Annotated in this window: 62 protein-coding genes and 1 riboswitch (1 of these 63 running past the window's edge); of the genes, 18 read left to right on the plus strand and 44 right to left on the minus strand. The window is 42.6% G+C overall.

Annotated elements, in window-relative coordinates; translation table 11 throughout:
• On the minus strand, positions 1 to 33 hold the 5' end (the start) of the coding sequence (locus BA79_RS09510; RefSeq protein ID WP_026050176.1) for a galactokinase. 1,146 nt of this gene lie to the left of the window's left edge; the window shows 33 of its 1,179 coding nt (coding positions 1–33); the start codon lies at positions 31 to 33; the stop codon falls past the left edge of the window.
• Positions 34 to 214: 181 nt separating this feature from the next.
• On the opposite strand from BA79_RS09510, the gene BA79_RS09515 reads away from it, so the two are divergent.
• The gene (locus BA79_RS09515; RefSeq protein ID WP_007497828.1) at positions 215 to 1,060 is read left to right on the plus strand and encodes an AraC family transcriptional regulator; all 846 of its coding nucleotides are present in this window, start codon (positions 215 to 217) and stop codon (positions 1,058 to 1,060) included.
• A 34-nt stretch (positions 1,061 to 1,094) separates the two neighbouring features.
• Here BA79_RS09515 and BA79_RS09520 read toward each other — a convergent pair whose 3' ends face one another.
• Together BA79_RS09520 and BA79_RS09525 are read right to left on the minus strand one after the other, a co-directional pair.
• The gene (locus BA79_RS09520) at positions 1,095 to 1,352 is read right to left on the minus strand and encodes a hypothetical protein (protein WP_035702481.1); all 258 of its coding nucleotides are present in this window, start codon (positions 1,350 to 1,352) and stop codon (positions 1,095 to 1,097) included.
• Between the two features lie 26 nt (positions 1,353 to 1,378).
• The gene (locus BA79_RS09525; protein ID WP_024719496.1) at positions 1,379 to 1,762 is read right to left on the minus strand and encodes a GtrA family protein; all 384 of its coding nucleotides are present in this window, start codon (positions 1,760 to 1,762) and stop codon (positions 1,379 to 1,381) included.
• A 458-nt stretch (positions 1,763 to 2,220) separates the two neighbouring features.
• Between BA79_RS09525 and BA79_RS09530 the strand changes: the two genes are divergently transcribed.
• The 6 genes from BA79_RS09530 (at position 2,221) to BA79_RS09555 (ending at position 6,607) form a co-directional block, all read left to right on the plus strand.
• Positions 2,221 to 2,361, plus strand: coding sequence for an anti-repressor SinI family protein (locus BA79_RS09530; RefSeq protein WP_008345506.1), 141 nt, complete (start codon positions 2,221 to 2,223; stop codon positions 2,359 to 2,361).
• Positions 2,362 to 2,659: 298 nt separating this feature from the next.
• Complete coding sequence (locus BA79_RS09535) at positions 2,660 to 3,349, plus strand: class I SAM-dependent methyltransferase (RefSeq protein WP_017360141.1); 690 nt, start codon at positions 2,660 to 2,662, stop codon at positions 3,347 to 3,349.
• Complete coding sequence (locus BA79_RS09540) at positions 3,342 to 4,010, plus strand: glycosyltransferase family protein (RefSeq protein ID WP_035702484.1); 669 nt, start codon at positions 3,342 to 3,344, stop codon at positions 4,008 to 4,010. Before BA79_RS09535 ends, BA79_RS09540 begins: the two co-directional genes overlap by 8 nt.
• 107 nt (positions 4,011 to 4,117) lie before the next feature.
• Positions 4,118 to 4,432: a DUF485 domain-containing protein gene (locus tag BA79_RS09545; protein WP_024719499.1), complete on the plus strand. Its 315-nt coding sequence runs from the start codon at positions 4,118 to 4,120 to the stop codon at positions 4,430 to 4,432.
• The gene (locus BA79_RS09550) at positions 4,429 to 5,967 is read left to right on the plus strand and encodes a solute symporter family protein (protein ID WP_007497838.1); all 1,539 of its coding nucleotides are present in this window, start codon (positions 4,429 to 4,431) and stop codon (positions 5,965 to 5,967) included. Before BA79_RS09545 ends, BA79_RS09550 begins: the two co-directional genes overlap by 4 nt.
• Before the next feature lie 301 nt (positions 5,968 to 6,268).
• The gene (locus tag BA79_RS09555) at positions 6,269 to 6,607 is read left to right on the plus strand and encodes a DUF4288 domain-containing protein (protein WP_035702487.1); all 339 of its coding nucleotides are present in this window, start codon (positions 6,269 to 6,271) and stop codon (positions 6,605 to 6,607) included.
• A 26-nt stretch (positions 6,608 to 6,633) separates the two neighbouring features.
• Here the strand turns inward: BA79_RS09555 and BA79_RS09560 are convergent, their stop codons facing one another.
• From BA79_RS09560 to cidR, 4 genes are all read right to left on the minus strand, one after another.
• Positions 6,634 to 7,011: a nuclear transport factor 2 family protein gene (locus BA79_RS09560; RefSeq protein WP_235701785.1), complete on the minus strand. Its 378-nt coding sequence runs from the start codon at positions 7,009 to 7,011 to the stop codon at positions 6,634 to 6,636.
• Between the two features lie 110 nt (positions 7,012 to 7,121).
• Positions 7,122 to 7,811 (minus strand): thiamine phosphate synthase, encoded by a 690-nt coding sequence (gene thiE, locus BA79_RS09565; RefSeq protein ID WP_035702490.1) that lies wholly within the window; start codon positions 7,809 to 7,811, stop codon positions 7,122 to 7,124.
• Positions 7,798 to 8,622, minus strand: coding sequence for a hydroxyethylthiazole kinase (gene thiM, locus BA79_RS09570; protein ID WP_035702492.1), 825 nt, complete (start codon positions 8,620 to 8,622; stop codon positions 7,798 to 7,800). The genes thiE and thiM overlap by 14 nt, the downstream gene beginning before the upstream one ends.
• Positions 8,623 to 8,639: 17 nt before the next feature.
• Positions 8,640 to 9,527, minus strand: coding sequence for a cidABC operon transcriptional activator CidR (cidR, locus tag BA79_RS09575; protein ID WP_035702495.1), 888 nt, complete (start codon positions 9,525 to 9,527; stop codon positions 8,640 to 8,642).
• A 165-nt stretch (positions 9,528 to 9,692) separates the two neighbouring features.
• Between cidR and BA79_RS09580 the strand changes: the two genes are divergently transcribed.
• Together BA79_RS09580 and BA79_RS09585 are read left to right on the plus strand one after the other, a co-directional pair.
• Entirely contained in the window at positions 9,693 to 10,076 is a 384-nt protein-coding gene (locus tag BA79_RS09580) for a CidA/LrgA family holin-like protein (RefSeq protein WP_008345527.1), read from the plus strand.
• On the plus strand, positions 10,070 to 10,750 hold the full coding sequence (locus BA79_RS09585) for a CidB/LrgB family autolysis modulator (protein WP_007497850.1): 681 nt from the start codon (positions 10,070 to 10,072) through the stop codon (positions 10,748 to 10,750). The genes BA79_RS09580 and BA79_RS09585 overlap by 7 nt, the downstream gene beginning before the upstream one ends.
• A gap of 37 nt (positions 10,751 to 10,787) precedes the next feature.
• On the opposite strand, the gene BA79_RS09590 is transcribed toward BA79_RS09585, so the two are convergent.
• Entirely contained in the window at positions 10,788 to 11,969 is a 1,182-nt protein-coding gene (locus BA79_RS09590; protein WP_035702498.1) for a class I SAM-dependent rRNA methyltransferase, read from the minus strand.
• Positions 11,970 to 12,086: 117 nt separating this feature from the next.
• Here BA79_RS09590 and glxA point away from each other — a divergent pair, with 117 nt between their 5' ends.
• The gene (gene glxA, locus BA79_RS09595; RefSeq protein ID WP_008345541.1) at positions 12,087 to 12,470 is read left to right on the plus strand and encodes a glyoxalase GlxA; all 384 of its coding nucleotides are present in this window, start codon (positions 12,087 to 12,089) and stop codon (positions 12,468 to 12,470) included.
• Between the two features lie 88 nt (positions 12,471 to 12,558).
• Here glxA and BA79_RS09600 read toward each other — a convergent pair whose 3' ends face one another.
• From BA79_RS09600 to BA79_RS09610, 3 genes are all read right to left on the minus strand, one after another.
• Entirely contained in the window at positions 12,559 to 13,287 is a 729-nt protein-coding gene (locus tag BA79_RS09600; protein ID WP_025208197.1) for an amino acid ABC transporter ATP-binding protein, read from the minus strand.
• On the minus strand, positions 13,284 to 13,928 hold the full coding sequence (locus BA79_RS09605; protein ID WP_007497860.1) for an amino acid ABC transporter permease: 645 nt from the start codon (positions 13,926 to 13,928) through the stop codon (positions 13,284 to 13,286). The genes BA79_RS09600 and BA79_RS09605 overlap by 4 nt, the downstream gene beginning before the upstream one ends.
• A gap of 70 nt (positions 13,929 to 13,998) precedes the next feature.
• Entirely contained in the window at positions 13,999 to 14,763 is a 765-nt protein-coding gene (locus BA79_RS09610) for a transporter substrate-binding domain-containing protein (RefSeq protein WP_007497862.1), read from the minus strand.
• A gap of 528 nt (positions 14,764 to 15,291) precedes the next feature.
• Here BA79_RS09610 and BA79_RS09615 point away from each other — a divergent pair.
• The gene (locus BA79_RS09615) at positions 15,292 to 16,377 is read left to right on the plus strand and encodes a response regulator aspartate phosphatase (protein WP_035702501.1); all 1,086 of its coding nucleotides are present in this window, start codon (positions 15,292 to 15,294) and stop codon (positions 16,375 to 16,377) included.
• A 16-nt stretch (positions 16,378 to 16,393) separates the two neighbouring features.
• Positions 16,394 to 16,546: a hypothetical protein gene (locus BA79_RS19595; protein WP_155720705.1), complete on the plus strand. Its 153-nt coding sequence runs from the start codon at positions 16,394 to 16,396 to the stop codon at positions 16,544 to 16,546.
• A gap of 50 nt (positions 16,547 to 16,596) precedes the next feature.
• On the opposite strand, the gene ywaC is transcribed toward BA79_RS19595, so the two are convergent.
• The 5 genes from ywaC to BA79_RS09640 form a co-directional block, all read right to left on the minus strand.
• Entirely contained in the window at positions 16,597 to 17,229 is a 633-nt protein-coding gene (gene ywaC / locus BA79_RS09620; RefSeq protein ID WP_007497867.1) for a GTP pyrophosphokinase YwaC, read from the minus strand.
• Between the two features lie 94 nt (positions 17,230 to 17,323).
• On the minus strand, positions 17,324 to 18,337 hold the full coding sequence (locus BA79_RS09625) for an ABC transporter permease (RefSeq protein WP_017368303.1): 1,014 nt from the start codon (positions 18,335 to 18,337) through the stop codon (positions 17,324 to 17,326).
• Positions 18,334 to 19,830, minus strand: coding sequence for a sugar ABC transporter ATP-binding protein (locus BA79_RS09630; protein WP_035702503.1), 1,497 nt, complete (start codon positions 19,828 to 19,830; stop codon positions 18,334 to 18,336). Before BA79_RS09630 ends, BA79_RS09625 begins: the two co-directional genes overlap by 4 nt.
• A gap of 72 nt (positions 19,831 to 19,902) precedes the next feature.
• Positions 19,903 to 21,021 (minus strand): sugar ABC transporter substrate-binding protein, encoded by a 1,119-nt coding sequence (locus BA79_RS09635; RefSeq protein WP_007497873.1) that lies wholly within the window; start codon positions 21,019 to 21,021, stop codon positions 19,903 to 19,905.
• A 173-nt stretch (positions 21,022 to 21,194) separates the two neighbouring features.
• Positions 21,195 to 21,304, minus strand: a riboswitch (SAM riboswitch).
• Positions 21,305 to 21,421: 117 nt separating this feature from the next.
• Positions 21,422 to 22,849: a right-handed parallel beta-helix repeat-containing protein gene (locus BA79_RS09640; protein ID WP_035702506.1), complete on the minus strand. Its 1,428-nt coding sequence runs from the start codon at positions 22,847 to 22,849 to the stop codon at positions 21,422 to 21,424.
• A 359-nt stretch (positions 22,850 to 23,208) separates the two neighbouring features.
• Here BA79_RS09640 and BA79_RS09645 point away from each other — a divergent pair, with 359 nt between their 5' ends.
• Positions 23,209 to 24,300, plus strand: coding sequence for a branched-chain amino acid aminotransferase (locus BA79_RS09645; RefSeq protein ID WP_008345553.1), 1,092 nt, complete (start codon positions 23,209 to 23,211; stop codon positions 24,298 to 24,300).
• 323 nt (positions 24,301 to 24,623) lie between these two features.
• Here the strand turns inward: BA79_RS09645 and BA79_RS09655 are convergent, their stop codons facing one another.
• The 13 genes from BA79_RS09655 to sigY form a co-directional block, all read right to left on the minus strand.
• Positions 24,624 to 25,022, minus strand: a complete 399-nt coding sequence (locus BA79_RS09655; RefSeq protein WP_025208200.1) for a hypothetical protein — start codon at positions 25,020 to 25,022, stop codon at positions 24,624 to 24,626.
• Between the two features lie 117 nt (positions 25,023 to 25,139).
• On the minus strand, positions 25,140 to 26,468 hold the full coding sequence (locus BA79_RS09660; protein ID WP_017368309.1) for a 6-phospho-beta-glucosidase: 1,329 nt from the start codon (positions 26,466 to 26,468) through the stop codon (positions 25,140 to 25,142).
• Positions 26,465 to 26,791: a PTS lactose/cellobiose transporter subunit IIA gene (locus BA79_RS09665; protein WP_008345561.1), complete on the minus strand. Its 327-nt coding sequence runs from the start codon at positions 26,789 to 26,791 to the stop codon at positions 26,465 to 26,467. The genes BA79_RS09660 and BA79_RS09665 overlap by 4 nt, the downstream gene beginning before the upstream one ends.
• 26 nt (positions 26,792 to 26,817) lie before the next feature.
• Positions 26,818 to 28,167, minus strand: coding sequence for a PTS cellobiose transporter subunit IIC (gene celB / locus BA79_RS09670; protein WP_007497888.1), 1,350 nt, complete (start codon positions 28,165 to 28,167; stop codon positions 26,818 to 26,820).
• 14 nt (positions 28,168 to 28,181) lie between these two features.
• Positions 28,182 to 28,487, minus strand: a complete 306-nt coding sequence (locus BA79_RS09675; RefSeq protein WP_007497889.1) for a PTS sugar transporter subunit IIB — start codon at positions 28,485 to 28,487, stop codon at positions 28,182 to 28,184.
• Between the two features lie 121 nt (positions 28,488 to 28,608).
• Positions 28,609 to 30,552, minus strand: a complete 1,944-nt coding sequence (locus BA79_RS09680; protein WP_035702510.1) for a BglG family transcription antiterminator — start codon at positions 30,550 to 30,552, stop codon at positions 28,609 to 28,611.
• A gap of 242 nt (positions 30,553 to 30,794) precedes the next feature.
• Positions 30,795 to 31,409 (minus strand): class F sortase, encoded by a 615-nt coding sequence (locus BA79_RS09685; RefSeq protein WP_008345565.1) that lies wholly within the window; start codon positions 31,407 to 31,409, stop codon positions 30,795 to 30,797.
• 68 nt (positions 31,410 to 31,477) lie between these two features.
• Positions 31,478 to 32,860 carry a hypothetical protein gene (locus BA79_RS09690; protein ID WP_035702513.1) on the minus strand — a complete coding sequence of 461 codons (1,383 nt, stop codon included), beginning with the start codon at positions 32,858 to 32,860 and terminating at the stop codon, positions 31,478 to 31,480.
• Positions 32,861 to 32,971: 111 nt separating this feature from the next.
• Positions 32,972 to 33,085: a hypothetical protein gene (locus tag BA79_RS19700; RefSeq protein ID WP_008345567.1), complete on the minus strand. Its 114-nt coding sequence runs from the start codon at positions 33,083 to 33,085 to the stop codon at positions 32,972 to 32,974.
• Positions 33,086 to 33,168: 83 nt separating this feature from the next.
• Positions 33,169 to 34,539: an NADP-specific glutamate dehydrogenase gene (gdhA, locus tag BA79_RS09695; RefSeq protein ID WP_035389910.1), complete on the minus strand. Its 1,371-nt coding sequence runs from the start codon at positions 34,537 to 34,539 to the stop codon at positions 33,169 to 33,171.
• Between the two features lie 308 nt (positions 34,540 to 34,847).
• Complete coding sequence (locus BA79_RS09700; protein ID WP_008345569.1) at positions 34,848 to 35,060, minus strand: hypothetical protein; 213 nt, start codon at positions 35,058 to 35,060, stop codon at positions 34,848 to 34,850.
• Positions 35,057 to 35,368, minus strand: a complete 312-nt coding sequence (locus BA79_RS09705; RefSeq protein ID WP_035702515.1) for a YxlC family protein — start codon at positions 35,366 to 35,368, stop codon at positions 35,057 to 35,059. The genes BA79_RS09700 and BA79_RS09705 overlap by 4 nt, the downstream gene beginning before the upstream one ends.
• Complete coding sequence (gene sigY / locus BA79_RS09710) at positions 35,368 to 35,898, minus strand: RNA polymerase sigma factor SigY (protein WP_007497895.1); 531 nt, start codon at positions 35,896 to 35,898, stop codon at positions 35,368 to 35,370. The genes BA79_RS09705 and sigY overlap by 1 nt, the downstream gene beginning before the upstream one ends.
• A gap of 489 nt (positions 35,899 to 36,387) precedes the next feature.
• Here sigY and BA79_RS09715 point away from each other — a divergent pair, with 489 nt between their 5' ends.
• Positions 36,388 to 37,419 (plus strand): pectate lyase family protein, encoded by a 1,032-nt coding sequence (locus tag BA79_RS09715; protein WP_017368316.1) that lies wholly within the window; start codon positions 36,388 to 36,390, stop codon positions 37,417 to 37,419.
• Between the two features lie 57 nt (positions 37,420 to 37,476).
• Here the strand turns inward: BA79_RS09715 and cydC are convergent, their stop codons facing one another.
• The 15 genes from cydC to BA79_RS09790 form a co-directional block, all read right to left on the minus strand.
• Positions 37,477 to 39,213: a thiol reductant ABC exporter subunit CydC gene (gene cydC / locus BA79_RS09720; RefSeq protein ID WP_035702518.1), complete on the minus strand. Its 1,737-nt coding sequence runs from the start codon at positions 39,211 to 39,213 to the stop codon at positions 37,477 to 37,479.
• Positions 39,203 to 40,939, minus strand: coding sequence for a thiol reductant ABC exporter subunit CydD (gene cydD, locus BA79_RS09725; protein WP_035702519.1), 1,737 nt, complete (start codon positions 40,937 to 40,939; stop codon positions 39,203 to 39,205). Before cydD ends, cydC begins: the two co-directional genes overlap by 11 nt.
• Positions 40,939 to 41,955, minus strand: coding sequence for a cytochrome d ubiquinol oxidase subunit II (cydB, locus tag BA79_RS09730; protein WP_017368319.1), 1,017 nt, complete (start codon positions 41,953 to 41,955; stop codon positions 40,939 to 40,941). The genes cydD and cydB overlap by 1 nt, the downstream gene beginning before the upstream one ends.
• Positions 41,942 to 43,357, minus strand: a complete 1,416-nt coding sequence (locus tag BA79_RS09735; protein WP_035702521.1) for a cytochrome ubiquinol oxidase subunit I — start codon at positions 43,355 to 43,357, stop codon at positions 41,942 to 41,944. Before BA79_RS09735 ends, cydB begins: the two co-directional genes overlap by 14 nt.
• Positions 43,358 to 43,685: 328 nt before the next feature.
• On the minus strand, positions 43,686 to 44,807 hold the full coding sequence (isdG, locus tag BA79_RS19815) for a heme oxygenase (RefSeq protein WP_035702523.1): 1,122 nt from the start codon (positions 44,805 to 44,807) through the stop codon (positions 43,686 to 43,688).
• Between the two features lies 1 nt (position 44,808).
• Complete coding sequence (locus BA79_RS09745; protein ID WP_035702526.1) at positions 44,809 to 45,822, minus strand: FecCD family ABC transporter permease; 1,014 nt, start codon at positions 45,820 to 45,822, stop codon at positions 44,809 to 44,811.
• Positions 45,819 to 46,757, minus strand: coding sequence for an ABC transporter substrate-binding protein (locus BA79_RS09750; protein WP_017358683.1), 939 nt, complete (start codon positions 46,755 to 46,757; stop codon positions 45,819 to 45,821). The genes BA79_RS09745 and BA79_RS09750 overlap by 4 nt, the downstream gene beginning before the upstream one ends.
• An 18-nt stretch (positions 46,758 to 46,775) precedes the next feature.
• Positions 46,776 to 47,525, minus strand: a complete 750-nt coding sequence (srtB, locus tag BA79_RS09755; protein ID WP_017358682.1) for a class B sortase — start codon at positions 47,523 to 47,525, stop codon at positions 46,776 to 46,778.
• Between the two features lie 26 nt (positions 47,526 to 47,551).
• Positions 47,552 to 48,322, minus strand: a complete 771-nt coding sequence (locus BA79_RS09760) for an ABC transporter ATP-binding protein (protein ID WP_035702529.1) — start codon at positions 48,320 to 48,322, stop codon at positions 47,552 to 47,554.
• A complete protein-coding gene (locus BA79_RS09765) occupies positions 48,309 to 49,295 on the minus strand; it encodes a FecCD family ABC transporter permease (RefSeq protein ID WP_007497915.1) in 987 nt (328 codons plus the stop codon). Before BA79_RS09765 ends, BA79_RS09760 begins: the two co-directional genes overlap by 14 nt.
• Before the next feature lie 33 nt (positions 49,296 to 49,328).
• A complete protein-coding gene (isdE, locus tag BA79_RS09770; protein ID WP_035702532.1) occupies positions 49,329 to 50,216 on the minus strand; it encodes a heme ABC transporter substrate-binding protein IsdE in 888 nt (295 codons plus the stop codon).
• A gap of 77 nt (positions 50,217 to 50,293) precedes the next feature.
• Complete coding sequence (locus BA79_RS09775; protein ID WP_035702535.1) at positions 50,294 to 52,102, minus strand: NEAT domain-containing protein; 1,809 nt, start codon at positions 52,100 to 52,102, stop codon at positions 50,294 to 50,296.
• A gap of 19 nt (positions 52,103 to 52,121) precedes the next feature.
• Positions 52,122 to 52,778, minus strand: a complete 657-nt coding sequence (gene isdC, locus BA79_RS09780; protein ID WP_035702537.1) for a heme uptake protein IsdC — start codon at positions 52,776 to 52,778, stop codon at positions 52,122 to 52,124.
• Positions 52,779 to 52,798: 20 nt separating this feature from the next.
• Complete coding sequence (locus tag BA79_RS09785; protein WP_035702539.1) at positions 52,799 to 53,257, minus strand: NEAT domain-containing protein; 459 nt, start codon at positions 53,255 to 53,257, stop codon at positions 52,799 to 52,801.
• Positions 53,258 to 53,629: 372 nt separating this feature from the next.
• The gene (locus BA79_RS09790; RefSeq protein WP_007497926.1) at positions 53,630 to 53,962 is read right to left on the minus strand and encodes a winged helix-turn-helix transcriptional regulator; all 333 of its coding nucleotides are present in this window, start codon (positions 53,960 to 53,962) and stop codon (positions 53,630 to 53,632) included.
• Positions 53,963 to 54,141: 179 nt separating this feature from the next.
• Between BA79_RS09790 and BA79_RS09795 the strand changes: the two genes are divergently transcribed.
• The 4 genes from BA79_RS09795 to fosM all read left to right on the plus strand — a co-directional run bounded on the left by BA79_RS09795 (position 54,142) and on the right by fosM (position 57,339).
• The gene (locus tag BA79_RS09795; protein WP_035702540.1) at positions 54,142 to 55,035 is read left to right on the plus strand and encodes a VOC family protein; all 894 of its coding nucleotides are present in this window, start codon (positions 54,142 to 54,144) and stop codon (positions 55,033 to 55,035) included.
• Positions 55,013 to 55,774, plus strand: coding sequence for a GTP cyclohydrolase II (locus BA79_RS09800; RefSeq protein WP_035702541.1), 762 nt, complete (start codon positions 55,013 to 55,015; stop codon positions 55,772 to 55,774). Before BA79_RS09795 ends, BA79_RS09800 begins: the two co-directional genes overlap by 23 nt.
• Positions 55,761 to 56,852, plus strand: coding sequence for a bifunctional diaminohydroxyphosphoribosylaminopyrimidine deaminase/5-amino-6-(5-phosphoribosylamino)uracil reductase RibD (ribD, locus tag BA79_RS09805; RefSeq protein ID WP_035702544.1), 1,092 nt, complete (start codon positions 55,761 to 55,763; stop codon positions 56,850 to 56,852). Before BA79_RS09800 ends, ribD begins: the two co-directional genes overlap by 14 nt.
• A gap of 64 nt (positions 56,853 to 56,916) precedes the next feature.
• Positions 56,917 to 57,339, plus strand: a complete 423-nt coding sequence (gene fosM, locus BA79_RS09810; RefSeq protein ID WP_035389942.1) for a FosM family fosfomycin resistance protein — start codon at positions 56,917 to 56,919, stop codon at positions 57,337 to 57,339.
• Positions 57,340 to 57,671 lie beyond the last annotated feature (332 nt).

Below are 57,671 nucleotides of genomic sequence, written 5' to 3' on the forward strand. Positions count from 1 at the left end.
CTGGTGAAATGCTGCTCGTAATGTGTCGATCATATCCATTCCCCTTTTCTCTTCTGATAATCTTATTTTAGTTGCCCCGTCAGCTGAAGTTCAATGGTAAAAAAATCGTTAAAAAATACCCTTTTTTTGCTGTGAATGGTACGATGTGATATGAGGTGTAACATGATTCAAAATAGAAAAAGGTTGTTTTTTGCTGTGAAGGAGGGTTTCCAATTTGAAGAAGGAAGCATTTGCATTTCGTTTTCACCATTCTGATGTGACATTGCCGGCCCAAATCTGGTCTGTTGGCTGGGAAGTTCAATCATCTTCGTTATACAGCTGGAATGGCGTAGAGCGGAAGGATCAGGGCAAGTGCATCTTTCAGCTCACACTGTCTGGACACGGCATGATTGAAATCGGACAGAAACGATTCAAAGTATTGCCTGGACAGGCCTTTCTGGTGAAAAGCCCCAGTGCTTATCAATACTATTTTCCAGAAGACAGTGAACATTGGGAATTTCTCTATTTAACACTTTATGGGGAAGCCTGTGACCTTTGCTTTGATCAATTTATCGATCAAGGAAAGCAGGTCATGCGTTTTCATCCGAATTCCAAACCGATCCGCCTGCTAAAGAAGATTTATGATGAAGCCAGTGAAAGACGGATTACCAATCCATTTGAGGGGTCTAGCCTTGCTTATCAATTTGTCATGGAACTGTATTCATATTTGCCAAAGCTTGAGGGACAAATGGAGAAATGGCCTGAGCCCATCGTCCAAGCGGCCTTATTTGCAAGCCACCATTTTCACGAGGAGATTGGGCCTGACGATATGGCAGCTGCGGCACGTTTATCCAAAAGTCATTTTACGAGGGAATTCAAAAAGGCCACTGGCTTCACACCGATTCATTATTTAACCAATATTCGTTTAGAAAAGGCGGAAACGTTACTGAAAACAACGAAATACTCGATTGAAGAAATCGCCATACAGTGCGGCTACCGAAACGCGAATTACTTGAATAAAGTCTTTCGAAAGAAAATCGGCATGTCTCCAAAGCAACTCCGGGAAACAAGCGATGCATAATAAAAAGCAGCCGCTTTTCAATTGGCTGCTTCTTTTACGCTTTCGTCAGGTCAACACGAATTCTCCCTTGTCTTAAAACAATGGTCATTTGCGTATCAGGGGTCATTAAATTTTCTAAAATGTCCGTTGCTGTTTGAAGCGCAATGTCCATTCGGTTGATCTTTTCCTTTTCTTGCTCAGAAAATGCTCCTGGATGTGCGGTCATTTCCTTGACTAGCCTCAACACTTGTTCATGCTGCTTTTCTGTTTGTTGATATATGGCATCATATAATTCGTCTGGCCTGCTGCTCATTTCACATCACCTATCTTTTTCATGTGTTAAATCGCATCTTCTTTTGTTTTCTTGAAGACGAACCATTTACTGGCGACATAATTGACCACGACAATCACAAAGTTAACAAGAATTTTTGCGACGGTTTCGTTGAGCGCCATTTGGCTCACAAATAAAATCATCAGCCCCAGATCTACACCTAGAGACATGAGACGGACACTAAAAAATGAAGAAAGCTCACGCATCAGGCTTTTTGTGTCACGAGCCTTTTGCTTGAAGACATACTTCTTATTGGTGATATAAGCAAAGAGCACAGCAAATACCCATGAAACAACCGTTGCTGTTTTGTAATCCATAGAAAACATCTCAACGAATAAATAGAAGCTGACTATGTTGACAATGGTTGTACACACACCCATGATCAGATACATGACAACTTCTTGATACTTTTGAAAAAGGCTATACATGTCTTTCTTCATTCCTTCTTGGTGAATTCTGTTTCTTTTAGAATACCATCTTAAGAAGAACTTCCCAAACGAACAATATGTGCGTCCTGTAAAGATGAAATTTGTTCTCGCTGATGGCATATGTCAACCTTATGGGTTTATATGAGTCAAATGATTTAGGTCTTTATCATTATTTTAATTTATAATCTTTTAACTGACTTTACAATTGTTTATTATGAGAAGTAAGAATTCAATATTTATGGGTTTTTTAGTCATTTTTTTAGGGACGTGGTAGGTGATAGATTTTACAAAATAGGTTAAATGTCATCATTTTTCGACAAAAATCTATTTTTGTACTCCATTCACATACACGTACAGTTACTAGACGGTTTGTTCAAGTCATTGGTTGCAGATGAATATGTCTTATTGAACTGGAGGATATTATGGATACGCAAGTGAAAAGAAGAGTTGACGAAGAGTGGGTTTATTTGATTCAAGAAGCGAAAAAAATTGGACTAGGCATCGAGGAAATACAAGCTTTTTTAACATCCAACGGTGATCAGAAGATGATAAACAAACCGTAATCAACGCCGTTATCCTTTGTCTTTCAGATTGCTTTGGCTAAAGTTCTAACCTGTCAATTGACCTTTTAAACATCCTTTCATGACGATACGCTACAATAATTGAACACCTCATCATACCAATCCCTTCCACTCATTGGGGTTCTGTCTTTCTATTTTTAGGAGGACAGTCCGTTCCCTGTTCTTTATATGACCCCTTTTTAGCTGTCATTCATGAAAATTGCCCATTTTCGTTATAAAACCAAGCTCCCCACCCATATATTAAGCATAAGACACAAGAAAGAAGAAAGGTGGGTGGCGCGTGAGTTCAGATTCCCTATCTTATTATCATCAAAAGAAGGATCAATATTATCACGGTGTGAACCCTGTGATTGTCCATCGTATTCGCAAGGAATGGACGTCTATCTTGGATATCGGATGCGGCACAGGCCAGCTTGGCAAAGTCCTAAAACAACAAGACCGTACCATATATGGAATTGAATCTTTTGAAGATGCGGCAAAGCAGGCTGAGAAAGCGCTGGATCATGTTTTATGCGGCAATATTGAACAGATGGCGCTGCCTTATCAGCATGAACAATTTGACTGCATCATTTTCGGAGACGTCCTTGAACATTTATTGGACCCTTGGGCCGTCTTAAAAAAGGTCAAACCTTTTCTAAAAAGGGAAGGGGCCATCTTGTCTTCCATTCCGAATATTGGTCATATTTCAACGGTTTTAGAATTACTGGCTGGGAGATTTTCTTATACAGATGCAGGATTAATGGATCAAACACATTTACGCTTCTTTACCCTTCACGAAATTCATGCCCTCTTTCAGTCAGCCGGGTTTCATGTTCGTGAGCTTGAAACCATTCGTGTACAACACCCTTCCTATACGGGCGTCATGAATGATCTACATGAATTACTCGTAAAACATGGCATCCGTTTTGATTTTAACGAGGCAGCGACTGCCTATCAATACGTGGTTGAGGCGGTTCAACTCAATGAGTAGCCCCACCATCTTATTTGTTTTATGTGTAAATGATGAGTCGATGTTTCAAGCTTGCTTCCGGCAGCTCGCTTCACTTCCTGCTCCGCACGGGTATCATGTAGAGGTTTTGCCTATTAGACATGCATCAAGTATGGCCTCTGGATACAATGAAGCTCTCACTCATCCTGCACAGTTTAAAATTTATCTTCATCAAGATACACTCATCGTCAAACAGCATATGCTTCTCGAGCTGATCCCACTTTTCTTGCAGAATCCGTCACTTGGCATGCTTGGGGTAATAGGTGCAGAAAGTGTGCCAGACAATGGAATCTGGTGGGAGAGCCATGATTGCAGAGGGAAAGTCATTGAATATCGGCACGACACCTATCAGCTACTGACGTTTGAATCTGGTCATCCACAGACAGAGCCCCAAGGTTATATCAAAGCTTCTGCTATTGACGGTCTTTTTATGGCAACACAATATGATATCAAGTGGCGTGAGGACCTCTTAGACGGGTTTCATTTTTATGATGTGTCACAGTCTTTTGAATTCGCTCAGCAAGGATATGAGATCGGTATTGCAAGGCAAGAAGAGCCCTGGTGTATTCACAAATGCGGAGATCATTTTGATGCAGAAGCATATGAAAAAGCAAGACAAACATTTCTTGCAAATTATCGATAGAAAGCACCCTTTTTGGGTGCCTTTTTTATGATATACTGTCATAAACAACCAGATCGTCTCATATGCATTGGAGTACCTTGTCCCTAATTCGTACAAAGGAGGAAACAATGGCAGACAAAAACGTTCATTATAAGAAGGTTGCCGCTTCAAAGGATTTTCGAAAACTTCTTGAGGAAAAACGCAGATTTATCGTACCGATGACGATTTTCTTTTTTCTCTTTTACTTTTCACTTCCGGTTGCTACATCCTACTTCACCTTTTTGAACACGCCAGCAATTGGAGCGATCACGTGGGCTTGGTTATTTGCCCTCACGCAATTTGTGATGACATGGGTTTTATGTGGGCTTTATGCAAAAAAAGCAGCTCAGTTCGACAAATATGTAAGCGCTTTAAAAGTTGAATCAAGAGGTGATGACGAATGAGTATGACCGCTTTTATTTTATTCATAGCGATCGTAGGTCTCACATTGGTCATCACGTATTTTGCTGCGAAAAAAACAAGCAATGCGAGTGATTTTTATACCGCAGGCGGCGGACTGACTGGATTTCAGAACGGCCTTGCCATCGCCGGGGACTATATGTCTGCTGCTTCATTTTTAGGGATCGCCGGCATGATCGCCTTAAATGGATTTGACGGCTTTTTCTATAGTATTGGCTTTCTTGTAGCGTATCTTGTCGTCCTTTATGTCGTGGCTGAACCACTGCGAAATCTAGGAAAATATACGATGGCTGATATGATTGCTGCACGATTCAAACGCCCTGCTATTCGAGGCGTGGCTGCTTTTAACACCATCACGGTATCCACTTTTTATATGATTGCCCAGCTTGTTGGGGCAGGTGCTTTAATTAAACTGCTTCTTGGCATTGATTATTGGATCGCTGTATTAATTGTAGGTGTTTTGATGACCATTTATGTCGTGTTTGGCGGCATGATCGCCACCAGCTGGGTACAGATCACGAAAGCTGTGCTTCTCATGCTGGGCACGCTGATTATTTCGCTGCTTGTGTTTGCCAAGTTTGATTTTAGCCTGCTGAAGATGTTTGAGCAGATGAAAACAGCGACCCCGCTTGGTGAAGCTTTTCTTCACCCGGGAAATAAATATGATGTGCCTTTAGAGACCCTGTCTCTGAACCTTGCCCTTGTGCTAGGAACAGCAGGTTTGCCGCACATTTTGATCCGTTTTTATACAGTAAAGGATGCCATTTCTGCGCGTAAATCTGTTCTATCCGCTACGTGGATCATCGGGATTTTTTATTTAATGACGGTTTTCCTCGGCTTCGGTGCCGCAGCTTTTGTCGGAACAGATGCAATTACGGCAGCCGATGCAGCAGGAAACATGGCCGCTCCACTACTCGCCCAAGCGCTTGGAGGAGATTTATTATTTGCCTTTGTTTCCGCTATTGCCTTTGCGACCATTTTGGCAGTGGTGACCGGTCTTGTTTTATCCGCCGCGTCTGCCTTTGCCCATGATTTTTATAGCCAGATTATCCGCAAAGGAAAAGCGAGTGAACGTGAACAGGTGAAGGCGGCACGCTTTGCTTCCATCGGCGTGGCCATCCTTTCCATCATTCTTGCATTATTTGCGCAATCTTTAAACGTCGCTTTTCTTGTATCTCTTGCCTTCGCAGTGGCAGCAAGTGCGAATTTACCGTTGATTATCTTCACTGTCTTTTGGAAACGATTTAACTCAACAGGTGCTATCGCAGGAAGCTTAACAGGTCTTCTGAGCGCACTCCTGATCGTGTCACTCAGCCCAAGCGTCTGGGACCCATCAGGGGCAGCAATTTTCACAGGAGAGCCGCTTATCCCACTATCGAACCCTGGGATTATCTCGATCCCGCTCGGATTCCTTGCAGCTTACTTAGGCACCATTTTCTCCTCTGAAAAAGCAGATGAAGACACCTTTACAGAAATTCAAGTAAAAGCACACACAGGCATGCATATGGATACAGATTGATGAGAAAAAGCCGGCTGCTCTGCCGGCTTTTTCAGTGTTCTTGCTATTTCAAAACTGTACTCAATATGGGATAAATTGGCCTTTTAATCTCTCTTTATATCTTTCTAACTTGTCACATTTCCTCAACGTGATCAACGAACAGCATGTGATGATGATCAACAGAATTTCATGAACTTCTCCTCTGTTATCAATGATTCTTTTCAACCCTATTACCCCCATAGACTTCAATTCTCTTGTTATTCTTATGTTATCATTTTAAACACATACTGGAAATTCACCCCACAAGGAAGAAGTGAAACATATGCATAAATTGTACTCAGCAAAATTATTATTTGAATCTAGCTCCTCACCAAAGGTGAGACCGGATAAAATCTTTGAGGAACGAATCATTTTAGTGAGAGCAAAAAACAATCGAAAAGTGAAACAAATCGTCAAAGACCATTTTCCAGATGAGACATTTGAAAATGGAGATCATGGACAAACAACCACAAAACTAGCAGCCGTACTAGATATCTTTGAGCTAGTTGAAAACTTAGACGAAGGTCCCCTGCATTTAAGCGAAGTGTACAGCCGATATCTTCTTTTTGATCAAGAAACATCTGCTAAAGAAGCGATCGACGCTTATTCGTTAGACAAATAAAAAAAGCCGGCTGCTCTGCCGGCTTTTTAATATCGCTGGAATAACTCTGGGTTTTTCGGGACGTTTTCTAAATAAACGATCTTTCCTTGATCATCCAGCTCTGCAATATCAATGCCTTCTGCTGTATATACACGACCGTCTGTTAACTTTCCGCAAACAGCCCAGTTTGTTTCATACTTCCCATCTTCACGTTTCACCCAGCCATCCCACATATGCTTAATGTCTTCATGTACGTGGAAAAATGTGTTCAAAAACTGTGTGAACGCTTGGATGCCAGGCTTTTCAGCACCATTTAAGACAATCATGACATCATCTGAAAACAATGCCAGCAATTCGTTCATTTGCTCTTGCCCTTTTCCCGCTTCATCATATCGGCGAAAATACGTATCGAGCACTTCCATCATTCATTCTCCTTTATTTACCTGTCATTTCGAAAATAATCGAACAATTAGATTGTACACAATTGTATCTCTACTGTCTATTTTTCACGCAGATAAGAAAAGACATGGATGAGTCAATCCATGTCTTTTACAGATGAAAGAGCTGCTTTCTCTGACTCGACAAGAGATGTTAGTTCTTCCGCAGCTTTTTTCGGATCAGCGCTTTGGCTAATGGCGCTGATGATGCTAATGCCATCGGCTCCCGCTTGGATGACTGGTGCCGCATTTTCATACGTGATCCCGCCGATGCCCACAATAGGAATGTGAAGACCGTGTTGACGTACTTCGTTGATTAAAGAAACACCCTGGACACTGCGTGTATCCTTTTTTGTTTCTGTAGGATAGACTGGACCCATCCCAACGTAGTCTGCCCCGTCCTTCATCGCTTGCCTCACTTCATCTAGATTGTGCGTGGACACGCCTAATATTTTATTCCCGATTCTTTGCCGTACATCTAGTGCAAGTGTATCTTCCTGCCCAACATGGACACCATCTGCATCAAGATCTATTGCAAGCTGTACATCATCATTTACGATAAAGGGGATATTCGCTTCTTGGCAAAGTGCTTGAATCTGCTGAGCGATTTTTTTCTTTTCTTCACCTTGCAGAGCACCTTCACCCTTTTCACGAAACTGAAACATCGTGATCCCGCCTTGAATGGCCTCTTTCACCACATCAAGCGGATGCCGGCTTGTATTCGCTGTTCCCATAATAAAATAAACCGATAATTGCTGTTTGATTAGCTGCTGATCAACCTTCGTCATGCAAAACTCCCCCTATTTTCCCTAACGTGATCACATCTTGACCATTTGTATTGGATAGCGCGTTTAACAATTCGATTTGAAAGGTGCCTGGCCCTTTCTCTTCTGTCTGCTGAGCTGCCTTTTCTGCAGCGACACCATAAAACAGCAGAGCTGATGCCGACGCATGAATGGGCCGTTCCCCTGTTGCACAAAATGCCCCTATGACAGAGGTGAGTAAACAGCCAGTCCCTGTCACCTTGGTTAACCATTCGTGTCCATTATGAATAGATAGAACCTCTTCTCCATCTGACACGACATCCACTTTTCCCGTAATCGCCACAACGGTTTGAAGGGCTTTTGCCGCCTGCTTTGCTAAAGACGATACATCTCCATTTGCCCCTTTTGCATCAACCCCTTTTGACTGCCAGCCTTTCACTCCAATTAAATGAGCTATTTCAGCAGCATTCCCTCTGACAACAGTGATGCCCACTTGCTGTAACAGCTGTTTCGCCGCACTCGTCCGAAACGTTGTCGCACCAACACCAACAGGATCTAATAGAACCGGTACACCTTTTTCATTGGCCGCTTGTCCAGCAATGACCATCGCCTCCACCGTATCCTTTGTTAGTGTGCCGATATTCAGCACAAGTGCATCCGCTAATTGCGCCATTTCTGCCACTTCTTCTTTGGCATTTGCCATGACTGGAGAAGCACCTAAAGCAAGCAGTCCATTCGCTGTAAAGTTCGTCACAACTTGGTTGGTGATATTATGGACAAGCGGATTTTCCGCTCGAACCTTTTCCAAAAGATGAGACACGCAGCTTAATTTCATCTGTATCGTCCTCCCTTTTACTCTGCATCCCACACATAGGATTTTGTATGCTTTAACCATTCTCTTGCAGCAAAGGACAAGTAGCGGTCCTTTCGCCAAATGACACCCAAATGCCACGGAATAGACGGATTTAAGGAAATGATCCTCACTTTATCAGGATCTAGATCACGGCAAATCCGTTCAGGCAGAAGCCCGATTCCAAGGTTCTCAGCAACCATTTCACTGATGAAATCCCATTGTGACGTTTCATAAATAACGTTCGGCCTGAATCCCGCATTCATACATTCATTTAAGATTCGGCTGTGCAGAACGAAATCTTCTCGAAAGAAAATAAAAGACTCTTCCTTTAAATCAGCCAAATGAACCTCATCACGTCCTGCCATCGGATGTGATGGATGGGTGACAAGCTTCATATCCTCTTTAATGATGGTGTATGTATGAAAAATTTTATCATTTGCAGGCAGAACAATGACACCAATATCTAATGATCCATCCTCTACCCCTTCCTCTACTTTAATGGAGCCATGCTCCACCAATTGAAAGGTGACATCTGGATACTGCTGGCGGAATTCCCCCATCACATTTGGGAAAAAGCTTGATCCAATCATGGGCGGCAGTCCTATTCGGATATGTCCTTTTTTCACATTCATTAAATCATTTAATTCACTCGTTAAATTCTGAAAGGATTGTGTGATTTCACTCGCCTGTGTATACATGGTTTGTCCAGCATCTGTCATTTCAACCTGTCTGCCATTACGGTAAAACAACTGCACACCTAGCTCATCCTCTAGGTTTTTGACCATCTTGGAAATGGTCGGCTGCGACACATAGAGCGATTGTGATGCTTTCGTAAAACTCTTTAACCGTGCCACTTCTAAGAAATATGTTAAATGTCTGATGTCCACATGGTTCATCCTTTCTATAGACAAAAGGAATACTAACTATTCGATATATGTATTTTACCTATAATAGAACGTGCTGTACACTTTAAAGTAAGCTCACCGATTAGAACGTTGTGTTGTTTTTGTGAAACAGTGAACAATTTATATAGAAAAAGGAGTGAACAGAAAGTGCAATTGCTCAAAACGTCGCTGATTGCTACCCTTCAGATTATGGCTTTATTTGCTTTTGCGAAATTGATGAATGTGCTGGCGGCCTTTTTGCATTTAAGAATTCCGGGCACGATCTTAGGCATTCTTGTCATTTTCTTATTACTTCATTTTAACATCATTAAATTAAAATGGATTGAACTTGGCGCCGTATGGCTGCTCGGAGAACTGCTGCTCTTCTTTATCCCTTCAGCAGTAGGTGTGATTGATTACGGAACATTACTTTCTCAATCTGGCACAAGTATTGTCCTTGTGGTTTTACTTAGTACCTTTGTGGTCATGCTCTCGACTGGCATGATGACGCAGATGATTGCGAAAAGAAAGGAGCGAAAAAAGCTATGTTAGTTGGCGGACTATTTTTGATCTTAACCATTCTGATCTATCTCGGATCAAAAGCGGTTTATAAACGTCACCCGAAGGTCTATGTTTCCCCTTTACTTGTGACACCAGTTGTTCTTGTGGTCTTGCTGTTAATCGTGAACATTCCTTACGATGCTTACAATCAAGGCGGAAAATGGCTGACAAATATGCTTCAGCCTGCGACTGTGGCATTTGCCATTCCTTTATATAAGTATTTTCACATTCTGAAGAAGCATGCAGTAGAAATTATTTTGAATGTGGCTTGCGGTTCTATCGTTGCAATTTTATCAACAGCGTTTATCGCTAAATTGTTTCATTTGGATACGAGTCTGATCGAGAGCCTCGTCCCAAGATCCGTCACAACACCCGTTGCAATGAGTGTGTCTGAAATGATTGGCGGGATGCCGTCCGTTACGGCTGTATTCGTCATTTTAACAGCATTATTTGGCTCAATCATTGGGCCATTGGTTATCCGTTATTTCCGTATTGATAATGACATTGCAATGGGCGTTCTGCTTGGTACAGGAGCACATGGTGCAGGCACATCGAAGGCCTTTGAACTGAGCTCGGTCTCAGGCACGATCTCAAGTGTGTCCATGATCATTTCGGCCATTATTACATTATGTGCAGCGCCTATCCTGATGTCGTTTGCCCTATAGAAAAAGCCATTTCCCCCTATCGGAAAATGGCTTTTTCTTATGCTTGGATGAAGACAACCTTTAAATAGTTCCCCTCAGGATAATTTTTCGTTGTACGGAAGTCCTCAGGAAGTGTATATTCCTCAAGAATACGATACGTTTTCCCAGATTCTTTAAAGGCCTGTGCAATAAATCCTTTAAACTTTTTCATCCCAAATGCACTGCTATTGGTTGACGCCACAATGACGCCGTTCTCAGCTGTGATCTGGATGGCTTCTTTTAATAGTTTCTTATAATCCTTCACTGCACTGAATGTGTGTTTCTTCGTTCGTGCAAAGGAAGGTGGGTCCAAAATTACGACATCATAGTTCCAGCCTTTTTTCGCCGCAAACGGGAAATATTTAAAGACATCCATGACTTTGATATCCTGCCCGTCTACATCAATGCCATTCACTTCAAACTGCTCAGATGTTTTTTTCAAACTGCGGTTTGCAACATCTACACTTGTCGTACGGCTTGCCCCGCCAAGCGCTGCTGCTACAGAGAAAGCGCCGGTATAAGAGAACGTATTAAGGACGGTCTTTCCTTTTGCATAGCGATCTCGAATTGCTTTTCGCACATGACGCTGATCAAGGAAAATACCTGTCATCGCACCATCATTTAGATAAACCGCCACGTTCATCCCATTTTCTTTGACGATAAGAGGAAATTCACCTTTCTCCCCTTTTACAAAATCGTCATCTTCGATATATTGTCCAGACGTATCAAATCGTTTCTTTTCATAAATGCCTTTATAGTCAGGGTACACCTGCTCAATCGCAGCCAATACATCTTCTTTTAATGTATAAACACCTTCGCTATACCATTGGATGAGATAGAATCCATCATAATAATCAATCGTGATTCCACCAATTCCATCCCCTTCTCCATTGAACACACGGAAAGCCGTCGTCTGTGCATCACGAAATAAATGCGTTCTGCTTTTGGATGCCTGTTCAAGTTTAGAAACAAAAAAGGGCTGATCTATTTTTTCGTTAGCGTCAAAGGAAAGTACCCAACCGATGCCTTTATTTTGCACACCATAATATCCTTTCCCTAAAAAAGAGCCTCTTTCATCTACCCATTCAATGAGCTCGCCTTCCTGTACACCGTTCACACGCGACACAGCATCTTTTGAAATAAGCGGATATCCCTTTTTCACTTGTTCTGCAAATGTTTGTTTTAATGAGATTTTTTTCATTTGTGTCATCCTTATCCTAAATTGACTCTCTCTATCCTACCATATGAATGTATACGTTACTTCTATTATGATAAGATGAGGAGAAAAATATCAACTCGACATAGAGGAGGCTCTTTTTTGACAACATTACGCTTAGATCATACAGGGATTATGGTGACAAATATTGATCAGTCCATTGATTTTTATGAAAAAGTGGTGGGCATGAAATTAAAGGATCGCATCACTCATACAAACGGAGTCATTGAACTTGCCTTTCTTGGCTTTAAAGACGAAGCGGAAACGGAAATTGAACTCATTCAAGGGTATAGCAGTGACCTTCCATCTGAAGGAAAGGTCCACCATCTCGCCTTCACAACAGATAATATTCACGCTGAATTTAACCGTATTCAAAAGCTGCAAATTGAGCTAATAGATGAAGAAATCACAACATTGCCCAATGGCTATTGCTACTTCTTTTTCCGAGGGCCAGACCAAGAGTGGATTGAGTTCTTCCAACGATAATATTTCCTAGGAAATGCATGCGAATCGGTATATTCATTCTCGTCACAAAAGAAAAAGAGTAAGAGCATACCTGCTCTTACTCTTTTTTTTATAGCACCTTACTAAGAAATGATTTGGTACGCTCATGCTGCGGGTTTCCAAAGAGTGCTTCTGGTTTGTCTTCTTCGACGATATATCCGCCATCCATAAAGATCACTCGGTCTCCCACTTCTCTTGCAAAGCCCATTTCATGTGTGACGACAATCATCGTCATTCCTTCGACTGCTAATTGTTTCATAACAGCTAAAACATCCCCAACGACCTCAGGGTCAAGAGCAGATGTCGGCTCATCGAATAAGAGCACTTTCGGGTCCATCGCCAAGGCTCTTGCAATGGCAACACGCTGTTTTTGTCCACCAGATAATTGGTTAGGGTAACTTTTGGCCTTGTCTTTCAAGCCGACCTTTTCAAGCAAGTCTAATGCTTTATCGACTGCCGCTTTCTTCTCCATCCCTTTTACTTTCACCGGTGCGATCGTGATATTTTCTAACACGGTTTTATGAGGAAATAAATTAAAGTGCTGAAACACCATACCAACTTCTTGTCGTACTTTATTGATATTCACTTTTGGGTCTGTAATCGTATGTCCGTGGACAACAACTTCCCCAGCCGTAATATCCTCTAATTTATTGAGACATCTGAGAAATGTGCTTTTCCCTGATCCTGAAGGACCAATGACACATACAACCTCTTTTTCCTCGATGACTGCATTAATATCCTTTAAGACTTCGTTATCACCAAAGGATTTCTTTAGGTTTTTCACCGTAATCATACTCATTTCACATCAAATCTCCTTTCTGCGTAGCTAGCCAGTAGAGAAAGTAAATAAATGATCACGAAATAAATGACACCGACAATGAGCCAGACATTCAAAGGATCAAAGGTAGCCGATGCTTGAACTTGTCCCCGCTGCATGATATCAGCAATACCGATAATCGATAAAAGAGAGGTGTCCTTCAAACTGATGATGGCTTGGTTCGTAATGGCTGGAAGCATACGGCGAAATGCCTGTGGAAGGACGATAAAGCGCATGTTTTGTCCACCTGTGAATCCTAAAGAGCGTGCGGCTTCAGTTTGTCCTTTATCGATGGACTGAATCCCTGCACGAATAATTTCTGAGAAATAAGCTCCTGCGTTAATCGCTACTGTAATAATCCCTGCCGGCACTCGGTCAAGTGAAATGAATTCAAGTGTATTAAGCCCAAAATAAATGAAGAATAGCTGTACGATAAATGGCGTACCTCGAATGGCATTGACAAAAACGAGTGAAATAAAGTTCAAGATTTTAAATGGTGATAGGCGGAATAGTGCCACAATCAACCCGATGATAAAACCTAAAATGATAGCAACAACAAAGATATATAATGTGGTTTGCAAACCATCCATTAAATACGGAAATGCATTAACAATCGTATCCATGTTTCTCCCTCCCTAATTCACATACGGTTGACACATAAAGAAAGCGCGCTCTGAGCGCGCCTCGCTTGTGTTATGACTTCAAATATTTCTCAATAATTTTGTCATATTCACCGTTTTTCTTTAGGTTTTCCAGCCCTTTATTGATTTTCTTCAATAAGTCCTGGTTTTTACCCTTCATCACTGAGATCCCGTATTGGTCTCCATTCAAGCGATCTCCAACTGTTTTCAATTTCAAGTCTTGCTGTGCGATCGCATACGTAATGACAGGATAATCCTCAATTAAAGCATCTGCATTTCCATTAGATACTTCTTGGAACATAGATGGACTGTCATTGAATTGAACTACTTCATACCCATATTTGTCTGCGTTATCTGTTGCAAATTTTGCACCTGTTGTCCCATTTTTAACAGCTAGCTTTTTCCCCTTTAAATCATCAATCGATTTGATGCTGCTGTCCTTTTTCACAACAACTGTCAGACCAGCGTCGAAGTATGGATCTGAGAAATCCACTTTCTTTTTACGTTCATCTGTAATACTCATACCACCCATTCCAACATCAAGCTGACCTGCTTGCATCGCTGGAATAATCCCTGAGAAATCCATTGCTTCAAGCTTCACTTTGAAGTCTTGGTCTTTCGCAATGGCGTTAATTAAATCAACGTCTATTCCCACCGTTTTACCGCCCTTTTCAAATTCAAATGGCGGATATGTTACATCTATCCCGATTTTATATGTCCCTTTGCCTTCTCCCGAACCGCTGTCTGATTTTGAACCACAGGCTGCCATGACGAGCACAACAATTAGTCCCATGATCAGTAACATCGATTTCTTCATAAAACACGACCCCCAATTGTCAGTTTTGTCTAAATATTCGCAATAACAATCTTACTATACCACGCTAAAGCTATACTGTGTGATATTTTTTATCAATACCAAAGATCCATACAATTCTAGATCGATAGTCTCTTTAAATTTTACTTTTTTGCGAATAACTCATTTTATTCTGAAAGAAGCATGTTTCACAATATTCATGTGATATAATCTCACAAAAAACCGCGAACACTCCTTTTTCAATACCACTTCTTTCTCACCTATGAAAAAACCCTCTTTCACTGTCTCTCTTCCTCTATTGATATCCTGATATATTTTTTCAACATCCTCTTTTTACCTAAAAAAATGTAAGCGTATACAATTCGATCACTACTCCCTAATTTTTTCACTACTGGTTGAATTTACATCAAAAAACATGTTTTACAAATTGAGATAGACCGCTTAAAATATAAGAAGATACTTAATATGGAAAGATGATTCAGACAAATAAGAATCAGCAGAAATGAATAGGTGAAGAAAGGAGGATACCAATTGGCAGAAACAGGTGTTTTGTCATCCGTTGATGTAGCAAATATGCTAAATGACTGGTATGTCTTGATGAAAAAAAGAGACATACAAGAAGCCATACAGCTAAAAGAAGAGATTCTTCAAGCATTTGATCGAATGGAAGAGAATCAAGATGTCTTACTCTACTATCAACTTTTAGAATACCGTTTCAAAGATTTAGTCGAAGATACAGCTTCGTTAGATCACAGTCTTTTTGTGGATGAAAATGCGATTCGTACAGATGATATGCTCAGCTACTATTTCTATTTCTTTAAAGGCATGTATGAAATGCGCAGAGGGAATCAAGATACAGCATTTCACCATTTGAAATTGGCCGAGGATAAATTAGATCTCGTTCATGATGACATTGAAAAGGCAGAATTCCATTATAAAACAGGATGTCTATACTATAATATAAGATCCACACTTCTCTCCATCCACCACTTAAAAAAGGCTTCGTCTATTTACGACGCAGATCCATGTTATGTGAAAAAATCAATCAGCTGTCAAATGATGCTTGCTCTGAATTATGCGGATCAATCGAAATATGATGAGGCAGAAACTTTGTTTGGACAGGTGATTCACTCACTAGAACAGATGGAGGATCCAGATTTACTTGGCCACGCATATTGCAATGCAGCCTTTATTAAAAGTCTAAGAAGTGAATACAGTGAAGCTGTGCCGCTCCTAGAAAAAGCTTTATTGATTGAGGCATTCGAAACTTCTTCTCCAGGCGGTTATTTACTGGCCTTGTATGCCTACACGAAAGCGCTGTTTAAGCTGAAAAAGCCTGGTTTGTTCCACTATTATGTACAGCTTTCACTTCAAAAAGCAGAAAATTTAAAACAACGAAACATTTCACTTAAATTATCCATTTTAGAAACATTGATGCTCCAGCCAAACAACATGATTGAGCAGATCATTTCTTATTGTGATCAATTAGAATCTATGAATTTCCTTGTTGATCTTGAGGCTATCTGTCAGGATGTAGCCGCCTACTTAACTGAAAATGGTCTTCCGAAAGAAGCAATGTATTTTCAGAACAAGGCATTGTCATTCAAAACTTGTTAAGAAGATGGAGTGATGTATGATGAAAAAATGGCTGATCTCAAGTGCGATTTTTGCGCTCTTGTTCACAGGTGTTTGGATTGGTACTTCTACACAAAAAGGCAGCCCGTCTGCACAATCGCAAGATGACGGTACGATCATTCAAAAGAGAGATCGAGGCACCAACCCTTAATAAGACTTAAAAGAGTAGCTGTCATTCAAAACAGCTACTCTTTTTATTGGTTAATCAATTTCCCGTTTGATATTTTGCATTTTTTCATCTAAGTAGTGAGCGATATCTGCCGCTTCCTTTAGTTCATCGGTGAGCTGATGAGGAACATCGTTTTGCAGCTTATAATAGATTTTATGTTCGAGACTCGCCCAGAAATCCATCGCAATGGTCCGCACCTGAATTTCAACCTTCACATGCTCCACACGATTCGTTAAGTAAACAGGAATCTCAACAATTAAATGAAGACTTCGATAGCCATTTGGTTTCGGATGCTGAATGTAATCCTTCACTTCAAGGATCTTTAAATCCTCTCTTTGCCTCAGAACATCAATAATGTTATAGATATCTTGAATAAACGAGCAGATGATGCGGACACCAGCGATATCATGTATGTACTCCTTGGCACATTGTGTGGTGATGTCACATCCTTTTCTCGCTAGTTTATTCACGATGCTTTCAAAGGATTTGATCCGTGATTTAGTATGCTCTATTGGGTTGTGTCCATGGATTAAATTATATTCCTGACTAATAATCGAAAACTTTGTATCCATTTCATCTAATGCAAATTTATATACTAATAATTCATTTTTCCAGTCTTCCATGACACTTTTCAAATCTTCTACATGAGTTGCTGACATATTCATTTCTTTTTGTCATCTCCTTTTGGCAAACAGCTGTTACACTGCTTTCCGTTTACTAGACGGAGAGAGAACGCAAATGGTTTTAAAAAAATACATCTTAGCCCCGTTGTTTGTAATAAGTCAGCGCGAGTGCCAGTGCAAGTACAGATCCTTTCACGATATCCATTGCATAATACGGGACAGACATCATCACAAGTCCATTTTGTAAAATACCGATGAGCACCGCACCAATAAACGTACCGAATGCGTTTGGTTTACCTGCTCCCATGACTGAAAACCCAATAAAAGCAGCAGCTACCCCATCCATTAAATATGGCGTTCCTGCGTTAATTTCTGCTGTCATCACCCTTGATGCCAGCACGATACCACCGATCGCCGCAAATAAGGCAGACAACAGATATGCTGCGATTTTGTATTTGTTCACATGAATACCAGACAATCGGGCGGCTTCTTTATTTCCACCAATGATATACATCAACCGCCCATGCTTTGTGTAAGTCATAAAAACATGTGCAAAAAGCACAATGGCCGCCATAATCAAAATGATATAGGGGACCTGCCCAATCTTGCTGAAAAAGGCAGGGATGGTGCCAGTTGAAAAAGTACCATCAGGCAGCACCATATTTTCAGAAATGGTCGCACCTTTCGTATAGGTTTGTGCCAGCCCTTGAATGATAAACATCATGGCTAGTGTCATGAGCATATCTGGAATCTTCATTTTGACAATCATCCAAGCATTCAGCAAACCGACAATAAGAGAAGCCGCCAGCGCAGAAAGGATCGCAATGAGTGGGTTTTGCGAGAACCATACAAACATGGAGATCACAATTGCATTTGATAACGTTGCAACTGAACCTACAGATAAATCAAAGCCATTCACTGCTAATGAGATCGTCAGCCCTACTGCAATGATGGTTACAATCGAGATCGATCGTAAAATATTGATGATATTTCCTGACTGTAAAAATGCCGGATTGGCTGCCGCAAAGACAACAATCAATACGACAATCGTTAAGATGGTGCCATATTGATAAAAGAAATCAAACAGATGAAAGGATGGCCGCTGTTTCTTGATTTGTTGAACTGGGGCTGAAACTTGTCGTTCACTCATGATTGTCCTCCTGTTGAATGATATAAAAGCTCTTCTTCAGTCATTGGTGCCGTCATTTCCCGGGCAATGCTGCCATCATATAAGACGTATACTCGGTCGGCGATTCCTGCAATTTCTGAAAGCTCACTTGAAGCATAAATAACCGCTTTTCCTCTTTCAGCTAGTTCTGCAATGAGAGAGAAAATGTCCTTTTTTGCTCCAACGTCTACACCTTTGGTTGGTTCATCAAAGAGATAGACATCCGCCTCAGCCAACAACCATTTTCCAATCGCAATCTTTTGCTGATTTCCACCAGATAGATGCTTCACCTTCGCTTCAAGAGAAGGTGTCTTGACGCCAAGCCGCTTGACGATTCCATCTGCTGCCTTCCGTTCCTTAGAACGATGTAAGAAGCTGAACGGCCGTGTAAACGAACGTAGACTTGCAGCTGTTACGTTCCATCCAACAGTTTCTTCTGTTAGAATCCCTTCTTTTCTCCGTTCTTCAGGCACAAGGGCAATACCCGCTCTCACAGCGTGATGAGGTGACTTGATATGAATGGTTTGACCATGCAGCTGCACAGTGCCTGACTTTTTTTCTGAGGCGCCGAATAGGGCTTTGCACAATTCTGTTTTACCAGCACCGACTAGTCCTGCAATCCCGAGAATTTCTCCTTTTTTCACATGAAGATGAATGTTGTTTAATTTATGCTGGTCATGCAACTCTTTCACGTCAAGCACAATCGGTGCATCCTCAAGCGTTGTACGAGATGGGAATTGTTCCTCTAATGGCGCGCCAAGCATTTCTTCAATGACCTGCTTTGGATCGGTTTCTTTAATGAGGTGTGCCGCCACATCGGTTCCATTCTTCATCACAGTCAGTTCATCACAGATGTTGAAAATTTCTGGCATGCGATGCGAGATAAAAATGATGCCTGTGCCGTTCTTTTTCAATTGATGAATCATTGAGAATAGCTTGCTTGTTTCTGCATGACTAAGTGGAGCGGTTGGTTCATCCAAAATTAAAATGCTGCATTTGATCGACACAGCCTTGGCAATGAGCACCATTTGTTTTTCTGCCAGTGTCAAATCACTCACAAGACGCTTCGTCGAGATGTCAATGTCCATCTCTTTTAACAGCTGTGCTGCCTTGCGGTGAATCTCTTTCCAACGGACGAATGGTTTTTTCTCAATTTCATGAATCATCATATTTTCGCCAACACTTAAATATGGCACTAGAGCTGTATCCACTTCTTGATGTACGGTCTGCACACCGTATGAGGCCGCATCCTTTGGTGTATGAATGGTCGCCTCCTCGCCATTGATGTGGATGGTTCCTTCAAAATGTGAATGAGCACCAGAGAGAACTTTCATTAACGTTGACTTCCCAGCACCGTTAGCCCCAATCAGGGCATGGACTGTGCCTTTTTTTAATGTGAAATTTGCTTGATCTAACGCTTTGACTCCTGGGAATTCAATCGAGATGTTTTTCATATGAACAAGCGGCGTTGTCATAGGTGTCCTCCTTCTCTCCTGATCGTCAATTGAAAAACGAAACACCCTCTATGAAAAGAGAGTGCACGTGGTTTATTTTGCATAATGCTTCTTCAAGGTCTTCATCCAGTCTTCTTCAAAAGCAGTCGAAGAACCGAATCCTTTTACTTCATCTGCAAGATTGACCATATTGATGGCCTTTCCTGCATCCTGAAGCTGCTTTTGTGAAATGAGAGAGGCCTCAAGGTCATAGGAAGATGGCGTTTTCTCGCCAGCTAGTTTCTTCGCAAGAATCCTTACGTCAATTGCGCCAATGAGCTTCGGATCGACAGCGGCAGTGTACTTCCAAGGACTGTCTTTCGCAGTCATTTCTTGCAGATCGGCATTAGACACATCAATACCGTATATTTTCACTTCGGTTCTTCCTGCTTCTTTCAAAGCTCTTGCGGCACCAATCGCAAATGCATCCCACGTGGCAAAGATCGCATCCAGTTTACCCTTTGGATATTTATTTAGCATAGCCGCAACCGCATTTTGTGTTTGAACTGATGTATCAGAGGCCGCAACGCCAAATCGGTCAAGTTCCTTGATCCCTGTATGCTGTTTGAGCGTTTCTTGGTACACCTTGTTTCGTCTCACCATTGGAGGGAATCCGTCTACCCAAAGATACGCAATATTTGCTTTCCCTTTAAAATCAGCCACGAGTGCATCTAATGATTTTTTCGCTAATTGCTCGTCATCTTGAGACGTCACTGTGACTCCTTTGATATCCTTCAGCTTCGGATTTGAATCAAACGCCACAACTGGAATGCCTTTCGCTGTGATCTTTTTCACATCAGCGACGGTCGCCTCATCATCCCCATGAGAGATGATAAAGCCATCATAGTTTTCTTCTAGTGCTTGAGAAATGGCATCATGAAACTTCGCCGTATCACCATTTGCCGTGTAGACATCTACTGTAAAGCCTAGCGCTTCCCCTTCTGCCTTCGTTCCTGCTAAAAACTGAGCAGTATGATCGTCCCCGCCAATTTTACGGATGACTTTAATTTTTGCTCCCTGTCCTTTTGCAAATCGCTTCGGGACATTGTCAAAGGAGACCTTTTCGTTTGCATTAGCCTTTGAGCCTGCGCTTGATCCCGTACCGCAACCAGATAATAGCACGGTCAGGACCGTCAATAATACAAGAGATGATGTCCAATATTTACGTTTCATTGCTGTTCCTCCTCAAGTTGTTTTATTTTTCACATCGGAAAACTAGGTAAAAAAGTGGAAATATGCCTGTGAACCCCGTCGTTTGATTCTCAAAAAAGAGATCAAAAAAAGCCTCTCTTGATAAAGAGAGGCTTGATCACCGTTGCATGAAACATGTATCGGGAAGTCTTCCTCTCTTATCTGTCAAAGCTGTAACAGCTTTGCAGGAATTAGCACCAATTTCTTAAATAGAAACGGTTGCTGGGCGTCATAGGGCCAGTCCCTCTGCCTCTCTTGATAAGAGATCCGTTATGAAATTTGTTTTAGTTGAAATGTCTTCTTTACTTTAATGTGATGTCTCATCAATGTCAATGACTTTTTTGAAAATTTCTAAAATGATCATTTGCACCGAATGCCTTGTTTAACTGCCGATGATTTTCTTAGCAGGTGATGATGCCTTAAGACGGAAATCATATTTTTTCTCATTCACATATTGGGGATTGAGGTGTGCTGATCCTTTATCTTGACCGCTTTTCGAGCGATACGTTTTGTAGCCTTCCATCCATTTCCCTCGCCATACCCACTGAGAGGCTTTTGCACCTTTGCGGTCATCGTAGACATTCTTTTGGAATGTATTCTTCTTGTTCACTTCGTAGAGATTCACGACTAAGTAATGAGAGGCACTGGCTGTCATGATATTATTCGTGATTCGATTGTTCACCGATTGATATTGCATGAGCAATTGACCGCCTTCTAAGCCGGCTGTGTCATTTTTGTACAAAATGTTATGGGAGATGGTCGTGTTTGTCGTTCCGCCGCGCTTCTTGTCATATCCGCCAATTGAGATGCCTGTATAACGGTTTAAATATACTTGATTGTGCTCAATGCGAATGCGTTCGGCCATCTTCCCTTTATGTTCACTTGTGACCTCAATCCCAAGGTCATTATGATGGCTAATGTTATGATCAATCACGATGTCTTTCCCGCCATCCACATAGATTCCTCCTGCGGAGATGTCCTTGCCGTACGCTGGATTCCCAACACTCGTAATCTCATAAACTTTGTTTCTAGATACGACACCATTTCTCACTTGATCATACTTTTTAGAAGGTGCGACATTCTCAAAACCAATTAAATCAATCCCGATATTGTCCGTATGCCGGACTGTATTATGTGTCACGCGGAATTTTTTAACGTTTCCGTTTAGCACAAGGGCTTCACTAAAACCTAGTTTTAACTTTTCCACAGTGTTTCCTTTGATTTTGATGTCTTCAATGGCTGCAGGTGCTTTCGTTCCATAGACCGCAATGCCATGAGCATTCCCATTTTGATGTGTCGTCTGAATGTCGTACACACGGTTGTTAAGCAGTTTGACGCCTTTGCCGCTTCCTGTGATGAATATACCGATGGGTGTCACATCTTCTTGATTCGTTTTAATATGACCGACTGTCAGCCCTTTCAGGGTGATATAGCTTTTTTGATCAATCTTCACAAGACCACCGTCTGCTTGATTTCCTTTAAGAGATGCTCCGCTAATGACAGGCTTCTCTTTTCCATACGCTTGAAAAACAACTGGTGCTTTCTTTGTTCCAGAATGACGGACAATCAATTTCTCTTTGTATGTACCGCCTCTCATATAAACTGTTGTCCCAGCTTTCGCGATACTTGCCGCTTTTTTCAGCGTACGGAAAGGCTTTTGCTTTGTCCCTGGATGTTTGTCGTTCCCATTTGCTGCGACGTAATAGGCAGTACCTTGCTTCGCACCAGCCTCCTCCGTCATCGCTTGACAGCCAAAACTAATGGCGGTCATCAATAAAATCAATAAGGTGCCTGATATCATTCGTTTCATCTCGTTGTTTGCTCCCTTCCACTCTCTTCTACCTTTATCGGTTAAAAAAAAGAGGATTAAAATATGGCAATGCCCCTTGCAATGTACTAGTCAAAAGGTGTATGGTTGAAAGAATATCTTACAGGAAAACAAATCGCTTTTAAATTGTCAGATTAATCAGTTAATAATGAAATTGGATTTTATTTCTAAGGGGAAACTTCAGTAAAACCACGACAGAGAGGAGGAAAGCGCTTTAACAGATTTTTCTTGTCTGAATTCCAGAAAACCTATTGCTAATATTTTGTGAAGGTATAGAATAGAATCATAATTATTTCATATTATTAGAATTTTCAAATAATCAAACAGCAAGGAGATTTACGATGCCAAAACAACCCATCCGCGTTGAACTTAGTTCAACAAAAAAACCAAAACCTCAATCTGATCAACTTGAATTCGGAAAAATCTTCACAGACCACATGTTTGTGATGGATTATTCAATTGATAAAGGCTGGTATGATCCGAGAATTATTCCTTATCAGGCGATTCCAATGGACCCAGCTTCTATGGTTTATCATTATGGCCAATCTGTTTTTGAAGGCTTGAAGGCGTATGTGTCTGAGGATCAAAAGATTCTTTTATTCCGTCCCGAAAAAAATATGGAACGCTTAAACAGATCAAATGACCGCCTATGTATCCCGCAAATTGATACAGAAACGGTTTTAGAAGGCTTAAATGAACTCATTCGCATTGATAAGGATTGGGTACCTGATGCAGAGGGCACTTCTTTGTATATTCGTCCATTCATTATTTCTACTGAGCCCTATTTAGGTGTTGCACCGTCAAGCACCTATAAGCTGATCATCATTTTATCTCCAGTAGGTTCTTATTATAAAGAAGGCATCCATCCGGTCAAAATTGCGGTGGAAAACGAATTTGTCCGCGCTGTTAAGGGCGGAACAGGAAATGCCAAAACAGCTGGAAACTATGCATCAAGCCTGAAAGCACAGCAAGTTGCTGAAACGAAAGGATTTTCACAAGTCCTGTGGCTTGATGGCATCGAGAAAAAGTACATTGAAGAAGTCGGCAGTATGAATATCTTCTTTAAAATCAACGGAGAAATCGTGACGCCTGAACTGAACGGCAGCATTTTAGAAGGGATCACACGGAATTCTGTGCTTGAGCTGTTAAAGCATTGGGAAATCCCTGTGACAGAACGTAAAATTTCAATTGATGAGTTAATCGAAGCACATCAGTCAGGTGAACTTGAAGAAATCTTCGGAACAGGAACGGCAGCCGTCATTTCTCCTGTCGGTGAATTAATTTATCACGATCAGCCATACGTCATTCAAAATGGTCAAACAGGCGAAGTATCGAAGAAATTGTACGAAGCGATTACCGGAATCCAAAAAGGAACTCAGCCAGACATCTTCGGCTGGACAGTAGAAGTCGATTCGGTCGTCAAGCAGGCATAAGCAAGCGAAAGAACCTTTCATTTGATGAAGGGTTCTTTTTTGTTTCTTTATCTCCTCCATTACCTCATAATGGAAAATACGGATCTATTCCACACTTAAGGAGTGATGGTATGTTTTTTACTTATTTACTAGCGTTCTTAGGGATTTGCATCGGATCAATCATCATCGCTACAGGTTTCGATGATTCATCGTTCTTCACCCGTTTTCTATTTAAGTTTCTCGGGATTTCTATCCTCGTTCTTTCCATTACTTTTGTAAAAGTGAGGCGAAAGAGGTTACGCAACAAAAAGGCGAAAAAGACTTAGATGTCCATCAGCCTCTCATCAAATCGTGCACCAAAACAAGACCGATATCCCCACAATGGCCCCTGCATATATCCACTGTTTCCCTTTGATACTCCGCTTTCTCTCGATCAGTAAAAAGATCTCTGGTAAAAAGACGATGATGATTTCTAGGATAAAAACAAGATGATAAACTGGCGGCATTGGCTGAAAATCAAAGTCTCTTTCATCCCCACCGATGGTTGCGAAATACATTAACAGATTGGTTACTGGAATGGTAAAACAAACGAGCAAGCGGAGAACATACATCCACACATCCTGTCTATGCCGAATCAGGCCAATAAATGAAGCAATGATTCCATACAAAAACAAAACCACTGTGCCGTAACTAAGTAGAGGTTGAACGATAAAGCCGTAAAGCATTAACCCAATTGCCACCATATTCTAACCGTCCTTTCTGTGAAGCAGTACATGTTGTTTTTTCTATCATACACTGCTTTCTCCAGTTTCCATATGAAAAAATCATAAAAAACGACCCCATTAAGGGGCCATTTTATTTTAAGCATTCACTGATTTGAAGAACTGCGGTAAATATTCACGGTGCGCTTCAAGCATTTCATCTAAGATTTGCTTTGCAATTTCATCAGATGGAACGAGTGGATTGATGGTCATGGCGACAAGAGCCGTCTCGTAATCTCCTGTCACAGCTGCTTCAGCTGCCACACGCTCGAAGGACTTGATTTGTTGAACGAGTCCTCTCACAGCCACAGGCAGATCACCTGTCGCGATTGGTTTCGGTCCGTCCTTTGTAATGATACAGTTCACTTCAACCGCTGATTCGGCCGGAATGCTAGCAATCGCTCCTCTGTTCACTGTGTTTACCGGTTGAATGTCATGTTTATCATTGTAGATGGAGCTGATCAAATTACATGCTGCATCGCTGTAATAAGCCCCGCCTCTTTTTTCGAGCTGCGGCGGTTTAATCGATAAATCTGGGTCTTTATATAACTCAAATAGTTCATGCTCGACTTGCTGCACAACCTCTGCTCTTGTTCCTTTTTCTTGAGCCGCTTTTTGTTCTTCCTCCAGCATATCTTTCGTTTTATAGTAATAACGATGATACGGACATGGAATGACCCCTAAGCCTTTGACGAAAGAAGGCTCCCAGTTTTTCGCTTCAATATTCCTCATGGACCACTGGCTATTTGGATTTCCTAATTCATCGAGCACTTGATCCATAATGCTGACCCCGTCTAAATACACATCTAAGCCATAGACCATGTGATTGAGGCCTGCAAATTGTACTTCAATGCGTTTGACATCGACATCCAGCGCTTTTGCAATGCCCATTTTGATTCCAATCGGCACATTGCATAGACCGACCACTTTTTTCAGATTCGTGTAGCGTAACACCGCCTCTGTGACCATGCCCGCTGGATTTGTAAAGTTCACCAGCCAAGCATCTGGGCAAAGCTCTTCCATATCCTTCACGATGTCTAGAATGACTGGAATGGTGCGTAGACCTTTAAATAACCCGCCTGGACCATTCGTTTCCTGTCCAATGACGCCATATTTAAGCGGGATTCTTTCATCCTTGGCTCTGGCTTCGAGCAGTCCTACACGAAATTGTGTCGTGACAAAGTCCGCATCTTTCAGAGCTGCCCGGCGGTCAAGGGTGAGGTGCACTTCAATCGGCAAACCCGCTTTTTCAACCATACGTTTTGCAAGAGCACCCACGATGTTCAACTTTTCCTGACCTGCTTCAATATCCACAAGCCATAATTCCTTTACAGGCAATTCTTGATATCGTTTAATAAACCCTTCGACGAGCTCAGGCGTATAGCTTGATCCACCGCCTATTGTGACAATTTTGATTCCGTCTTTCATGAATTGACACCTCCGAATTGCTTCATTTTTTCATGGAGCTCAATGATTTCAGCTGCAAGCTCCTTGACGGTCATTGCGTTCATCAGATGATCCTGTGCATGAATCATCAAGAGACTGACGTCGGTTTTCTCTCCTCTGATTTCTCCTTGGATCAGCTCTGTCTGTGCGTGATGCGCCTCATTTAACGCGTCTTGTGCTTCCTGCAATTTTTGCTTCGCCTCATCAAAATTACCTTGCTTTGCACATGTAATGGCCTCCATGGCCGAGCTTCTACCATTACCACCGTGCAAGATGAGTTGAAACACAATTTGTTCCATTTCCATCGGCCGCATCCCCCTTGTTCCCTCTATTACATGCTGACGACATTTTCATCTGTTGATGCTTTTGCTTCAAGCTCATTTTCTTCTTTCAATTTCTGCTTATCCCACATTCTAAAGAATGGATAGTATAGTGCGAATGACAAGGCAAGGTTAATCAGCTGCATGACCGCGCCAGAGATTTTCCCACCTGTTGCGAGATAGCCTGAAATGATTGGCGGCATTGTCCACGGGACAGCGATCCCTGCCGGTTTTGCTACAAGTCCTGTGCTCATTCCGATATATGTGGTGATGATCATCATAATTGGGGTAAGGATAAACGGAATGAGAAGCATTGGGTTCATCACAATCGGCATTCCAAAAATGATCGGTTCGTTGATGTTAAAGATGGCTGGCCCAATCGCAAGACGGCCAAGCTGTTTCATTTGTTTACTTCTCGCACGCAAGATCATAGTCAGTACCAAAGCAAGCGTCGCGCCGCTTCCGCCGACATTGATAAAGATTTCAAAGAACTGTGCTGTGAAAATATTCGGCAGCACTTCTCCTGCTTGGAAGGCAAGACGGTTTTCATCCATCGCACCGAGCCAAATCGGACCCATGACTCCACCGACAATGGTGGCTCCGTGAATACCACATGCCCAGAGGAGCATTTGCACACCGATGGCAACGATACTTCCGCCTAAGCTTCCACCAAGAATGGATAGTGGTGTGCCGATTAAGACCGTGATGATATTATGAATACTCTCAAAAGGTGTCATCTCAATCAGAAGCCTAGCGACCCAGATCAGCGTGATGACCACAAAACCTGGAATAAGTGCGATAAACGATTTACTAACTGCTGGCGGTACACCATCAGGCATTTTGATGACGATATTCCGCTGTACAATAAAGCGGTAAATTTCGGTGGAAAGCATGGCAATAATCATGGCAACGAATAGCCCTTTACTGCCCATCAGTGTGACGGGAATACCGCCATTCACTAGGATAGCTTCTGTTGATCCTTCAGGTGTGAATGGTACTTGATAAGGTGTGGCTAGGAGGAAAGCTGCGACAGCAATTGCACCAGATGACAGTGCATCGACTGCATACTTTTCAGCTAACCTGTACGCGATCCCAAAGGTCGCAACAAGTGCCATAATGTCAAAGGTGGCATTCACAGGATAGGATAGTTTCGTGGCCCATTCGGCTCCGAAGACACTTGCCATAAAATCGCTGTATCCTGGAATCGGAAGGTTGGCTAAAATAAGAAACAGTGAACCGACGATAATGAGAGGCATGGTTAAAACAATTCCGTCACGCAATGCTTGTAAATGTCTTTGAGCGGCAATCTTTCCTGCAAACGGCATAACCTTCTCTTCTAGAAATCGGTTGAATCCATTCATCCCTTCCGCCCCCTTTATCCGTTCACTAACTGTTCAGCAGATTTTAAAACCTCAGCACCATTACATACGCCATAATGCACGGTATTAATTACGTCTACTGGAATTCCTTTGTCTTCTCCGAGTTTTTTCATTTGCGGTAATAAATAACGAACTTGAGGTCCTAATAAAAGCACATCGGCTTGATCAATATGATTTTTTGCAGCATCTCCAGATACTGCCCAAATACGATAGTCTTTTCCTTGTTCTTGTGCACTTTTCTCCATTTTTGTGACAAGTAAGCTTGTTGACATACCTGCTGCACAAACTAATAAAATGTTCATTGTAAACGCCCCCTTTTTGAAGTATGAAGCTTTTCTTTACACATTCATCATATTATGAAACCGCTTTCATAAACACCCATACTTTTTCCTTTAGGAAGCGGAAAAAGTTAATATCACACCATTAGTTCTTGTACGAAGGCGCTTTTTTATCCATGACATCCAGCATGTCTTCAAAGGTATCACAGGTGATGAGGTGCTGAATAAATTTCACATGATGGACAAGCTCTCCAAGCAGACGGTACATGCCTTTTAAATCTTTGGCATTCTCTTTTTCGACACAAAGCAAGCACACAAATTGAACTTTTTTCTCTCCCCAAATAATCGGTTTTTCTAATGTACAGATCGCCCAAAACGTCTCTTCTGTCAGCGGGGTCATCGGATGCGGAATCGCTGTATAATGCCCAAATGAAGTCGGTGCAGACTCTTCTCTTTCCATCACAGATTGTGTAAGTTCTACTGGCGCTAAGCCCATGTCAATGACCTTTTGCGTGAGAAAGTGTATGACCTCTTCCTTTGTTTGAAAGGCGCATTTTGTAAAGACCAATTCCTTTTTCATATATTGCGTGGCTAATGTCACTCTTGTTTCACTTGTCAAAGCTTCTTCTATTTTTAAAAAATCACTGCCTCCTAAAATCGTGTTCACTTGAATGACCGGAATCGGTAAATCCATATGAATGGGAATGGTCGTAATAATTAAATCCAATGCATGTAAAGAGACATGCGGAAGGGAATAAAGCTCTGCTGTGCCTAAAATGGTCAGCTTCGACCCAAATTGTGACCGCAAACGATCTTGAAGTAGCCTTGCACTCCCTGCACCAGACGCACAGACAATCAGGCATCGCTTCGGTGGTATCTCCATTTTCCTGCGCTCTAAGGCCGCACCAAAATGAAGTGCCATATAGCCGATCTCATTTTCATGAATGGACAAACCTGTCTCTTCTTCAATGACCCTGCTCGCCACAATCCCTGCTTCAAAGGCAATTGGATAGCCCGCTTTGATCTCATCAAGCATTGGATTTCTTAAATTCATTCCATACTTACACCGATTGATCGCTGGCTTTAAGTGCAAACTGAGGCCAATCAGCAATTCCGCATCTCCCGCTAAATCCAGCTGCAATTTTTGATCAATGGCTTTCAGCATCAGCTGAACAAGACGGCTCGTGTCATCATCCACAATTTGTTTTTGACCGCCCGTTGAAAAAGACTGTACCATTTTGGCTGTTCCTAGCAAATGAATGGTGATATAAACGATTTCCTCTTGTGGGAATGAGACATCCAGCAACCCTTCAAGACGCTCAACCATTTTTTTGGCTACCTTGTATTCTTTTGCCCTTGGGATTTCGTTGATTTCTTCAGGCAGCACAGATACATAGTTTCCGTGTCTAATCCGTTTACAGGCAATAGCAATATGAACAATTAAATTATTCATGCAAATGTCTGATAGATTCATTTTTTCCTCGTTGATATAATCAATCATGGTTCTCTGAATCAATTCCAGCTCATGTTTCGGCAAAATCGTAACCGCCGTGTTCAGCATGGTTTGATAGGAACGCCGTTCATTGAATAAATATTCTGACATGCAATAACGGATTTTCATCTCAGATCCTTTGATCCGGCAGCCTTTATTCGGCTTTGCTTCCAGCTTCAGATCAAAGGGTTCGAGCTTACGTTTGACCCATTTCATGTCATTACTCATCGTCGATTTACTAATAAACAGCTGCTCCTGTAAGTCTTCCAGCTTCACATATGATTCCGCTAGAAGCAGCTTTTTCAAAATAAATCGAACTCGTTCTTCTGGAAGAACAGCAAGCGGTTCTTCCTGTTCGACTTCTTCCTTCATAAAACGGCGAAAGGCATTCTCATCGTTGATCAACAGCTCATAGCCAGCGCCCCTAACAGCTGATACAGCTGCTTGATAAGGGGCTAGACGCTCATTCAGTTCCTTGATGTCTGTTCGGATGGTGCGGCTTGTCACTTGTAAACTGACAGAAAGCGCAGCGCTCGTGAGAGGAGTCTCAGCTGCCATCAGCTGACTTAAAATGTGCGCCAGTCTTTTACTCAGCATTAGGTCGGCCTCCTTCATTTAGGGTGGAGAATCTGCCTTGTTTGGACAGGTTGTATACGCTTACAGTTCTCTTCATTACTCATATTCTACTGAAAAGAAATAAAAATTGCCAACTCATTTATATGACAAACGCCCCTATTTATACATCCAACCATATCTAATGACCTATGAATCTTCTTCTAAGATGCTGTTGTGGAAATCATGAAAAAAAGGCGTTACACCTCCGTGTATCCGCCTTTTTCTTATGAGGAAATCAGTTGTGTAAAGACAACCAATCTTTTTTCATGTGTACCGGCTGCATGATCAAAAGTTCCCGTACATGTGATGAAATTGAGATTCCGTGTAAAGGCGTACCCGAAAAAAGCATTTGGTTTCTCTTCGCGCGGATAGCTTTTCACCTTGAGAACCTCAAAGGCTCGCTTTTCCCCTGACGAGGATGTCACAATGACTTTGTCTCCCTTTTTTAGCTCCTTTAATCGATAAAAAACAGCTGGACCCCATTTATTATCAACATGACCATTTATGACAGCATTCCCTTTATCACCAGGCTTCGGACCATCTTCAAACCAAGCCGTGTGATCTGTATTTTGCGGAACACCCATACTGCCATCCTTTGATAAAGTCGTTTTCTCCACTTTTGCTTGGACATCAATCGCTGGAATGGAGATGTCAGCGGGGACAATACCCGATGGCTCATCTTTTAACGTGTCGTGTGAATGAGATGGATTCTTGGCTTGTTTTGCTGTCATTGGCTCAGGAGATGATGCAGTTTCAGAGGATGACTTTTCATCTATTGATTGGGATGCGCAGCCCGTGATGATGAGAAGCGTAAGAATACTAAACAGCCATCTTTTCACGCAAGTCGACCTCCTTTTGAAGAAAGGAACGGCACGATTGTGCACGTTCCCTCTTGTCTTGATATTGTTTAATTTGATGGTTTACGGCGAATGAGGAAGAACGCCCCCACTGCACCTCCGGCTAAGATGAGACTTGCCATCATCCCAGCAAATGCTTCATATGACATACCTAATGGACCGGCTGTGCCTCCCATACCTGTTTTCGGCATCTCATTTGGCATGTTGGATTTGAATAATTCAGGATGCTGATCGACAATAGCTGATGCGACATCTTGACCAACCATGAACATATGGCCGTATGCTTCTCTGACAGTCGGGTACAGCTGATCATATTCGCCATTGTGATAAGACGTGTACGTTTTGATGAGCTCATCAATATGGGTTTTCAACCCGGCTTCTAAGTCAGCCGCCTTCAAGCGGCCATCTGTCGCTTGATCTAAAAATTTTGCTTGTTTCATACGGTAAGCATCTAAATCTTTAACAGCCTTCTCTTTTGCTTGCTCGTCTCCTGATGCATCCGCTTTAACATAATCAACTAAATATCCGATATGACTTGACCAGATCGTTTTAAATTGTTTTCCTGCATCTTTTCCATAAACAGAAGCGATCGCATCTGATAGATCATTCGTGTTTTCATTTAACGCTGCTGCCGCTTGGTCAAAGTCCTTGCTGCCATCATTCCCTTTTTGCATAGCCACTACCGCGAGTGCCAAATGCTCTGAGAACAAGTAGTTTAAATCCTCACGAAGATCTGCGGCTGGAGTATCCACTGATTTTTGATCAAATTTCCCAGGAAATTGATCTGTAATCGCCCATGATACACCTTTACCTACTTCAAACATATGATGAATGGATTTTCTGACCGTTTCATAGGTTGTATCAAAATCCTTTTCTGTGTAACTATCAAAAGCTTTTAGCAGTTCATTGACGTGCATTTTTAAACCTTCTTCAAGTTCACTTGCTTTCAATCTTCCACCTGTTGCTTTATCAAGCATATCAGCTTGTTTCATGCGGTATTGATCAAGCTCTTTGACCGCTTTCTTTTTACCTGCTTCATCTTTTTTCGCTGTTGCTTGTACATAATCAACGAAGTAGCCGATATGGCTTGACCAAATCTCTTTAAATTGTTTCCCTGCTTTTTTTCCATACACAGAGGCGATCGCATCTGATAGATCATTCGTGTTTTCATTTAACGCTGCTGCTGCTTGATCAAAATCTTTACTGCCGTCAATTCCCTTTTGCATCGTGATCACTGCTAAATAAGCATGTTCTGAGAAGAGCTGATCAAGCGCTGCGCGAAGATCCGTTGCTTTATTTGACACCTCTTGTGATGATGACGACTTTTTTGCATCCCCATGCATATGTCCTTCGTGTGCACTTGCCATTTGAGCAGTTGGTAATAATAATGCTGCACTAAGCGGGATCGTTAAAAATGCTTTTTTCATTTTCATCTGTTTTGCCTCCTCTTTCCGTTTGTTATGTACTTAACGGCGAGAGAAGTGAAATGGATCATTCCCACAGCATATTTTTTTGTTTCATTCATTTCATAAAAAAAAGCCGGATTACCCGGCTGATACGTTACGACTTTTGGATGCTTTTCGTTCTTTGTATATTTTCCTCACCACTGGATAAATCACTGGTGCCCATTTGACAATTTGTTTCAGCCACTTTTTCATTTTCTCCCGCGCCTCCTTATTGTCATTCTTACAAGACAATTCCCGATCTTGTCATGAAATAAACAGGTGCGGGAGAGCAGGAGTTAAATGACGCCTTGTGCGATCATGGCATCTGCCACTTTGCGAAATCCTGCAATATTTGCGCCTACCATTAAGTTTCCAGCGTATCCGTATTCTTCAGCTGTCTCAGTACACTGACGATAAATCGACTGCATCATTTGTTTCAACTGACCATCTACTTCTTCAAAAGTCCAAGACATTCTCGCACTGTTTTGCGCCATTTCTAACGCCGAAACACCCACTCCGCCAGCATTTGCCGCTTTTGCTGGTGCAAACAAAATATCATGTTGTTCAAATACTTTGACGGCCCCAAGTGTGGACGGCATATTGGCCCCTTCTCCTACAGCGATGACACCGTTTGCCACTAGCTGCTGTGCTTGCGACTCTGAAATTTCATTTTGGGTCGCACATGGCAGCGCAATGTCACAAGGAAGAGACCAAATTTGTTCGCAATCTTCAATCAATTCAGCATGCGGGTGAATGTCTATGTAGGCAGCAATTCGCTGGTTGTCGACTTCCTTCAGCTGCTTCACTGTCTCAAGTGAAATGCCTTGAGGGTCGTAAATGGCTCCGCTTGAATCACTACAAGCCACAACCTTTCCGCCTAATTCCAATACTTTTTCCATCGCATAAATCGATACATTCCCTGAGCCAGACACAACAACAGATCGCCCTTCAAATTGCATTCCGTGGGCTTTTAACATTTCTTCCATAAAGTACACCAGTCCATAGCCTGTCGCTTCTTTTCTCGCTAAGCTGCCTCCAAAACCAGGACTTTTTCCTGTCAGGACACCTGCTTCATACGCACCACGCATTTTTTTGTACTGTCCGAACATATAGCCAATTTCGCGTGCACCTACCCCAATATCTCCTGCCGGTACATCTTGATCAGGTCCAATATAACGACTGAGTTCACTCATAAAACTTTGAACAAAACGCATGATTTCTCCATCAGATTTCCCTTTAGGGTCAAAATCTGATCCACCTTTCCCTCCGCCGATCGGCAAACCTGTCAGTGCGTTTTTAAAGATTTGTTCAAATCCTAAAAACTTGATGATGCTTGCATTGACCGATGGGTGAAACCGAATGCCCCCCTTATAAGGACCGATGGCACTATTAAATTGAACCCTGAATCCTCTGTTCACCTGTACTTTGCCTTCATCGTCTACCCACGGTACACGAAACATCACAAGCCGCTCAGGCTCAATTAAGCGTTCTAAGATCCCCTGTTTTTCATACTCTGGGTGTTTTGCAAAAACCGGGACGAGGGATTCCAGAATTTCTTTCACGGCTTGCTGGAATTCCGCCTCGCCTGGATTCCGTTTTTCTACATCCTCTAGCACACGGTGGATGTAGCTTTGTGCTGTTTGTGCTGCTCGATCTAAGGTCAACATGTCTCATCTGCCTCCTTGTCAATATCTCACTCTTTGGTTGTTAGATTTTCTAACGCATATTGAGATTAATTTAACACCATTTGTAAAAACTGATCAATATTGATAACAGATGAAAACGATGCCGAAATGAGATAGATCAAGCAGAATCACCTTCCGTCATGAAAATGACCCGTTCAAAAAATGACTATCGTTCTAGAAATGACGAACTGGACGTTCAACATCCCGCTTTCTTTGACACATTCATGAAACTTTCACTTTTTCTAGATGATGATCATTCAAAAAAAAGGTCAAAAGTTTTACAACGTCTTTCAATCTTTTCTGAGCTTTTCTCCTCTTTTCCGATCAGGTAAGACAACACACAGCCAATATAAAATAGAAGAAGATGGGAAGTTGATTAACCCAATGATACCCCAGAACCATTTATAACGCCCTCTTTTCTTGGCATCCATAAATAAGAGAAATCCCTGTGCAAACAGTAACGGTAATGCGCACAATAAGATGATCATTTCCGTCTGACTCATAAGGAAGACCCTCCTTTAATCTGTTGATATTCCTTGATGCCGACAACCACACAGAGTGGCACGCTCACCACTTGGAGAAGAATGAAGATGATGGGCAAATGAGTAATGGCAGCTGCAAAAAGTGTCATGATGGTCAGACTGACGAGGATGTACGCCAGCACTTCTTGTTTAAAACGTTTTTTCTCTTTTTCCTTTGCCTGCTTTAGCATCAACATCAAAGCTTGTTCACTCGGCTTTTCTACTTCGATTTGTTCATCGAGCTCCTGCAGCTCCTCTTTTAAACGATCGGCGAAACGATCTTCTTTCATCAGTCCCACTCCTTTCGAATTTTCTTGATCCCATGATGAACCCTCGATTTCACCGTACCTTCTCTCACCCCGAGCATCGAAGCGATTTCAGGGTAAGTAAAGCCATAATAGTAATGGAGAAGGATCGGTGCTCTCTCCTGAGCCTTTAACTCATTTAAAGCATCCCACATGTCATGCCAAGTATGGCCTTTTTGCTGAACATCCCATTTGAACCGGCGGATGGCTTCTTGATTCGCCTTTCCTTCTCTCGTTTGTTCACGTTTTCTTTTCTTTTGATGATCTAAAAATTGTCTAGATGCAATGGACATGAGCCATGTTGAAAATAATGAATCTCCTCTAAAAGAAGAAAGTTTCATGTACGCTTTGAGCATCGTTTCTTGCATGATCTCCTCTGTCAGCTCTTGTTGAAGGGTCAATTTCATCAAATAACGGTAAAGAAACGAATAATGATGCCGATAAAGGGCTGTAAATGCGGCATCATCCCCCTGTTTTGCCCGCTTGATCCATAAAGTCTCCTCGGTCTGCTCCAAACACGTCCCTCCTTCCTTTCTATCTCTTATTGATTAGACGACACCAGTGATCGCATCGTTTAAAATAGACCTTCTTTTTTTTAATTGGAGCCTTGTCTACCTGTTGTTTAGCGCACGGATCTATTTGATATCCAATTTTTTCTTATGTAATGATTATGACAGGTCTTTGTCTCTAACAAAATGACGCTTTCGTAATCATCTTGATTTTCCTTCAAATGGGGAACGTCCTTTTCATAATCACTAGGTTACCCCAATACCTATCGTCAATGATCCTTGTCTCATGTAGATAAATTGAAATAATCATTGCCTTAGTTTCCTTGAAAATCGTGGAATACTTCGTTTCAATTCTTAGCCGATGATACCTTTTTGCGTGCTATGCTCTTCCTACATTCCGAAAGAGGCGATGCTGGCAAAGGAAGGAGGAGCGGTTGAATCGCAGCTTATTTTGGAAACGTTTACATTAAAACAAAATAGAGAATGGAGATGTTCATGTTGAAGAAAAAAGTTCCAATGTTAGCTGGTGTGTTAGCGGTTGGTCTCGTGACTTCATTATTTGCGCCAAATGGGGAGGCAAAAGCAGCAACGAAATATCCAGAAAGCCCTTCGATTATGGCCAATTTTAATCAGCAAGGATTCTCCACATTAAATGGCGGTACAACAGGCGGTGAAGGCGGTAAAACGGTGACGGTGAAAACCGGAAATGAACTATTAGCTGCCCTCAAAAGCAAAGGAACAAATGAAAAATTGAAAATCGTGGTAGACGGAACGATTACTCCTTCTAATACTTCAGCCAATAAAATTGATGTGAAAGATACAAACAATGTCTCCATCGTCGGTAAAGGGACAAACGGCGAATTTAACGGGATTGGTATTAAAGTATGGCGCGCCAATAACGTCATCATCCGCAACCTCAAAATCCATCACAGCAAAATCGGTGATAAAGATGCCATCGGAATCGAAGGTGCCTCTAAAAACGTATGGGTCGACCATAATGAACTCTACAACACTTTAAACTCTGATAAAGATGACTATGATGGGTTATTCGATGTGAAAAATGACTCTGATTACATTACGTTCTCATGGAACTATGTCCATGACAGCTGGAAAACGATGCTGATGGGCAGCTCCGATAACGATAACTACAACAGAAAAATCACGTTCCACAACAACCGTTTTGAAAACTTGAACTCTCGTGTACCGTCTATGCGCTTCGGGGAAGGCCATGTGTATAACAACTATTACAAAAACATCCTAACAACAGCGATTAATTCACGTATGGGCGCGAAAATGAGAATTGAACACAACGTATTTGAAAACACGAAAAATGCCATCGGCAGCTGGGACAGCAGTAAAGTTGGTACTTGGCATGTCATCAACAACTCTTATATTAACAGCACAGGTAGCCTGCCAACGTCTTCAACAGGTACGTACAACCCTCCTTATAACTACTCTTTGCTTAACGTGAACAATGTGAAATCAGAAGTTGTATCAAATGCGGGTGTAGGAAAAGTAAATCCTTAATCTCAAAAAAACGTTCGGGCAGAAATCTTCTGTCCGAACGTTCTTGTCATCCATTTTTTACACGACCGAAAATGGACGGTCCATTTCATACAGCTTTTGATAACGCAGGTTTTCTTTCAGCAAATCATGATGCTGCCCCTGCATCTCAATGCGTCCACCTTCAATAAACATCATACGATCGCATGCCTCACAGCCAGTGAGATGATGGGTGATCCAAATGACTGTTTTTCCTTTTAACACACGGAAGATTGTTTCAAGCAATTCACGCTCTGTGCGTGGATCAAGCCCAACGGTTGGTTCATCTAATACAACAATCGGTGTGTTTTGCAGCAAAATCCGAGCTAGAGCCATACGCTGCCTTTCTCCACCAGAGAAACGAACCCCTGTCTCTTGTACACCTGTGTGATAACCTTCTGGCAAAGACTCAATGTAATCGTGCAGCTGCACTTGCCGCGCGGCTTCTTTTACTTGCTCTTCTGTCGCTTCTGGAGAGCCTAAGCGAATGTTGTTTAAAACAGATGTATCGAATAAATAGGGCTGTTGATTGAGCACAGACACATAAGAGGATACCTCCTCTTGAATGCTTTGTACCGGTTTCCCCTGAATACTGACAACCCCTTGATTTGGCACGACTGCCCCTTCTAACAATTTTAAAATGGTCGATTTGCCTGCACCGCTTTTTCCTAAAAGAGCGAGCGATTCACCTTGCTTCAGTGAAAACGAAAAATGCTTTAGTACATGTTTATTGACTTCATATCCGAAGGTGACTTGATCAAAACAGACCGCTTCAACGCCATCAGAGACGGGTGTCTCGTCTGCTGCCTCCCTCTCCACTAATCCTTCATACGACTGCTCTTCATAATGATTTAATCTGCTGACGGCATGCTGATAAACAGGAATATCACCTGCTGCATCTGACAGCGGAAGAAAAGCTTCTGTTAATGGAAACAGCACAAGCACAAAGGCTGCGATGAGCGTGTGCGGCATAGAACCAGCCTGAACGACTGAGCCGCTCCAATACACGACAAAGACGACTGCTCCTCCAATGACTAGCTGTGCTAAAAATTGGCGCAGACGGATAAACCGGTGCTTTGCCGCTTCGAGTGCTAATAGCTTTGCTTCTTTTCGTTCATAGCCTTCAACAAAATCGTTCTGTCTGCCGCTAAACAACCAGTCACTCACGCCCATAACGGCATCTGTTAAATGGCTGTACAGTTCATTTCTGCCTTTCTTCATTTGAATTTGTCGTGCCCGGTTCACAAGTACTGTGATGTATGGGAATACAAATACAAGCAGCGCCATATAAAGCAGCATCAATCCGGCAAAAGGCCATGAAAAAAGCCCAAGGGCTCCAATCGAAGCGGCATATAAAAGCAGCGCACCGATAGATGGAAAGATTGTTTTTAAATACGCATCCTGTAATCTCTCCACATCTTCTGATAACAGCCCAAGCATTTCACCTGTTCCAAGCTTCGTCTGTTTGGCACTTCGTTCAGCCATATCATAAAGACGTACCCGCATTTTTTCAATCATCGTCAAAATGAGCTGATGACTCGCCAGTCTTTCTGCATAACGAGCAGCTGAGCGTGAAATACCAAAGGTACGTACTGCCACGATTGGGACATAGACCATCAAGATATTCTCAGGTCTTGTGGCAGCTTTTGAAATGAGGAACCCTGACGTATACATGAGCATAGAAGCAGAAAACACCGCAATCGCCCCTAAAAAAAGCACCAAGGCAAACAGCTTTTGATTCTCCTTGATATAAGGTATAAACCAGCCTTTACTGACCATGTGTGACCGCCCCCATTTGTTCCTGTACCAATTGATAGTACACACCTTTTCTTTTCATTAATGATTCATGAGTCCCCATCTCTGCAATCGTCCCATGATCCATCACAATGATTTCATCCATATCCGTCATCCAATGAAGTCTGTGTGTGGCTAAAAACACAAGTTTATTTCCAAACAATGGAAGCATTGTTTTCTTCAATTCATACTCTGTCTCAATATCCAGATGAGCCGTTGGTTCATCTAACAGCATAATGGATCGCTGGCCGAGCACTGTGCGAGCGAGTGCAATCCGCTGCGCTTGTCCGCCGCTCAGTCCTCTGCCCTGTTCGCCAATGACCTCATCCAGTCCATTGGGGAGTTCCGCTACGAGATGAGACAAACCTGCCTCTTCCACCGCTCTTTCGACGTCTTCATCGGTTGCATTCGGTTCATAAAAACGAATATTTTCTCTCAGTGTCATGTGAAATAAATAAGGATGCTGCGGCATATAAACGACTTCTTTTTGCCATGCCGCCAGCTGTAAATGAGCAAGCGGCTTTCCGTTTAGGATGATTTCACCTGCAGACGGTTCAACAAAACCGCCGAGAACATCCGTTAACGTCGATTTCCCCGAACCACTGGCACCGATGATCCCAATTTTTTTCTTTCCTTTCACAGTGAGGTCCACATCCTGAATCGAATATGGTGCATGCTCATCATGTAAGACACTGACATCTTGCAGTGTGAGCTCAGATTGCTCATTCCACTCGTTCAGCTGCACGGATTGTGTCTCCTGCTCTCGGAAGCCCTTTTCCTCTAAAATCACTTGAATCGCCTCATTCGCTTCTTTACCGTTTAACGTCGCATGATAATCATTTCCCACTTCACGGACTGGCAAGAAATATTCTGGCGCGAGCATCAGTGCGGTCAAAGCCGGCAATAACAAAAGATCTCCTTCAATTAAGCGCAAGCCGAGAAATACAGCGACAGTCGCAATGGACAGCATAGAAAAGAAATCGAGAGCAAAAGATGAAAGAAAGGCGACTTTCAGTGTGCTCATCGTCGCCTTTCGATAACGCTTTGAGACCTCTCCAATATTGCGAGAATGCTTTTTGCTAATCCCTAAGTAACGAAGCGTTTCAAGGCCACGGAGAGAATCAGTAAAATGATTGGATAATTTCTCATACGATCTCCATTGTTTGGCCGCTTTACGCTGAGCGACAAGTCCTAGCAAAATCATAAAAACAATTAAAATCGGCAGCGTGACAATGAGAATGACAGCAGATGTTTCATCTAATGTCCAAACATAGACAAGCACCATCACCGGAATAACTGCCATGTTCACCATTTTCGGCAAAAACAGCTGTAAATACTGACGATATTGGGCAATGCCCTCCATCGCCAATGTCACAAGCTTTCCTGTTCCTTTTTTCTTCGTGAAAGCTGGCCCTAAACGGAACAGCTGGTCCAGCAGCTGCTTTCTCACGTCTGCTCCAATTCGGGAAGAATAGGTGAACATGACCTTCTCCCGCATCAAGGTGAGACCGTGCCGCACCAGAAAGGCAGCAAGAAACAGCAAGACATAAGGCGTTGCCTGCATGAGGCTCTTCCCGTCAAACAGCGTTGTTATGGCATGTGCCAGCCACTGTGCTTGAAAAATAATACTTGCTCCTTGGATGATTGACACAATACCTAAGAGGGCAAGAAGCCCCCTCATTCCTTTTAGTTGAAGCAAACGTTTATCCATTAGTAAGTCATTGGCTCCTTACCGCTTACACGTTTACGGAAGACATAGTAGCTCCAGATTTGATACCCAAGCACAAAAGGTAGCAAAGAAATGGCAACAATCGTCATGACCGTCAGTGAATAAGATCCTGATGCAGCGTTTTGAATGGTGAGGTCGAATGCATGGTTGATCGAACTAATCATGACACGTGGGAATAATGCTGTGAAAAGCATGGTCACCGTCACCATAATACCTGCACCTGTGAATAAAAATGTCCATCCATCACGCTCTTTTCTCATAAAGAATAGAGCCGCTACATAACAAACCACAATGAGTACAGTTAAAGGGATCGTAATGATCGGACGCACGGTATAAATGTCTGTTTCAAGAATAGACACACCAACAAATACAACAAGAACCGGCAGTGCAATCAATAAAACACGCTGACCGAGCTTTCTTGCACGATTTCTTAAATCACCCTCAGTGCGGAGTGTGACGAAAATCAATCCATGCAGAAGGCAAAGAACCGTCACAGCTACCCCGCCGATCACTGAATAAAGATTCACAAAGTCTGTAAATCCAGCGTACATATTCATGCTTTGATCAATGGGCATTCCTCGTAAAATACTTGTGAATAGCACGCCGAGTAAAAATGGCGGAAGCAGGCTGCCAAAGAAGATCACCCAGTCCCACGTTTTGATCCATGAAGCCTTCTCGACCTTCCCTCTAAATTCAAAGGCGACCCCCCGCCCAATGAGCGCTAGTAGGAGAACCGTAAACGGAATATAGTATCCGCTGAACATCGTAGCGTACCAGTGAGGAAAAGCGGCGAAAATAGCCCCACCAGCTGTAATCAGCCAGACCTCATTCGCATCCCAGAAAGGGCCAATCGTATTGATTAAAATGCGGCGCTCATGTGCATCTTTTCCAAGAAGCTGCATGGACATCCCGACACCAAAATCAAATCCTTCTAAGAAGAAAAATCCAACAAACAATACTGCGACAAGAATAAACCAAATCTCGTTAAGATATGCCATGATATGCGCCTCCATCAAATGGATCTGTAGACAGGTCCGTTTCATCCTTTTGATCTGTATTCTCTTCAGAATGTGCACCTTTTTTAATTTCTCGAATGAATAAGTAGGCAAGCACGATGGCAAGAATCAGATAAATGGTCGTAAAGCTAATGACTGAGAATAGCAACATGCCGTACGATACGTTTGGTGAAATGGATTGTGCGGTTGTCATCATACCAAAGACTGTCCACGGCTGACGCCCAATTTCCGTCATGATCCAGCCCGCTGAGTTTGCAATAAACGGGAACGCAATCATCCATACCATGAAGCGTAAATACCATTTGTTTGATTCTAGTTTTTTTCTAAAGCTCAAATACAAACCAATCATACTAGCAAAAATCATCAACATGCCGGCACCTACCATGATTCTAAAGCTCCAGAAGGTTGTTTTGACTGGAGGAATGTAATCTCCAGTACCAAACTTGGCTTCATATTCTTTTTGAAGGGTCAGCATGCCTGGCACATCTCCACTAAACTTCGAATAAGCCAAGTAACTTAAAGCAAACGGAATATTGATCTCCGCAGAGTTTTCTTTTTTATCTGTGTCAATGTTAGCAAATAGTGTCCAAGCCGCTGGATCTCCACTATCCTTCCAAAGGGCTTCACTTGCTGCCATCTTCATCGGCTGTGATTCCATTAAGTGCTTCGCTTGATCATGTCCAGAGAACGCCACACCTAAGCCAGAAATGAAAGCAAGCACCATGGCAATCTGGAAAGATTTTTTGAAAAAGGCGACTTCTTGTTTTTTGATCATTTTATAGGCACTGACACCCGCGATAAAGAAAGCACCGGTTGCCAATGCACCAAACAGAACGTGCGGGAACTCTACCCAAAGTTGCGGATTTGTCACGAGCGCCCCAAAGTCATTCATTTCTGCACGGCCATTTTTAATCACAAATCCAACTGGCTCCTGCATAAATGAGTTGGCGAGTAAAATCCAAAACGCCGAAAAGATCGTACCAAGAGAAACAAGCCAAATACATAACAAATGAATTTTTTTCGGTAGACGGTCCCAGCCGAATATCCAAAGACCAATAAAGGTCGATTCAAGGAAAAAGGCCAATAACGCTTCAATGGCAAGCGGTGCACCAAAGACATCACCGACAAACCTTGAATAATCAGACCAGTTCATCCCAAACTGGAATTCTTGCAGAATCCCTGTCACCACACCTACTGCAAAGTTAATTAAGAAAAGGTGACCCCAAAATTTCGCCATCTTTTTATAAATCTCTTTTTTCTTGACGACATAAAGGGTTTGCATCAATGCAACGATAAATACCAAACCTATAGACATAGGAACAAAAATAAAATGAAATAATGTCGTTGAGGCAAATTGAAATCTTGCTAAAAACAGCTCACTCACAGCCTTACATCCTCCCTTACTTTCGCATGCCGAATGATTCGAGATATTTATGCTCACCATTTCACAAAAAGTTCACTATTTGTTCAATGATTCACAAGTGGAAGTCCATTTGATATAGTTCACTCGGTGAAATTTTACTCTTGATTTTCATTCGGTTAGTTATTTATACCTGTACTTTACACCCATGCGCTTCAAAAATAAAGTAAATTTTACCTAAAATTTGGATGGGATTGTGTCAGTTGTTTGAATACTTTGTCAAAAATATGTGACGGAAAGAGACAATCACAAAAAAATAGCGCTGCTTCTTCGCTGCAGCGCTTTTGAATATTTAGGCTTTTTTCTGTAAAGCGGGTCTTGTCACTTGCACTTCATAGTACGTAATTTTGTTTTTTAGCAGGCCTTCAGGTTTCGCCTTTCCATGAGCGTGCGCATCACCAAATGCCTGAGATTTTGTCCAATTCACAAAGTCTTCTTTTCGATTCCAGCGGGTGTGAATGGTTACTTCATCGTAATCAGTTGTCTGCTGAGTGACCCATACTTCCATTCCTAAAAAGCCTTCCATAAATTCTACTTGCCCCTGCTTGTTAAACCGTTTAACAAGGTGGTCGGCACTGCCTTTTTCTACTCTTACTTGGTTATTTACAATAATCATGTTTGGTTCATCTCCCTTTTGTTGTTGAATGGAGGCAATGGGGATAATGAGTGGATGCGGTCCGTCTAAGTGAACCTCTGCCTGAATCCCAAAAACCTCCTTGAAAAAGTCTTCTGTTAACACTTCTTTTGGTGAGCCAATTTGATGCACCTGACCTCGCTTCATAGCAATGAGACGGTCACAATATTTTGCGGCCTGCTGCAAGTCATGGAGAACCATTAAAATGGTGATGCCATGTGTTTGATTCAGCTGTTTGAGCAGCTCCAGTAATTCAAGCTGATGCGCAATGTCTAAATAAGTGGTTGGCTCATCCAGAATGATGGTCTCTGTCTTCTGAGCCAGTGCCATTGCAATATATGCCTTTTGTCTTTCTCCGCCTGATAATGTATGGAGCATTCTGTTTTCATTCATGCGGCTATTCGTCACCTCAAGCGCCCACTCAATCGCTTCATGATCTGACGTGGTGCTTTTTTTCCAGATGGAACGATGCGGACTGCGTCCAAGTGCGACCAGCTCACGTACTGTCATCGATGGAATGGCGGTTCTTGTTTGCATGAGAACCGCCACCTCCTTGGCGATCTCCTGTGCCGTCATCTCTTTTTGCGGGATGTCGTGAATGTAAATCATGCCGCTTTCGATTGAGGTCAGTCGTGCGGCCGCTTTGATAAAAGTCGACTTACCTGACCCATTCGGGCCAATGATTCCAGTTACACTGCCTTTAGGAACAGCTGCTGAAATGGAAGACAGCCGAAAGCCGCCTTGACTGAGACTCACGTCATCCATTGCAATGACATCCATCTTAACCCCTCCCTTTCTTTTTTAATAAATAGAGGAAGAAAGGTGCACCGATGCAAGCAAGCAAGATCCCTACAGGCAATTCAACCGGTGTAAACCAGACCCGTGCTGCTGTATCGGCAAAGACCACAAGCACGCCCCCTCCAAGCATTGAAATCGGCAGCAAATACCGGTAATCATCTCCGATTAAAAGACGGATAAAATGGGGCACAACAAGCCCGACAAAACCGATTAAACCACTGACACTGACAGCCGCTCCAGCTAAAAGAGCGGCCAGCGTAATGAGAAAAAATCGAGTCCGCTCTACTCGAAGGCCCAATAACTGAGCCGATTCATCGCCAAGCAAAAGGAGATTGGACGGTTTAATGGCGAAAAAACAAAGACATAATCCAGCCAGCGCATATGGCGACACAAAGCTAAGATGATGCCAGCTCCGTCCGTTTAATCCCCCTGATAGAAAAGGCAAAACAGCCTGCACACGCTCACTATAAAGCACCATAAACCCATTCATCACCGCACCGAGCAAGGCATTGACGGCAACACCTGCCAAGATCAATTTAAGCGGTGAAACCCCTTGATCAAATGACAGCATATACACGACAAGAGCTGCTAATAAGGCGCCCAGAAAAGCGGCTGCCGGAAGCAAATACGTGAATTGTGGAAGAACAATCATGCTGAGTACAGCAGCTAACCCGCCGCCCGCAGTCACACCAATGATCCCAGGGTCAGCCAGTGGATTTCGGACAACTCCTTGTAAAATCGCCCCTGATGCAGCGAGGCAGGCCCCAACGAGAAAACCAATGAGCACACGGGGCAGCCGTAAATCCATGACAATTTTTTCATGAACAGGCAGACCTGATCCCGTGAAGACAGCCATTAAATCCGTCAGCGATAATTGGACAGAACCTACCGCAAGTCCTAGACAGACGCCCACACATAAAGAGAGAAACAATCCTGGTAACAGCCATTTTCGTCTTGACTGCCTTTTTTGAAAATCTAGTTCTGCATTCATCTTCATGATGACAATCGCTTCAATTTCTTCTCTAATTCATCGATCGCTCTGATGACTTCTGCGCCTGGATTTGTCCCAAATAGGTCACTTGGCAGAATCTCAACGTGTCCATTTTTGACAGCTGATACATCGTGCCACGCCGCATTTTGCTTCATTTCACTCATAAAGCCTGCTTTGACATCTTCAGGATTGCTGTGTGTCATCAGCAAAATGAGATCTGGATCGGCCTCGATTACCTTTTCTGCATTGATTTGTGCATATTGCGGAAACTTTTCGAGTGCTGGTTCATTTTCAGCAATATTCGCCCCACCAGCGATCCGCAGCAGATCACCACTTAAAGATTGTGGAAGTGCCGCCATATATGTGCCGGGCGCACCATATACAACGAGTGTCTTTACTTTTTTCTCAGGCTGCTTCACTTGCTTGATCCGCTGATCGATTTGAGCATTGAGCGCTTTGGCCTTTTGCTGCTTTCCAAGTAAATCACCAAATAAAGTAACTTGACGCTGGATATCCTTCACTGAGTTGGCACTTGTCAAAAGAAGCTGTGAACCAATTCCTTCTATAGTAGAGATATCCTTGCTGTTTAATGATTCATTCCCAAGCACCACATCGGGCTTTAAACTCGTGATCAGCTCGACATCAAATTGATGGGTTGTGCCAATTGATTGTACGGACTTTGCCTTTTGTAGATTGTCTGGCAATTCGGCAGTTGGCCGGCCGACAACCTGACCACCTAGAGCATAAATGATGCTCATGTCGCCAGTTGACAACGAGACGATCCGTTCAGGTGATTCATGAAACGATAATGTTCTGCCGGCAAAATCCTGAATGTTGAGCGCACCTTGCTTGCTCTCATTCTCGACAGGCGCCGCCTGGCTGCATCCGCCGAGGAGGAGCACGACGACGAGTCCTGCCCAAATCACATGTAAACATTTCAACCGTCTGTCTCTCCTTTTCTAGTAAACTTTCTTTAGCTTCGCCTGTACCACGAGACGCTTGTTTTTAGGTGCCAGCACGTGATCACAGGTCGATAATGTGAGAATCAAGTCATCTGTGGATACGTCTGTTTTCGTTTGATAGATGGACTTCTTACGCACAGCTTGCAAGTAGTGCGCATATTCACCAAGATCCTGAAAATCAGTCTGAATATAATCGAAATCGACTGTCGTCTCATACACAGCAAAAATCTCTGCTTCATAGCTTTGGTACAGCGTATCGTACTGAAATGTGCGATGATCTTGGAAGAAATCTTTTTTCAAATAGTTTGTGAGACCAGCAAACATAGACCCATCCCTCATCCGATGACCGTACACCACTGTATTGGGACTTTCATGCAAGACGTCATTACGATAATCCATAAAGATACTGCCTGCCCGTGTGTCATCCTTTACATAATTACGAGTTAAATAGAATGCATTATCGTTTGACTGAACAATTGGATACTGAATCATCGTGTCCTTCATATCAATCCAACCGACAATGTCTTCATTCACCTTTCGCAAATCATCAAATGACTGACGGATTTCTCCAGGTTTTCGCTGTTTCATTCCATCCTCGTGTGTGTAAAGTGTCTGAGCCTTTGCAAGCACCTGACGATTTTGATAATAGCCAAAGAGCTCCAAGCCAATGGCCGTACCGCTATATAGGAAAACACCTAAACAGACGATCGTCAGCATTCGCTGCCCGATCCTTTTCCCTCGTTTCACACTGTCTCACCTGCTTTTTGCACAACTTATATGCCTACAGGCACGATATACATCCCTGTTTCTGCATCTTGCTTAATTGTGACGGACACATGATAAATGTGCCGCACCATCTCTTCGGTTAACACATCATTGGGCCGCCCTTCGCGGATAATTTGTCCATCTTTCATGGCGATGATGACATCACTATAGCGAATCGCCTGATTCATATCGTGCAGGACCATCACGATGGTTAATCCATGCTCGACATTGAGCTCTCGAATGAGCTCAAGAATGTCAAATTGATAATACACATCCAAATAAGTCGTCGGTTCATCTAAGAAAAGCATCGGTGTTTTTTGCGCTAAAGCCATCGCAATCCATACACGCTGCCGTTCTCCGCCTGACAATGAGGCGAGTGGCACCTTTCGCTTATCCGTCAGCTTTGTACAGGACAGCGCCCACTCGATTGCTTTCTCATCCTCTTCCTTGTCACTGCCGCGCATCGTTTGGTACGGCGTTCTCCCAAATGCCACGACTCGTTCGATCGTCAAATCAAGCGGCGCTTCATTTTGCTGATGTACGACTGCCAGCTTTCTCGCGAGTTCCCTTGGCTTGAACGCATTCAGCTCTTGTCCATCTAAATGAATCTGTCCTTTATGTGGACAATGGTTATGTGCCATCAAAGAAAGCAGCGTGGATTTGCCCGAGCCATTTGGACCGATAATGGTCGTAATTTTTCCTTTTTCGATCTTCGTGGTGACCGATTGAACAATGTCCCTCTGTCGATCATAGGAAAACGACACCTCACGAATGTCCATGCAGACGATCCCCCCTTCTTAATAAAAAGATCAGAAACGGTCCGCCAATGACAGCCATGATTGTAGAAGCAGGGATTTCATTTGGTGCCACAAGCGTTCTGCCGAGCGTATCAGCCGTCAAAATGAGCAAGGCCCCGCTTAACGCAGAAAATGGAATCAGTACCCGATGGTCCGAACCGACAAGCCTTCTAGAGATATGGGGAATGAGCAAACCGACAAAGGCAATCACGCCCGCTACCGCAGCAGTCACCGCTGCTAATAACACCGCCGTGATTGAAATCAAAAGGCGCATTCTGGTCACACGCAATCCTAAGTTTTTCGCCGTCTTATCTTGAAGGGCAAGCAAGTTACACCATCTGCTAAAGAAAAGCGCAACCACAAGCCCAATGACGCCATAGACACCGATTAAACGGACATCTCCCCACGTTTTCATCGTCAGATTCGACTGCCCCGACTGATTAATGGTGATATTGAAATAGCTGCAAATGGTCACAAACGCTTCTGCCATCCCTGTAAACATGGCATTGATGGCGATCCCCACCAGAATCATTCGAATCGGGCTTAAGCCGCCTTTCCAAGACAACACGTATACGAGGAAGCAGGCAATTGCCCCGCCTAAAACTGAAAATAAAGGAGAATAGAAATAAAATTGAGGAAGCGCTGTAATTGCCATTAAAGAAAAGAAGCTAGCTCCCGATGAAATACCAATAACACCGGCATCTGCTAATGGATTCCTCATCACAGACTGCAAGAGGACACCGGAGACAGATAAAGCCGCCCCTGTAAACATCGCAATGAGCATGCGGGGGATTCTTAAATCTTTAATGATTTCTACCTGTGCATGTTGACCGGTCATAAGCCCTTCCAATAATTCAATCGGTGTAACATGAATGCTCCCCGTAATGGCGGAATAAATAAATACGCCGGCTAGTAAGAGACTGACTATCAGAAATAAAATCCCTGTTTTTTTCATCTTGAACGTCCTTTTATCATTAAGATTCGCCGCTTATGACGGGTACAACATACGAGTCAATTCATCTAATGCCTCTGCTGCCTTTAAGTTGCCTGTTGTCCCGAATAAGCTTTCTTCGAGGTCGTACACCCGGTCTTGTTTGACCGCATTAAAATGTTTCCAAATATCATTTGTTTTAAATTCTTGATCAAACATTTTGACGACTTCATCCGGCATCCCATGTGCAGCTCGGAGAATGATATCTGGATTGGCTTTTTGTAAATACTCCGTATTGGATGCCAAATACTCCATTTTCTCACCTTTTACGATGTTCTTTCCTCCTGCAATACGCACAAGATCACCGATATAGGAATTCTCTGTTGCCACTAAATAACTGCCTGGTACACCAAGCAAAATGAGAACGGATGGCTTCGTCTTTCCCTTCGTTCTCTCTTGTACGTCTTTCTTTTTTTGTTCAAAATCATCCACAATGCGTTTCGCTTGTGTCTTTCTATCATATTTTTCTCCAAGCTTTGTGATGGCGTTCTCCATCTTGTCCAGGCTCTCAAGGTTGAGGTATGTCGCAGGGACAGAAGCTTGTTGAAAAGGCGTTTCTAAATCATATTGAAGGGTCGTGACAGACAGGACATCTGTCGGTTGAAGTGATTGGATGATTTCCATGTCCGGGCTCATTGGGTTACCGACTGCTGGGAGTCCTTTGTATCGAGCCGGCAAGGATTTTTGACTTGTTGGCACCCCGACAAGATCCACCTCTAGCGCATCCATGATCTCAGCAGCAGCTACAGTCGTTGCCACAATGCGGGCACTTGATGCTGCATTTTTTTTGCCTTTCGCTGCGCTTTCAGCTGATTGTGAGCAGCCTGCTAAGAAGACGCACACACATAGAGCCGTGATCAGGGTACATAACATTCGATGCTTCAAAAAACGGAAGCCTCCTTTCGAAAAAAAGGAAGTGGATGCGCCGAGATGAATGGCGCACCTCACTTAAAATAGATTCTTTATCTTGTACGAGTTTGATACTTTCTGACGAGCACGAATAGTGATCCGCCGAATAAAAGAATGTACACCCAAAGAAGTGAAGTATCTCCTGTTTTTGGGTTCAGCTGACCTGTCTCAGACTTGGTTTGGTCATCTGATGGCGTAAAGGTCATCTGCTCTGCACCCGTTTCCTCAGGGGCGAGATTCACAAGCTGGCTTGGTTGAGAATCGTGATCATTTGGATTTTTTACAAATCCGATGCTCTCATCGTCTCCGATCACCGTCGCAATTCCGCTTCCTTCACCACTTGCGATGCCTTTCGTATCATAAACAAGTTTGACATCATACTGCTCATAATAATTGGCAGCTGGAATGTCAATTTTCACGCGTGCTGCCTGATCACTACTCAAACTTTTTGCTTCATATTGAATCACTCGTGTATCTGCTTTTTGATCAGCCTTTGCAACTAGCGTCTCTTCAAATTTACCGCCGGTTCCTACTTGGAACGACGTGATGGCTGAGCTGTTCTTCACAGTGTATGAAACGAAATGGCGGCCATTTTTCACCACCAATGTCGCAGGGCTCACGACGTAATCGTTCATGCGAGAAAGCTCATCTTTGTCTGCTTTCTTCATTGAAAAAGGAAGCTTGTACACCCCGTCTTTTAGCTGAACTGTCTCTTGATTCGTTCCGCCGTTCGTTGTGTCTGGTGCTGGTTTATTTGGTTTTGGTGTTTCTGGTGTAGCCGGTGTTTCTTCCTCTATTTGACCGTCCTTCAGTGGAACGATACTTTTTGAATCAAATTGAAAACGAATATCGTACGTTTGATCATAGTGAGCGGCTGCTACTACAATGTGTACTTTTCCGTTAACTGCTTTTTTCAGATCAGACACTTCAAATGAAGCCACTCTTGTGTTCTTTGCTTGATCTGTGCTCACGTTTTTCACTTCTTGATAAGAACCGTTTTTCTCTATTTTCAAAGAATCAACTGACGTATGATCCTTCACCGTAAAGGAAACGGTTTGCGTTCCATTTTTAACGGTTAACGATGCTGGATGTGAGAAGTATTGGCTCATCCGAGATGCCTCATCCTCATCGCCCTTCAGCACACTGTAGTTGATACGATACACACCATCTTTTAATTGGTTCTGCGTCGAATCAACTGGTGTTGTGCCGTTTTGATCATCTGGCTTTGTTTCGCTGTCGCCTGGCGTCGTGCCACTTTGATCATCCGGCTTTGTTTCGCTGTCGCCTGGCGTCGTACCATTTTGATCATCTGGTGTTGTTTCGCTGTCGCCTGGCGTCGTACCGTTTTGATCATCAGGTGTTGTTTCACTATCGTCTGGCTTCGCAGGCGTGACAAGTGTGAGACTGCTCTGATCGAAAGCGATCTGTACGTCATACGCCTCATCATAAATAAAGCCGCCTAAGTCCCAGTAAATTTTGACCCAGCCATTTAATTTGGCTGATACATCGGCTACATCAAATTTGATCACACGCGTATTCGCTGTCTCATCTTCACTGACCGTTTCAGTGGTGACGAGAGAGCCATTTTGTTCGACCTTGAAATCTGTGATTTCTTTGCTTTGCTTCAGCGTAAGATAGGCAGTCGTCTTGCCATTTTCGATGATGAGCTTAGCTGGCTTTTCTGTATACGTATCCATCATGGATGCTTCAGTGCTGCCATTTTTTAAAATGGTGAATCCGGCCGTATATTCACCATCAACCAATGATGCCGCCTGAGCCGTTCCTTGAGGCAGCTGAAACGCAGTCAACAAACTGAATAAAACGAGCAGAATAGCTGTCTGTAGATGAAAAAGACGTTTCAAAAGATGACACTTCCTTCCGTTAATGCTTGATGATCCACTTTCTCGCTAAAAACCCGCCTGAACATAAGACAAGCACAAGGAGCCATCCCATCTGGCTTGTATCACCAGTTTGAGGATTTTCTTCTTGTTTTGTTTTGGTGGATGAATCAGTTGTTTTGGTTGTTTCTTTTGATGATTCTTGATGTTTTGCTGCACCTGCTGTTTCTTTTGAACTGTCAGAAGAAAGTGACTTGATGCTGCTTTCATCGAATTTCAGCTGGATGGTATAGTCGTGATCATAATCAGCCGATTTGACTGTGACATGGATTTTTGACTTGATTGGTTTAGACAAACTCTGTGCTTGGAATTGAACAAGCCTTGTATTGGCTTTCTTATTCGTTGATAGAACCGTCGTATCGACATAGCCACCATTTCCCGGCACTTTAAATTCCGTTACCCAGCTGCTGTTTTTAATGGTCATTTGCACAGTCAGCTTGCCATTTTTCACGATCACTTTTGCCGGCTTCAGCCAGTAATCATTTGCCATCGAAACGGCAGTTCCTTCGGCCTTCATCACAGTGTAATTGACGGAGTATGTACCATCATTTAATGAGGCAGCCTGTGCATTTGAAAAAGGCAGTATAAGTGCCAGCAATAATGCAGCCACAAAGGCTGGCATCCTGATCCATTTTTTCATCAGATGAATTTCCTCCCTTTTTATTGAACAGTTGCTGCATCAAACTTGATGCGAATATCGTAATTGCCTGTATATCCAATGACCGGTACAGTCACACTCACTTTAGCTGGTACAACATCTGTCAGGCTGTTGACATTGAACTCTACCGTTCTCTTATTAGCAGCTGTGTTTGTACTGATCACCTTCGCATCTTTGTAGACACCTTGATCCAATGTTTTAAAGCTTGTAATCCAAGAGCTGTTCGTTAACGTGACTTGCGCTTTGATTTTTCCGTCCTTCACAACAAGCTTAGCTGGTTTTTCAAAATACGTATTTGCTGTTGACGTTGAATCACTGTCTGCTTTCCATACCACATATTGTGCTGAATATTGACCATCTGCTAAGTCTGCTGCTGAGGCAGAGCTAACCGGGGCTAGAGCAAACAATAGAACAAAGCTAAAGAATAATAAGACGTGTGATGCTGAACGAAGTGATTTCATATATATCCTCCTAAATGATATTGATAATTATTCTCAATAGACAATAAAAAAAATAACCTTTATCAGCGTATGAATCACACTCATAAATGATTATGATAATCATTATCAATTGAGTTTAAAAAATAAATCTTTGCTTTCGACAAGTCAAAGATGTCTGCTGCTACATGATGTAGTGATACACGGTTTAGGTAATCTGTCCCATTCATGATACCATGGCATAACCTCCCCATTCCATTACAGGGAAAAGAACCCTCTTCTCCTTGATATTATATGATGAATGAATTTATTGTCAACATCATTTTTCATACTATTGACTTAGATTTCTGGAAAATCACAAAAAAAAAATCGATCAGGGGCACTGATCGAAATCGATTAAGAAGGGACATGTTCACCCTTTTCACTATTTTTTCGCTCTAAAGACCAAGCATACATTTCCCGTATGACTGGTTCAATTTTCTTTCCTTGTTCTGTTAGTTCATATTCAATCCGCACGGGAATGTCGGGATATACTTTTTTCTCAACAAGACCTTCAGCTTCTAAATCTTTCAGCCTTTCTGATAATAACCGTCCGCTGATGTTCATTTCATTTTCTAGCTGACAAAAACGTTTTGGCCCTGTCAAAAGCTGATTGATGATGAGAATCACCCACTTCTTCCCTAAAATCTCCATGGCATCTGTAATTGGGCAGCCATCTACTTGAGCCATACTTTACTCCCTCCTGCTTTTCTCTACTTTTTTTCATTATAACATAATTAATTACTTGAAATAAGTCACTAACTATTATATAGTTTAGTTACTAAAAGTAACAAGGTGATCATTTTTATCAATTTTCAATAAACCATTGAACATGCAGATGCATATAACATGAAGGAGATGACCGAGCTTTGAATACAATAGAGCAGGTAAGATTAGGTGTAACAGAATTACATGTGTCCAGCTTTGAGCGTTCTTTGCCTTTTTATACAGACATTTTAGGTTTTACTTTATTAGAACAGACGGATTCTACTGTCACGCTTGGCAGCAACGCAAAGGAACCAATCCTTGTGCTGAAAGAAGATGTGCAGCTGAAAGAGAAGCCGGATCATGAGCCAGGACTTTATCATTTTGCGGTTTTATTACCTACCAGAAAAAACCTGGGCACATGGCTGGCGCATGTGATCAAAAAAGGCTATCCTTTAATTGGAGCAAGCGATCACTTTTTCAGTGAAGCCATTTATTTAAGTGATCCAGATGGCATCGGCGTTGAGATTTATGCTGATCGTCCTCAGGACATATGGGTAGGTGAGCATGGAGAGCTGAAAGGTGGCGGAAATGCTCCGCTTGATGGAGATGGTCTCCTGCAAGAAGCCGCTGATTCCACCTGGGAAGGACTCCCGGCTGGTACAGTCATGGGACACTTGCATTTCCATCTCAACCCAGAAGAAGCCGATTCCTTTTATGTGAACACGCTCGGTTTTCATATCCGAATGGCTCCCCCAGCCAGCTTATTCGTTGCTGGTGGCGTCTATCATCACCACCTTGCCTTTAATGCATGGGGACGCGGGAGAAAAGGAGCCATTGATCCACGTTTTTCAGGAATTAGAAGCTATACACTGGTTTTCCCAAAAGAAGACGATAGAACATCCGTCGTCGAACGTCTGACAAAAGCAGGTGTTCACATGAACACGACAGGAAAAAGTAACGAATTTATTGATCCATTTGGCGTTCTCGTTCGTTTACAGATTGAAGAAACAGACAAAAAAGAAGGTGCAGAATATGGACAAACACACAGAGGTTAAAACAGCCATTTTAAAAGATAAAATCAAACGAGTACAGCAAGAAGACGGATTTATATATATCACTGGACCTATTAAACTGCCAGTGAATTTAGACGGTAGAACGGTCATGTTTAACTGGTATTCATGGTTAAAAGATGATGGGAAAGAACCATTATCAGATGATGCTTTAATCGAAAGCCTTTCCTCCCGTGAGCTTGCAGATCACCAGCAATCAAGTGTCCTTGTTTACGGAGATTTCGAACATGCTGATGAAGCGCTGATCCGCATGCATTCCATCTGCCACACCGGCGATATTTTCGGAAGCAAACGCTGCGATTGCGGGTTCCAATTGAAACAGTCTATGCGGATGATTGAGGACAATGGAGCAGGCGCACTGTTTTATTTAGCCAACCATGAAGGACGCGGGATTGGTCTTTTCAGTAAAGCCATGGCCTACATCTTGCAAGAAAACGGCTACGATACAGTAGAAGCAAACGAAGCACTAGGCTTTGAAGATGATACACGTCAATATGAAGAAGCGATTGCTGTTCTTCAAACATTGCGTACAAAACCAGTCAGACTTATTACCAATAATCCGAAAAAGACCGATGCTATCAGTCATGCAGGCCTTTCTCTTTCTGGACGGATTCCACTTTGGGGTGATGTCTCTGAGTTCAATGAGAAATACTTGCAGACAAAAATTAACCGCTCAGGCCATATGAAGGCGGATCAAGAGGTGCGTACGATTGCCACATCATGAGCGATATATGAAACTAGCCCTTGAAAATGCCGAAGCAATGAAAGGTCAGACATCTCCCAATCCGCTCGTCGGGGCTGTGATTGTGCGAGAAAATGAAATTGTTGGGGTCGGGGCGCATATGAAGGCCGGCGAACTACATGCAGAAATCCATGCGCTAAAAATGGCTGGAGATAAGGCAAAAGGTGCCACGATCTATGTGACACTAGAGCCTTGTTCCCACCATGGCCGCACAGGCCCATGCGCTGAAGCACTTGTGAAAGCTGGCGTCGAAACTGTTGTCGTGGCGGCACTTGATCCGAATCCGCTGGTCGCTGGCCGCGGGATTGCCATTTTACAAGACGCTGGCATACAAGTTATCACGGGCGTACTTGAACAGGAATCCATTCTGATGAATGAAGTATTTAATCACTTTATTACGAAAAAAACACCTTTCGTGACGCTCAAAGCGGGCATTACGTTAGACGGAAAAATTGCATCTGCTACGTCTGACAGCAAGTGGATTACATCAGAGACGTCCCGTTATGATGCACATCACATTCGCAGTATCAACGATGCCATCTTGGTCGGTGCGCAAACCGTCATTCACGACGATCCTTCATTAACAGCACGGATTCCAAACGGTCATCATCCAATTCGAATTGTCTTAGACTCTAAACTGTCTATCCCGCTGACAGCAAAGGTGGTCACAGATCAGATGGCACCAACATGGATTTTCACAACAAAACAAGCCGATGAAGAAAAACGAGCCGCTTTAGAAGCAGCTGGCGTCAGTGTCATCATGACGGATAGCGATATCCGGGTGCCCTTACAAGAAGTACTTCAAGTGCTCGGAGAAAGAAATGTCTCCTCCCTGATGATTGAAGGCGGCGGACAAATCAATGCCTCATTTTTGGAGCAGCAGCTTGTCGATAAACTCGTCATCTACATGGCACCTAAGCTCATTGGCGGACGACTCTCTCCTTCTTTTTTCGGAGGCGAAGGCATACGCCTCATGAGTGATGCAATTGAACTGGAACAGCTCTCTCTTGAACCACTCGGAAAAGATATAAAGATAACGGGTTATCCTGTTTATCAATAAACAACAAAGCTTGTAGATTGAGTCTGCAAGCTTTTTTCTCATCATTGAATTTGAGGTGATTAAATTGAACATCAAAGGAATAAACCATTTATTATTTTCTGTTTCTGATTTAGAGACATCTATTGATTTTTACACAAAGGTCTTTAATGCCAAATTGTTAACAAAGGGCAGAACGACAGCTTACTTTGATTTGAACGGCCTGTGGCTTGCCCTCAATGTAGAAAAAGACATTCCTCGTCAAGACATCCATCACTCTTACACACACATCGCTTTTTCTATTGATGAGGAGGATGTAGATCCAATGCATAACAAACTAAAAGATTTGAACGTCAACATCTTACCAAGCCGGCCAAGAGACGAAAGAGATCAGAAGTCGATTTATTTCACAGACCCTGATGGACATAAATTTGAATTTCATACAGGAACCTTGAAAGATCGATTGGATTATTACAAACTAGAGAAAACACATATGGAGTTTTATGAATGAAACGCAAAGAAAAACAGAGAGGAAACAACAAGGTGCTATTCGTCATTAAATAGGAAAGATGGTAAAATATACATAGAAACGTGTTGCAAACGATAGTCCTCCCCCCTTCCATACTAAAGGTGTTTTTATGCCTAGAAAGGAGGGGTCAGTTTGAGAACAAAACTTGTGCGTTCACGCGTTGAGAGACGCAAAAACAAAAAGAAAAAAGCTTGTACCTGTAAGTACAAGCTTTGGTTCCTTATCTTAAATTCAATCCGAACTCTAGTCCAGTTCATCATATGGATTTTAGATAAGAGAACGTTCTGAATGAACCCTTAAGATGATAATGAAAA

The sequence above is a fragment of the Bacillus altitudinis 41KF2b genome, assembly GCF_000691145.1.
GTDB classification, from domain to species: domain Bacteria; phylum Bacillota; class Bacilli; order Bacillales; family Bacillaceae; genus Bacillus; species Bacillus altitudinis.

What these genes read in the sequence shown, in the direction of transcription:
- BA79_RS09520 (WP_035702481.1), bottom strand. Translation starts at nt 1,352, where the DNA reads ATGAGCAGCAGGCCAGACGAATTATATGATGCCATATATCAACAAACA.
- BA79_RS09525 (WP_024719496.1), bottom strand. Translation starts at nt 1,762, where the DNA reads ATGTATCTGATCATGGGTGTGTGTACAACCATTGTCAACATAGTCAGC.
- BA79_RS09530 (WP_008345506.1), top strand. Translation starts at nt 2,221, where the DNA reads ATGGATACGCAAGTGAAAAGAAGAGTTGACGAAGAGTGGGTTTATTTG.
- BA79_RS09540 (WP_035702484.1), top strand. Translation starts at nt 3,342, where the DNA reads ATGAGTAGCCCCACCATCTTATTTGTTTTATGTGTAAATGATGAGTCG.
- BA79_RS09545 (WP_024719499.1), top strand. Translation starts at nt 4,118, where the DNA reads ATGGCAGACAAAAACGTTCATTATAAGAAGGTTGCCGCTTCAAAGGAT.
- BA79_RS09550 (WP_007497838.1), top strand. Translation starts at nt 4,429, where the DNA reads ATGAGTATGACCGCTTTTATTTTATTCATAGCGATCGTAGGTCTCACA.
- BA79_RS09555 (WP_035702487.1), top strand. Translation starts at nt 6,269, where the DNA reads ATGCATAAATTGTACTCAGCAAAATTATTATTTGAATCTAGCTCCTCA.
- BA79_RS09560 (WP_235701785.1), bottom strand. Translation starts at nt 7,011, where the DNA reads ATGATGGAAGTGCTCGATACGTATTTTCGCCGATATGATGAAGCGGGA.
- thiE (WP_035702490.1), bottom strand. Translation starts at nt 7,811, where the DNA reads ATGACGAAGGTTGATCAGCAGCTAATCAAACAGCAATTATCGGTTTAT.
- thiM (WP_035702492.1), bottom strand. Translation starts at nt 8,622, where the DNA reads ATGAAATTAAGCTGCGTGTCTCATCTTTTGGAAAAGGTTCGAGCGGAA.
- BA79_RS09585 (WP_007497850.1), top strand. Translation starts at nt 10,070, where the DNA reads ATGTTAGTTGGCGGACTATTTTTGATCTTAACCATTCTGATCTATCTC.
- BA79_RS09590 (WP_035702498.1), bottom strand. Translation starts at nt 11,969, where the DNA reads ATGAAAAAAATCTCATTAAAACAAACATTTGCAGAACAAGTGAAAAAG.
- BA79_RS09600 (WP_025208197.1), bottom strand. Translation starts at nt 13,287, where the DNA reads ATGAGTATGATTACGGTGAAAAACCTAAAGAAATCCTTTGGTGATAAC.
- BA79_RS09605 (WP_007497860.1), bottom strand. Translation starts at nt 13,928, where the DNA reads ATGGATACGATTGTTAATGCATTTCCGTATTTAATGGATGGTTTGCAA.
- BA79_RS09610 (WP_007497862.1), bottom strand. Translation starts at nt 14,763, where the DNA reads ATGAAGAAATCGATGTTACTGATCATGGGACTAATTGTTGTGCTCGTC.
- BA79_RS19595 (WP_155720705.1), top strand. Translation starts at nt 16,394, where the DNA reads ATGATGAAAAAATGGCTGATCTCAAGTGCGATTTTTGCGCTCTTGTTC.
- ywaC (WP_007497867.1), bottom strand. Translation starts at nt 17,229, where the DNA reads ATGAATATGTCAGCAACTCATGTAGAAGATTTGAAAAGTGTCATGGAA.
- BA79_RS09625 (WP_017368303.1), bottom strand. Translation starts at nt 18,337, where the DNA reads ATGAGTGAACGACAAGTTTCAGCCCCAGTTCAACAAATCAAGAAACAG.
- BA79_RS09630 (WP_035702503.1), bottom strand. Translation starts at nt 19,830, where the DNA reads ATGACAACGCCGCTTGTTCATATGAAAAACATCTCGATTGAATTCCCA.
- BA79_RS09635 (WP_007497873.1), bottom strand. Translation starts at nt 21,021, where the DNA reads ATGAAACGTAAATATTGGACATCATCTCTTGTATTATTGACGGTCCTG.
- BA79_RS09640 (WP_035702506.1), bottom strand. Translation starts at nt 22,849, where the DNA reads ATGAAACGAATGATATCAGGCACCTTATTGATTTTATTGATGACCGCC.
- BA79_RS09645 (WP_008345553.1), top strand. Translation starts at nt 23,209, where the DNA reads ATGCCAAAACAACCCATCCGCGTTGAACTTAGTTCAACAAAAAAACCA.
- BA79_RS09655 (WP_025208200.1), bottom strand. Translation starts at nt 25,022, where the DNA reads ATGGTGGCAATTGGGTTAATGCTTTACGGCTTTATCGTTCAACCTCTA.
- BA79_RS09660 (WP_017368309.1), bottom strand. Translation starts at nt 26,468, where the DNA reads ATGAAAGACGGAATCAAAATTGTCACAATAGGCGGTGGATCAAGCTAT.
- BA79_RS09665 (WP_008345561.1), bottom strand. Translation starts at nt 26,791, where the DNA reads ATGGAAATGGAACAAATTGTGTTTCAACTCATCTTGCACGGTGGTAAT.
- celB (WP_007497888.1), bottom strand. Translation starts at nt 28,167, where the DNA reads ATGAATGGATTCAACCGATTTCTAGAAGAGAAGGTTATGCCGTTTGCA.
- BA79_RS09675 (WP_007497889.1), bottom strand. Translation starts at nt 28,487, where the DNA reads ATGAACATTTTATTAGTTTGTGCAGCAGGTATGTCAACAAGCTTACTT.
- BA79_RS09680 (WP_035702510.1), bottom strand. Translation starts at nt 30,552, where the DNA reads ATGCTGAGTAAAAGACTGGCGCACATTTTAAGTCAGCTGATGGCAGCT.
- BA79_RS09690 (WP_035702513.1), bottom strand. Translation starts at nt 32,860, where the DNA reads ATGAAAATGAAAAAAGCATTTTTAACGATCCCGCTTAGTGCAGCATTA.
- BA79_RS19700 (WP_008345567.1), bottom strand. Translation starts at nt 33,085, where the DNA reads ATGAAAAAGTGGCTGAAACAAATTGTCAAATGGGCACCAGTGATTTAT.
- gdhA (WP_035389910.1), bottom strand. Translation starts at nt 34,539, where the DNA reads ATGTTGACCTTAGATCGAGCAGCACAAACAGCACAAAGCTACATCCAC.
- BA79_RS09700 (WP_008345569.1), bottom strand. Translation starts at nt 35,060, where the DNA reads ATGAGTCAGACGGAAATGATCATCTTATTGTGCGCATTACCGTTACTG.
- BA79_RS09705 (WP_035702515.1), bottom strand. Translation starts at nt 35,368, where the DNA reads ATGAAAGAAGATCGTTTCGCCGATCGTTTAAAAGAGGAGCTGCAGGAG.
- BA79_RS09715 (WP_017368316.1), top strand. Translation starts at nt 36,388, where the DNA reads ATGTTGAAGAAAAAAGTTCCAATGTTAGCTGGTGTGTTAGCGGTTGGT.
- cydC (WP_035702518.1), bottom strand. Translation starts at nt 39,213, where the DNA reads ATGGTCAGTAAAGGCTGGTTTATACCTTATATCAAGGAGAATCAAAAG.
- cydD (WP_035702519.1), bottom strand. Translation starts at nt 40,939, where the DNA reads ATGGATAAACGTTTGCTTCAACTAAAAGGAATGAGGGGGCTTCTTGCC.
- cydB (WP_017368319.1), bottom strand. Translation starts at nt 41,955, where the DNA reads ATGGCATATCTTAACGAGATTTGGTTTATTCTTGTCGCAGTATTGTTT.
- isdG (WP_035702523.1), bottom strand. Translation starts at nt 44,807, where the DNA reads ATGGATGTCATTGCAATGGATGACGTGAGTCTCAGTCAAGGCGGCTTT.
- BA79_RS09745 (WP_035702526.1), bottom strand. Translation starts at nt 45,822, where the DNA reads ATGAAGATGAATGCAGAACTAGATTTTCAAAAAAGGCAGTCAAGACGA.
- BA79_RS09760 (WP_035702529.1), bottom strand. Translation starts at nt 48,322, where the DNA reads ATGGACATTCGTGAGGTGTCGTTTTCCTATGATCGACAGAGGGACATT.
- BA79_RS09765 (WP_007497915.1), bottom strand. Translation starts at nt 49,295, where the DNA reads ATGAAAAAAACAGGGATTTTATTTCTGATAGTCAGTCTCTTACTAGCC.
- isdC (WP_035702537.1), bottom strand. Translation starts at nt 52,778, where the DNA reads ATGAAAAAATGGATCAGGATGCCAGCCTTTGTGGCTGCATTATTGCTG.
- BA79_RS09785 (WP_035702539.1), bottom strand. Translation starts at nt 53,257, where the DNA reads ATGAAATCACTTCGTTCAGCATCACACGTCTTATTATTCTTTAGCTTT.
- BA79_RS09790 (WP_007497926.1), bottom strand. Translation starts at nt 53,962, where the DNA reads ATGGCTCAAGTAGATGGCTGCCCAATTACAGATGCCATGGAGATTTTA.
- BA79_RS09800 (WP_035702541.1), top strand. Translation starts at nt 55,013, where the DNA reads ATGGACAAACACACAGAGGTTAAAACAGCCATTTTAAAAGATAAAATC.